The following is a 55225-nucleotide window of genomic DNA, read 5'->3' as shown; positions in this document are numbered from 1 at the left end:
TGCAGGGGCAGCAGCGTGGACTCCCTCCAGGCCTGGGTTCCATCCGCCTCCACGCGTACGTACGGCAATGGGTCCATCGCCCAGGCTTCCTCACCGCTGGCACTAATCCCGCCATTGGTGGCGTGATACACCGCATGGATGGGTTCGCCTTCCCAGCGGAGCACTGCACCGGACGTCGCACGGATGGCCTCGCGAACCGAGGCTGAAGCTTGCCGCGGATCGCTGTAAACCTGGCACTGGGTGTCGCTGCAGAGGTGATACCCGTCAATCGCGAAACGATGGCTGTTGGCCAGGGCCCAGGTCCGGGCGAGAACCGCCTGGGCCTGCAGCGCCGCAGCGGGAGACCCTGCGCCGATTTCATGGGGCACCACACCCTCCAGGTATCGCTCCAGAGACACCTGCTCCAGCAAGGTCCAACTGCCGTAGGCATCGGCCTGCAGCCGGAAGGGTCCACGCATCACACCGCCTTTCCAACGCAATCCATCCGGGGCTTGCACCTGCAGAGGTCCCTGAAGCGTGCGGCCACCCTCAGGCCCCTCCAGCACAGGTCGAACCACGGCCGCAATCGTGGTTGTGAGATCACGCAAGGTCACACCGGCCAGATCCGGCGCATCGAGCGGTGCCCACACCTCCCACTCATCGGGGTGGGCGACCTTGGCCTCCACACCTTGATCCCGCCAACGATCCGCAAGCCGCTCGGCTGATTCGAAACTGGCCAGGGGCCCTGCCACCCGTCTGGCCACGGCAAGGGGGGTCTCCAAGGGCACCAATCGCCAGCTGAAGCGCAGGCTTGGGCCATCGGCCACAACCGTTCCACTGGGATCGAGAAGCTGCAGCGGCGCTTGGCCGGCACTAGTGAGCGTGAGCAGAGGTGCGGAACGCTGTGGAACAGTGCCGCGGCCGAGGTGATCCGCCAGTGACACCAACAGAACCGCCTGACCCGCAGCGGGCGGCGCAGGCACGGAGCGATGGGTGGGCAGTGCCGGGGCCTGCAGGTCTGGCGGCATGGACCTGAGGTCTTGAGCCCGGCAACCGACCGTCGCCACAACCGGCAGCACCAGCAGGTGGGCCAGAGATCGGACACCGGACATTTGGCTGCGGGGAGGGTGAGGTTCTATTGTCTTCGTTTGTGCCCCGTGCCGCCAGAGACATGCCCAAGCTCAAGACCCGCAAAGCAGCCGCCAAGCGGTTCAAGGCAACAGGCACTGGCAAGTTCCTGCGTCGGCGCGCCTTCCGCAATCACCTGCTGGACCACAAGAGCCCGAAACTGAAGCGCCACCTGGCCACCAAAGCTGTGGTGGACCGGACGGACGAAGAGCGGGTGGCCCTGATGATGCCCTACGCCTGATCAGCTTCAGCGCACGATCGTTTTTTAATTACTCACCGAATTCATGGCACGCGTCAAGAGAGGCAACGTCGCCCGTAAGCGCCGTAACAAAATCCTCCGCCTAGCTCGCGGTTTCCGCGGCAGCAATGGAACCCTGTTCCGCACCGCGAATCAGCGGGTGATGAAAGCCCTGTGCAATGCCTACCGAGACCGTCGCCGGCGCAAGCGTGATTTCCGCCGTCTGTGGATTGCACGCATCAATGCAGCAGCCCGTCTCAACGGTGTGAGCTACAGCCGTCTGATCGGTGGTTTGAAGCAGGCCGACGTGCGCATCAACCGCAAGATGCTGGCTCAGCTTGCCGTGGCTGATCCTTCCAGCTTCACAACTGTGGTGAATGCCACTCAGGGTTGAGTAGCGTCCCGCCTCGGGACCATCGCTTCCCTCCATGGAATCCCTCCTGCCGCAGACCTATCTGCTGGGCCTGATTGGCCTGCTAGCAATCGTTGCCGTTGTCGTTGGTCGCCAGCTCCTGCGCGTCCGCCGCGATGAACAGAACCTCATCCGTCTGGAGCAGGCGGATGCGGCTGGTTCCCGCGATGCCGGTGACCTTTACGAACTAGCCTCCGTTCAACTGCGCAAGCGCCTGTATCCCCAGGCCACGGCCACCCTGCGACAGGCCGTGAAACGGCTAGGAAATGAACCGCAGGAAGCGCGAGCACTGATCCAAAACGCTCTGGGCTTTTCTTTGGCCGCCCAGAAGGATTTTTCAACAGCGATCAGGCATTACAAATCAGCTCTGCAAGCCAAGGCGGATTATCCCGTGGCTCTCAACAATCTGGCTTTTGCAGAAGAACGCCTGCTCAACAGAGATGCGGCCTGTGAGCTGTATCGGAAGGTTCTCAAGCTCGAGCCCGAGAATCCAACGGCGAAGAAGCGCCTCAAACGCTTGGAGCGGGCTGCCAAACGTCAGGCCAGCGGACGTTCTGAAGCGACCTCAACGAACGACTCACCAGAGAGCTCGGATGGGAGGGGTTTCTGAACTGGAGCAGCTGGGGGCCAAGCTGAGACTTCCTCCCAGACTGGTGAGTCTGGGCGCTTGCCAACCGGACAGACTCATCCCCTGAAGTCCGAGAAAGTCACCACCGGCTTCGAGATCGTCAGCAAGCTCGCCGGCCAAAGGAAGCAGATCGAGCTGGTCCGATGTGGCATTGAGATTGCCCTGCACGGGCGTGCTGACACCAGCGATCACCATGTCACCGCGCAGATCCACCATCTGGCCGATCGGTTGCACGCTCGCCAGGGTGAGCTTCACATCCACCGCGTTGCCGGACGTGAACGACTTGTAACTGCCGCACCATTGACGGGGCATGGTGGCGGCCAGATCAGCCGCACGCAGCACCGGATCAAATTGCTGAACCGTGCCATCCAGCACCAGGGGCTCGTCCAGAACGGAGCTGTCCAGGGGCAAAGATGGTTCGAAGGTCGCCGGAATCTCAATCGGCGCGTTCATGTCCATGGTGACAGACGTGACGAGAACGGATGATGGGCGCACGGTAGTGCCCTTCAGCGGTGCTCGTCCGTTTTCCGATCCGGTTCCCTAACCAGTCCCTCCGTCCCTTTTCATGGATTCGACCCCGACCAGCACCGACACGCTTCTGATCGGTGGCCGCCAGTTCCGCAGCAGGCTGTTCACCGGCACGGGGAAATATCCAAGCCTGGCGTTGATGCAACAGAGCCTGGAGCGTTCTGACTGCGAGATGGTGACCGTGGCTGTTCGCAGAGTGCAGACGGTGGCGGCCGGGCACGCCGGACTGATGGAAGCGATCGACTGGACACGGACCTGGATGCTTCCCAACACCGCTGGCTGCACCACGGCAGAAGAAGCCATCCGGGTGGCAAGGCTGGGACGGGAACTGGCACGGCTCGCCGGCCAGGAAAACAACAACTTCGTGAAGCTGGAAGTGATTCCCGACAGCCGTCACCTGCTGCCGGACCCTTTCGGAACGCTGGAGGCCGCTGAACAACTGGTGAAGGAAGGCTTCACGGTGCTCCCGTACATCAATGCGGATCCATTGCTTGCCAAACGCCTGGAGGAGGTGGGATGCGCCACGGTGATGCCCCTGGGTTCCCCGATCGGATCCGGTCAGGGGTTGCGCAACGCCTCCAACATCGCCCTGATCATCGAGAACGCCTCGGTTCCCGTGGTGGTGGATGCAGGCATCGGCGTCCCTAGCGAGGCATCTGCTGCCTTGGAGATGGGAGCGGATGCCGTTCTGGTGAACAGTGCCATCGCCCTTGCTGGCAATCCGCCACTGATGGCCGAAGCGATGGCCTCCGCCGTGCGGGCCGGGCGCCAGGCCTTCCAAGCGGGCCGTCTGCCAACCCGGGCCCAGGCCTCACCAAGCTCCCCCACCACCGGAAAGGTCAACGACTGATGTGTCTGTAACGGCAGATCAAGGCCTATGAAGCTGCATTGAGGATCCAGGCCCCTGCCCCATCAGCTCCATAAGGTCCGGATCAATTGATGAGGAACCCATGCAGGTCACCCAGGAGGACGGAGGCCGTTTGAATGCATTCGCGAACGAGCCGCGCATGGAGGTGCTGAGCAAGGAAGCCAGCTACAGCAATGGCTCCCGACTGATCGTGGTAGGCGGCTCCCTGCTCGTGATCGCCCTAATGGCTTTCACTGTGACGATCAGCTGAAAAGCCTGTAGTAGCTTGCCCCAGATTGGCGGCTTGCACGCTTCAGCAGGAGTTTGAGGTGAAAGTTCTCGTTCTTGGTGGTGACGGCTTCTGCGGCTGGCCCTGTGCCGTGAATCTCGCTGATCAGGGCCACGACGTGTTGATCGTGGACAACCTCAGCCGGCGCAAGATCGACATCGATCTGGAGGTGGAATCACTCACCCCGATCACCACCATCGGCGAGCGTCTCAAGGCCTGGGAGCAGATCGGCGGCAAGCCGATGCGCTTCGAGCACATGGACATCGCCCATGAGTACCAGCGACTGCTCGATCTGCTGATCGAGGAAAAGCCCGACTCAGTGGTGCACTTCGCCGAACAGCGCGCTGCTCCCTACTCGATGAAGAGCAGCGCCACCAAGCGCTACACCGTCGACAACAACGTCAACGGCACCCACAACCTGCTCGCCGCGATCGTGGAGAGCGGGCTCGACATCCACGTGGTGCACCTCGGCACCATGGGCGTCTACGGCTATGGCTCCCACCGCGGCGCCACGATTCCTGAGGGCTACCTCAAGGTGGAGGTGCCCCAGCCCGACGGCAGCCGCTTCGAGGAGGAGATCCTCCATCCCGCCAGCCCGGGCAGCGTCTATCACATGACCAAGACGCTCGATCAGCTGCTTTTCCTCTACTACAACAAGAACGACAAGGTCCGCATCACCGACCTGCACCAGGGGATCGTCTGGGGCACCAACACCGATGCCACCGACCGCGACCCGCGCCTCACCAATCGCTTTGATTACGACGGCGATTACGGCACGGTGCTCAACCGCTTCCTGATGCAAGCGGCGATCGGTTACCCCCTCACCGTGCACGGCACCGGCGGCCAGACCCGCGCCTTCATCCACATCCGCGATTCCGTGAAGTGTGTGCAGCTGGCCTTGGAGAATCCTCCAACCCAGGGCGAGCGGGTGAAGATCTTCAACCAGATGACCGAAAGCCATCAGGTGGGTGAATTAGCCAAGAAGGTCGCCGCCCTCACCGGAGCTCAGGTGAACAATCTTCCTAATCCACGCAACGAAGCCGTTGAAAACGATCTGATTGTGGACAACCGCTGCTTCATCGAGCTGGGACTCAATCCCACCACCCTCGATGACGGCCTGCTCAAGGAAGTGGTGGAGATCGCGACGCGCTATGCCGACCGCTGCGATCGCAACCGCATCCTCTGCACCTCGGCCTGGACCAAAACCCAGGCCCAGGCCATCGCCACCGCTTGATCAGGGCACTCCCTTGAAAATCGCCTTCTTCACCGAGACCTTCCTCCCCAAGGTCGATGGCATCGTCACCCGTCTCACCAAAACGGTGAAGCACCTGGTGGATGCCGGTGATGAGGTGATCGTGTTCTGCCCGGAGGGATGCCCTGAGGAGTACATGGGAGCTCGCCTGATCGGCGTTCCGGCCATGCCCCTGCCGCTTTACCCCGAACTCAAGCTGGCGCTGCCCCGACCCGCCGTCTCCGAGGCGATCGACAACTTCCAGCCGGACTTGATCCACGTGGTGAATCCCGCGGTGCTGGGCCTTGGAGGGATTTGGCTGGCCAAAGCCAAATCGGTTCCGCTGGTGGCGAGCTACCACACCCACCTGCCCAAATACCTCGAGCACTACGGCATGGGCATGCTCGAACCCCTGCTCTGGGAACTGCTCAAGGCAGCCCACAACCAGGCGCTGCTCAATCTCTGCACCTCCACAGCCATGGTGGAGGAACTGAGCGAGAAGGGGATTCAGCACACAGACCTCTGGCAGCGTGGTGTGGACACCGAGCTGTTCCGGCCCGAGCTTCGCAGTGCGGAGCTCCGGCAGCGGCTGCTCGGCTGCCATGACGACCGCGGAGCCCTGTTGCTCTACGTGGGCCGCCTCTCCGCTGAGAAACAGATCGAGCGCATCAAGCCTGTGCTCGAAGCCTTGCCCGACGCCCGTCTCGCCCTTGTGGGTGATGGGCCTCACCGTCAGCAGCTGGAGAAGCACTTTGAGGACACCGCCACCACCTTCGTGGGCTATCTGGCGGGCGAGGAGCTCGCTGGTGCCTACGCCAGCGGTGACGCCTTTCTCTTCCCCTCCAGTACCGAAACCCTTGGTTTGGTGTTGCTAGAGGCCATGGCAGCGGGCTGCCCCGTGGTGGGTGCCAACCGAGGGGGCATTCCCGACATCATCACCGACGGGGTGAACGGCTGCCTGTACGAACCCGATGGCGCCAATGGTGGTGCGGCCAGCCTGATCGCAGCCACCCAACGCCTGCTGGGCAACGACCTGGAACGCCAGGCACTGCGCAACGCCGCCCGCTCGGAAGCCGAGCGCTGGGGATGGGCCGGAGCCACCGAACAGCTGCGCGGGTATTACCGCCAGGTTCTCAAGCAGCCGCAGCTGAACGCAGCCGCCTGAATCAGGCGCTCACGAAGCCGATGGGATCGGTTGCGCACGGTTGCGGTTCCACACCTCCATCACCTTCTTGGCCATCGGCAGCGCATGCACGGACCCTCCCCCGGGCGTGTTCTGGGCAAAGGCCACGATCACAATTTCTCCCTCGGGATAGGGGGCATAAGTGGCAAACCAGGCATGGTCCGGACCGCCGGTGCTGTCCTCCGCGGTGCCCGTCTTCCCTCCTGCTGGTGGAATGCCCGGCCCGTTCAGAGCAAAACCAGTGCCATCAGACACCACCTTGCGCAGACCTTCACGGATTTTGGCCAGGGTGGAAAGGTTCATCTCCACCTTGGTGCGACGGGAGGCATCGGTCCAGTCCAGACCCTGATCCGCCAGGTGGGGTGTGACCAGCCAACCACCGTTGGCAAACACCGAATAGGCCCGGGCCAGCTGCAGCGGCGTGATCTGCACCACCGACTGACCGATGGAGGCACTGGCCATATCCTCCGGAATCCATGGGGTCGTTCCCGGTTCCGCCCAGCCGCGACCAGCCGCGGCCCAGTCTTCATCACCCACCAGACCGACACTTTCCTCCCAGCCGATCTCAATCCCTGATTTCTGCCCGAAACCGAGGGCTGTCGCCGCTTTCTGCAGGGCACGAGAACCGGCTCCCACTCCCACTTGATAGAAGAAGGTGTTGCTGGAGAAGCGCAACGCATCGGCGTAACCGATGGTGCCAAAACCAGCGCCGTTGTGGTCTGGGAAGCAATGACCGCCGTAGGTGATGCACGCCATCGTGGCCAACTTGGTGTCCGGCGGGAATTTGCCTGACTCCATGGCAGCCATCGCTGTCACCGCCTTCCAGGTGCTGCCGGGGTCGTAAGGATTCATCGCCCGCGAAAGCAAGGGCTTCTTCGGGTTGGAGAACAGCGCGTCGTACTCCTTCTGCGTGGTGACGAGCTTGGAGAAGAAGTTGGGGTCGAAGGTGGGCTTGCTCGCCAACGCCAGAATCGCGCCCGTTCTTGGATCCATGGCAACGATGGCGCCCCCGGGCTTGTCCGCCAGGGCCTGCTCGGCCACCTTCTGCAGATCCAGATCCAGGGTGAGGGTGAGATCCTTGCCCGCCACCGACGGGCGGTCACCGAGATGGCGCTGCACCTCGCCCATGGCATTCACCTCGAGCATCTGGCCGCCCCAGGCTCCGCGCAGGTGCGATTCGTAGGCCGCTTCCACACCGATCCGGCCGATCCGATCACGAATCTTGTAGCCCTTCTTCTCCAGCGATTTGTATTCGTCTTCCGTGATCGGCTGGGTGTAACCGAGGGCATGGGCGGCCAAGGTTCCATGGGGATAGGCCCGAAGGATGTCCACATCCACCTGCGCCCCCTTGAGGCCGAGTGCCTGCTCCCGGAAACGCAGCACCTGTTCAGGCTTGAGATCGATGGCCAGATTGATGCGGTAGCCATCCCTGGCCAGGCCACCACCCCGCCGCTGATCCAGCACATCCGCATCAAGATTCAGGAGGCGGGCCAGGCGATCGCGCAGATCCGGCCACGCCGTGTCATCCACAAGACGCGGTTCCACATACAGCGAATACGTGAGCTTGCTGGAGGCCAACACCCGGCCCTTGCGATCCAGCAGCCGACCTCGGGTGGGCGACCGCGGCACCAGACGAATTCGGTTTTCGTCTGCAAGTTGGCGATAGCGAGGCGCTTCCAGTACCTGCAGCCACACCAGACGGGACACCATGGCGGTGCTCACCAACAGCACCAGACCCAGCAACACCAGTGGCTGCTGACGCAAACCGGCATGACGCTGCCCGTCCCCCTGCGCGAAACCCGCCACGGTGTTAATTCCCTGGCGTGATCAGGGCATCGAGCCGCTGCAGGCGCTTCTCGATGCGAACCAGCACCTCCTGCAGCTCCTGGGGATCATCAGAAAGCGAAGGCGATTCCAACGGCTCGGTTGGCTCATCCACCTGAACCTGCACCGGCATCACAGGATTGCCAAGGCCCGGGCTGATCTGATCCAGTCGCTCCCGCAGCACCCGCGCGGCAGGCTCCCCTTCCTTGCGCAGGTCTGCCAACGGGTCACCGCCCTGAGAAAACGACTCCACAGCACGAGCCGGTCCTTCGCTGCGCACCCGGTCCACGAAGGCCAATCCCATGGGCAGCACGTCCTGCATCAAAGCCAGACGCAGTTCATCCAGCGGTTGGCCTTCAGCCATGGATTCCGAACGCCTTGCTCAACGAACCCCAGTCTGCTCCGGCGGAAGCACAAGTGTCGGACAACTGGACTGTGCCGACCCCAAAGACCAACCCGCGACTGCGGACAGCACCAGCAAGGCCACCACCGGCACCAGAGCCTGATGGGTGGTGTCCAGCGCGATCCATTCTCCCCATCCCCGCAAGAAACGGTTGCGCTCGAAACGCCGCTTTTCCCTGGTCACCTCTCGGGATCTGCGGCGATAAGACTTTTCAACCCAACGCTCAAAGGAGCGTTTCTTGGTGATGGCCATCTTGCGCTCCACCTCCAGAAGCTGTCCGGAGGTGAGCTCGGGGTGGAACGTGCTGATCAGCTCCAGGCTCTTAAGAAACATCTCAACGGCGCCATCCTTGATCTCCTGATCACGTTCATCGAGGAGCGCCCACTCGAGCTCCGGATAGAAGCGAATTCGATTCTGCTGAATCTGCTCTTCGCTGAGCTGGCCAGGTTCCCTCAACCAGCGGTCCGTGTTGCTGTCAAACCGTCTCCAGTACAGGAACGGATTGATGTAGATGGTCTTGCCTGCCAGCTGGATGCTGTCCTGCTGCAGACGACGCTGAAGTTGCAGGTCCTGCTGTTGGGCAGCGGTCACAGACTTGAGGCCGGGGGCTCAGGGTATCGGCACTGAGCGTGGCCCACCAGCCCCTACGTCCCTTATTCCCACTCAATCGTCCCCGGTGGCTTGCTGGTGATGTCAAGAACCACCCGATTCACGCCCTTCACCTCATTCACGATGCGGTTGGAGATGGTCTCCATCAGGTCGTAAGGCAGACGCGACCAGTCGGCCGTCATGCCGTCCTCGCTGGACACGCAGCGGAGCACGATCGGCCAGGCATAGGTGCGTTTGTCGCCCATCACACCGACGGAGCGCACGGGCAGAAGCACAGCGAACGCCTGCCAGATCTCGTGATAGAGCCCCGCCTCTTTCACCTCTTCGCGAACAATCAGATCCGCGTCGCGCAGGCAATCGAGTTTCTCGGACGTCACTTCGCCGAGGATGCGGATGGCCAGACCAGGCCCTGGGAAGGGATGACGCCGCACGATCTCCTCCGGCAAGCCGAGCGAACGCCCCACCTTGCGCACTTCGTCTTTGAACAATTTGCGCAAGGGCTCCACCAGCTTGAACTGGAGATCCTTCGGCAAACCACCCACGTTGTGGTGGCTCTTGATCTTCACCGCCACCCGCTCACCGGTTTTGGGGTCAACGTCGGTGCCGGCGCTCTCGATCACATCGGGATAGAGGGTGCCCTGGGCCAGGTAATCGAAGGGGCCCAGGCGGCGACTCTCCTCTTCAAACACGCGGATGAACTCCGTTCCGATGATTTTGCGCTTCTGCTCCGGATCGGTGATGTCTTTGAGTTTTTCGAGAAAACGCTGGCGGGCATTGATGTATTCAACGTGGATGTTGAACTTGCGATCAAAGAAATCCATGAGGAATTCCGGCTCCCCCTTCCGCATGAATCCCTGGTCGATGAACATGCAGGTGAGCTGATCACCGATGGCCTTCTTCAGCAGAAAGGCGAGGGTGGAGGAATCAACACCCCCGGAAAGGGCCAGCAACACCCGCTTGTCACCGACCTGTGAGCGCACCTGTCTCACGGCTTCCTCGATGAACGCCGCCGTGGTCCAATCGGGCTCGCAACCGCAGATGTGGTACACGAAATTGCGAATCATCGCCATCCCGCAGGTGGAATGCACCACCTCGGGGTGGAACTGCACGCCGTAGAGCCTGCGCTCGTGATTGGCCACAGCGGCCTCGGTCGTGTTGGCGGTGTGAGCCAAACGCACGAACCCTTCCGGCAGGGCTTCCACCGAGTCCCCATGGCTCATCCACATCGTGGATCCGTTGTCCACATTCGTGAGCAAGTCGGTGGGGTCATCCACCTCGAGCGGTGCCTTGCCGTATTCGGCTTTGCCGGTGGCCGCCACCACACGACCTCCCAGCTGCTGCACCATCAGCTGCATGCCGTAGCAAACCCCCAGAACGGGAATGCCCAGGTTCCAGATCTCCGGATCGCACAGGGGTGCGTGCTCCGCGTAAACGGAGCTGGGTCCACCGCTGAGAATGATTCCCTTCGGAGCCATCCGGCGAAGTTCCTCCGCCGAGGTGCTGTAACCCAGCACCACGGAGAACACCTCGGTCTCGCGGACCCGCCGGGCGATCAGTTCCGAGTACTGAGAGCCGAAATCAAGAATGACAAGGGCCGGCTGACGCTGACCTTCATTCGGAGCCTGTGACATCTCGCCCGTGAGCCGTGGAACGGGTGACCGCTGAATCGGCGGCCGATCCCTCAGCGTAGAGAAGGACCCCACAGCGCTTGAGCATCTCCTGCCCGCAAGGTCCTGCCCAGCGCAACTGGCGTTGACGATTGAACAAAGCGGCACCCACGCCCATGCCGCTGCATCCATAGCGCGTGAGGTAGGCCAGGCCTCGCTCTTCCACTGCCGCGGCCACGGACTGCCACAACGCCGCAGCCTGATCACGATCCTGATCCGCAAGCCAGCGGAACGCCTCCTCCAAGGACGCTGCAGCCAGCAGTCCGCGCAGGCGATCACCGGGCAGGCCCTGCTTCACCCCTTGCGCCACCAGCACCTCCAGACGCCCATCCGCCAGATGGTGATGGGTGTGGAAGATGCCGCCGGCCAGCTTCACCAGTTTCCCGTGGTAACCGAAGAGCAGAAGCTCCTGCACCCCCGCTTCGGCGGCAGCCACCAACAGCGGGCCTACCCAGTTGCCGGCCTTCAGCTGAGGCTGATGGGCCGAGAGGTGAAGAGATCGAGCCAGATCAAGACCGTTCTCGCCGATCACCAGCGTCAGCCGCCCCTCGAAATCAGACGCCTCCACCAGCGTGCGCAGACGCACGAGAGCGCTCTGAAGCTGATCCGGCGACGCACTGGCTTGCACCTCCGCTTGCGTGCCGATGAGCGCCAGGCCTTCCACCACCCCGAAGGCGGCGTTGCTCGTGCGTTGCGCCAACGCTCGTCCCCTAGGCAGCACCACCTCAAGCTCCAAACACTGGCCGCTGGGCACAAGGTTCCGGAGATTGCACTCCAGCAGATCCCGGGCGAACCCTGAAATGCACAGGGAGCCGTCGGTTTCGAGACGACCAACCCCCGCTCCGGCCTTCAGCGTCAGCCAGCCTTGATCAGCAGGGCCCCAGCAAGCATGCACCCAGATTTCAAGACCACGGGTGAGATCGAGGCCAGGACCAGGGTCACAAACACTGATGGCCAGAGCCTGGGCACCATCGCGAATGCAACTCGCGGTCTGGACCGGCACGCTGCGGGGCTCGGACTCCCCAGGAATCTGCAAGCTGACGCGAGCAGGAGCTGGATCTCCCAGCAACACCTGGGTGGCAGCGCAAGCTGCCGCTGCCACCCACACCGGCAGGGTGAGCCCGGATCCGGAATCAAGAACAGGGGCAGCGATAACAGAGAAGGGCAGCGGGTTGTTTTTTAGGATGGAGGATTGGCACTCCAGAGGCCGTGCAGGACAAGCTGACCCTGATGATTCCCGGGCCTACCCCGGTGCCCGAAACGGTGCTCAAGGCCATGGGACGACACCCGATCGGTCACCGCAGCGGGGAATTCCAGGCCGTGGTGGAGCGCACCAATGCCCAATTGCGCTGGCTGCATCAGACCAGCAGCGACGTGCTGGTGATCACCGGAAGCGGGACGGCAGCCATGGAAGCCGGCATCATCAACACCCTGAGCCGCGGCGATCGTGTGCTCTGCGGAGACAACGGCAAGTTCGGTGAACGCTGGGTGAAGGTGGCGCGGGCCTACGGACTCGAGGTGGACGTGATCAAGGCCGATTGGGGACAGCCTCTCGACCCCGACGCATTCCGCAAAGCGCTCGAGGCCGATACCGACAAAGCCATCAAGGCGGTGATCCTCACGCACTCCGAAACCTCCACCGGAGTGATCAACGACCTGCAGACCATCAGCAGCCATGTGAAGGCTCATGGTGAGGCGCTCACCATCGCCGACTGCGTCACGAGCCTTGGCGCCACCAACGTTCCCATGGATGCCTGGGGCTTGGACGTGGTGGCCTCAGGCTCCCAGAAGGGGTACATGATGCCCCCGGGCCTAAGCTTCGTGGCCATGAGCGATCGGGCCTGGGCCGCCTACGAACGGTCCGACTTGCCCAAGTTCTATCTGGATCTCGGTCCCTATCGGAAAACGGCGGCCAAGAACAGCAACCCGTTCACGCCAGCAGTGAATCTCTATTTCGCCCTGGATGCGGCTCTGGAGATGATGCAGGCGGAGGGACTGGAAGCGATCTTTGCCCGGCACGCACGCCATCGGGCCGCAGCGACTGCAGCGATGAAAGCCATCGGCCTACCGCTCTTCGCGGCTGAAGGCTACGGAAGCCCTGCAATCACAGCTGTGGCACCCGATGGGATCGATGCTGAGCAGCTTCGCAAAGCCGTCAAGGAGCGATTCGACATCCTGCTGGCTGGCGGTCAGGACCATCTCAAGGGTCATGTGTTCCGCATCGGCCATCTTGGATTTGTCTGTGATCGCGATGTGCTTACAGCTGTGGCCGCAATCGAATCAGTTCTGCAGTCTCTGGGTTTGCATAAAGGCACGATGGGAGCAGGGCTCAGTGCAGCATCTTCAGCACTGAACAGCTGAAACAATCACGATTGAGCAGATCGTTGATTAAGGGCATGAGATACCATCATGCCCGGAGTGCGGGTGTAATTCAGTGGTAGAATGTCAGCTTCCCAAGCTGAACGTCGCCGGTTCGAGTCCGGTCACCCGCTTGCTTTAAAGATTCTAATCAGACTCAACTACGGTTGCCCCATGAAGCACGGGGTTTGATCAATTGCATGACCTGGGGGCCCACGCCTCCTGCACGACGTTCCTGATCAAGAGCCTTGAGAATCAACTGAGCGGATTCAGAAACCAGACCTGCTTCTGCGTTGGAACGCGCTTCTGAGTAATGCTGTTCAGCAAGCTTCAGGCAATGGTCACGTGAAGGACTCGAAGTCTTTCCCTGAATTGAAGACTTCAATAGTGTGGCAACCATGTCTTTACTTTTTCCACTTGCAAGAAGTATATCAACAAAACATCACCAAGAACAGCCCACAACAAAGATTCATCGGGCGCTTTGAACACGCACTCGTTCAATGATGAATTTCAGGCCTAGGCGTCAGGTTCCTGGCTCTTCAACGTTGCCACCCAGCTCGGCAATCTGAGCCCGAAGAAGTTCAGATCGGTTTTCGTCGCCGCGGGTGATCGCAACAGCGAGGGCGAACTCCAGCTTTTCAAGCTGATGACCACCTTCAAAGAAGCTGCGACGGTTTCCTGGCATGGGCAGACCGGAGGAGGAACAGCCTGGTCGCGGAACGTTTCCGGAACCGCGGATACCAGATGTGGAGCAAGTAGTGAGGGCCATGGTTGGCTTTCTTTTTATTTTGCCACCCCTGACCAGCCTCATGCGGCCAGATCCACGTCCGGTTCATCCAGCTGGTGTTCTGAACGACCAAGCAGCTCCTGACACTCCAGCAGCAACTGATCGACACCATCCAGGCGATGCAGCTCTTCGGCAGGCATCGTCTGCGCTTCGCTGCGTTGCTGCTTCATCTGCAGTTCAACACTCTCCAGGCGTTGCTCCAATCTGATCAGGCGTTGAGACAAGGCGTTGAGCGTCTGAGCGACATCCTCTGCCGTTCGGGTGATACGGAAAGACACGGACTGGGTCATCCGGGAAAAGAACAGTGATGGCCAGATCACAACACATGCAAGACAGACCCTCAAGTCGCGCATCAGGTGATGCGACTGTGGACAGAGATTGATCCACCACCCGCTGGGAGTTTGATGTGTTGGCTTCTCCGTTAACCCTGCTGGTCTACGTCCTGGCAGGCACGATTTTTGGATTGCTGGCACTCAAAACAGGGCTTCCTGCGGCGCCGCTCGCCGGAGCTCTGATCGGAGCCGCCCTGGTAAGCACGAGTGGGCGCGTGGAGGTGGCGGAGTGGCCCAACGGCACGCGAACGGCTCTGCAGATCGGCATCGGCACTGTGATCGGCACTGGTCTGACCCGGGCCTCCCTCGATCAACTGCAGGATCTCTGGAGACCTGCGGTGCTGATCACGGTGACCCTGGTGCTCACCGGGATTGTGATCGGTCTGTGGACCAGCAGACTCTTGGGGGTGGACCCCTTGATCACCTTGCTGGGTGCGGCGCCCGGAGGCATCAGTGGCATGAGTCTGGTCGGCGCTGATTACGGGGTTGGAGCAGCCGTGGCAGCACTGCATGCCGTCCGGCTGATCACGGTGCTTCTGGTGCTGCCCCTGGTGGTGAAATTGCTGGCGCCACTGGGCCTCGGCAATTCCTGATCCACCTCTGGACAGCGAATCAAGAATCGATACGTTGGCGCAGATCGCAATAACTGTCTACCGATGGCCAGCCTCCCCATGCGCCTTGCCCTGCTGCTGCCAATGGCAGGCATGCTGTGGTCAGCGGCTCCAGCTCAGGCCGCAGCCAACGGTCCTGCCGGTAAAGGTGCGCAGGTTTACTGCTACATGCGCAGCAACGGCAACAACCACAACGTGAGCTGGGAAGCCTCCTACGCGCTGATCAAGAGGCAAGGAAGCGGCCTGTTCAAAACTTCCCCCAAACATGCGGCTGTGATGATCACCGAAGCAGTGGTTGAAGATCCTGGCAACTTCCCTGATTGCGGCAGATACCTCGGCGATCTGTTCGGTCGATCAGGCCGTGCATCCGCTTCCCCCCAAGCAACCAGCAGCTCCAGTGGCAGCGAAGAGATCCCCAACTGGGATGCTGATGATCGTTACAGCTACTGATGCGGCTCGTTTCCAGCCTTGTCCTCGGTGGGTTGCTGATCAGCAGCATGGGCTGCGGGAAGCAATCCAATCAAACCGCTCCAACTGAAGCCGCTGAAGTGGCAGCTTCCGAGTGTCTGGAAAATCTCAACCTCAAACGCTTGGATGCCGCCTTGGATCGCTGCAATTTGGTGGTTCGCGCTCACCGCAGCAATCCGGCCCCCCTGGTGGATCGATCATTGATCTTCAACCTGATGAAGAGGCCTGAAGAGGCCTGCAACGATGTGGCCAAGGCCGCACGCTTGCTCAAGAAGGGTCAACAAAAGCCCGATCCGATGCTGCTGCACGAACTCAGCGTGCGTCAGCAGTCCTGCAAACTGCGGGCCACCATTGCCGGCAACGACTGACGTTCAACACTCACCCGTCGCGCACCCATCAGCAGCTCGATACGACTGGCTTTGCTGGCCACCAGTCCATCCACGAGTTGGTCCGCTGGACCGAGTTGAAGCCAATGGCTGACGAGTTCTCCATCCATTCCCAGCCGATGGCAGCGATCCTCGGCCTGATCGACATCGCCAGGAGTCCAGGGGCGCTCCAACAGCACCACCTGACGGGCCCTGTGAAGCGTGAATCCCAGGCCACCAGCTCCGTAGGTCGCCAGCAGCAGATCCGTCGATCCGTCCTGAAAGCGATCCACAGCCATCTGACGCTCCTCCGGTTTCTGCCGACCGGTGAGCAACTCCCCACCCAAACGTTGCTGCAACAGCATGAGGGGCGCCACAAATGAGCTGAACAGCACAACGGATTCACCCTGCGACCGCAGGTGTTGCACGAGCCGTTCAGCCGCCGGCAACTTGAATTCCGCGGCAATCAAACGCAATGACGTCAACACCGCAAGTGATTCGGCATCGGAACGCACAACTCCGGCCCTGACCCGACGGCGATAGTCCTCGACCACCAAGGCAAGCCGATGGTCCATTCCACGGGCCTGCGTGGACTCCAGTGCCACAGATTGAAAGGAGCGACGCTTCGGAGGCAGACCCAGCACCTGCTGCTTGCGGCGATGAAGCACCAGTGGCCTGGTCAGACGTCGCAACTCCTCGAGACGACTGGCTCCATCCACGCGCCAACGTCGCTGTCCTCCCCGTTCGCTCCAGTGGCCCTGACAAAACATCTCCTCAAAGGAGCGCTGATCACGAGCGAGAGGATGGTCGATCGCAGCGAGCAGGGGGTAAAGCTGAATCGGTCTGCCGTTGCGAACGGGAGTTCCCGTCAGCATCCAAATCGCACGCAAGCGCGGATGGCGGGCTAACCGCAGCAGAGCCTGGGTGCGCTGCGCCTGCATCGTCTGGGCGTAGTGCGCTTCATCCACCACCATGATGGTTCCTGCTTCGGGAAGGTCGCTCGGCAGGCGTGCCCAGCTGTGCAAGCACACCTCAAGATCAACGGCCGACGCTTCCCGTTGCCAATGGGGATGCAGCCCTACTGGAGCCACAACCAGCAGGCGCAGAGGGACCACACGCACAAGCGCTCGCGCTGCCAACAGGGCCGTGAGGGTTTTACCGAGCCCCATCTCGTCGGTCAGAAGCGCTCCCCGACGGGCGAGCAGCCAACGGGCACCGGAGCGCTGATGGGGAAGAGGCCGGCGGCCATCTGCCAACGGTTGATTCAGATCAGCATGAGCGATCAACTCGCGGTGGTGTGGCAAAGGCGGTAAGGGATGACGATGCCAATGCAGCCAGCGCAGGAGCTCCTCATCCACACGAAAGCGTTTACCAAAACGCTCCAGCAGGGTCTCTGCAGCCGCGAGCGGAAATTCCCAGCCCAAGGATGACCCCCGCCACAGCCCACGAGGACGAATGCGACCCATTTGCGCATGCGTCACCGCGTCAAAGGGATACGTTGCGCGCACGAGGCCCGATGGGGTCAACCCAAGACTGCAGCCAGGAGGAGATCCTGCCGTGAACCCAAGTCAGCAATCACTATCTTATGGATTCCAGCGAGAGAAACAAGGGGCCAGACACCTCCTGTAAGCGCTCACAACGAAATCGCAAAAATGCAGTCTTCAACACATTGACGATGGAGTCGGTCGCGGCAAACTTCAAGCAACCGAATGATTCGGATGCACAACAGAGATGCAGTCTTTCTCGAAGATCTCTGTCCTAAATTACGTGTCCGAAGGTGGCGTCAATCACTCCATACTTACACCGGCAAAAGCTGTATTTATTGCGGCAAACCTTCTGAATCAATCGATCATGTATTGCCGAGAAGTCGCGGCGGGCTAAGCATTACTGAAAATTGCGTACCCGCTTGTTTATCCTGCAACGGTCACAAATCAGATGCTGATGCATTCGATTGGTATCGGCGTCAGCGTTTCTATGATCCGCGCCGTGCCATGGCGATCCGAGCCTGGATGGATGGCGATCTGCGCCTGGCACTGCGCTTGCTGCAGTGGGCCCAACCTGATCTTCAACAAACAACTGCCAACGCCACAAACGCAGACTCGCCTTTAACCAATCCACAAGACGACAGCGACTGGGCCTTCCAGGCGGCCTGATCACCAAACCCGGCAGGCATCCACTGAGTGATGCTGTTGGCAGATTGAAGCCTGCTGCTCCGGCTGCTCTGGAGCCAGCAGAAAAGCTCCGCTTACCAGTGCAGCCGCTGCGGCGGCCATCACACCACGCAGCAGGCCAGTGTCCTGACGACCTACGGCATGAGCCCTGCGGATCGGCTCACGACGCGGCAGCATGGAGTTCTGGGATGACACCAGAGAAAGACAAGAACCGGTCACAACTGAATGGCGAATAATACGTTTGTACTCATGCCTGAATCACTTGTCAACCGCTGTCAGCCACTGCCTGCCGGATCCAAGCTCTGCATCCTCGGCGCCGGGTTCAGTGGCAACCGCCTCGCTTCCCTCGCTGCTGCCTTAAAGATCCCCGTCATCAGCACCCGGCGTGAACCCGCGCCGTACAGCGGACACCTCGCCTTCGACTCAGCGACCGGAAAGGTTCCTGATCCTCACCAGCTCGAGGGCGTCACCCATCTGCTCATCACCATCCCACCCGATCGCGATGGCAACGATCCGGTACTGACAACGCTCGGCGATCAGATCAAGCACTGGCCGCTGCGCTGGGTCGGCTATCTCTCGACCACAGGGGTGTACGGCAACACCGACGGCGCCTGGGTCTGCGAGAACGACCCTCCGCAACCCACCCAAGACCGAAGCCGGCGTCGGCTGGCGTGCGAACAAGCGTGGCTGTCCAGCGGACTTCCTCTCCAGATCATGCGTTTGCCGGGAATCTATGGACCTGGCCGCTCCCCTCTCGCTGCGCTGAAAGCAGGAACATTGCAGCCGGTGGACAAGCCTGGGCAGATGTTCTGTCGCATTCATGTGGATGACTTGGCCGCGGCCTCCCTCCATCTCATGCATCGATCCGCTCAGGGTCAGCATCCAGAGATCGTGAACGTCTGCGATGACGAGCCAGCAGCGAGTGTTTCAGTGCACCGCTATGCCGCATCCCTACTGAACTGCGAGCTTCCCCAACCCAAACCGTTCTGCGAAGCGGAGGCCAGCATGAGCGCCATGGCCAGGTCGTTCTGGGCGGACAACCGACGGGTCAGCAACCAGCGCCTCCGCCAGGATCTCGGTTACGAGCTGGTGTATCCGACCTACCGCAGCGGACTGGCGCAATGCCTCGCGATCGAAACCCTCAGGGAGTCGAGGACTCCCTCGTCTCCGGCTTGAACATGGGCAGTTCATGCAGTTCAAGGGGCTGGTCGGGATCGATGAATGTCAGCCCGGCGTCATGGAGAAATTGGCTCCACTGAACCTCCAGCCATCCTTGCCGCAGAGCAGTTCCCAGGCCGTAGAGCAGCAACCCGATCAACAGCCAGCGCAGCATGATCCCGCTCCATCAACACACAGACGCTAATCAGCATCTCGTTATCGCTTTAGGGGATCCCGCCGGGATCGGCATGGAAGTCACCCTCAAAGCCCTCGCAGACCCCCGCTGTCCGCGGGGCATGAAACCGTTGCTGGTGGGCTGCAGAGCCAGCCTCAAACGCACCCATCAGCTCTTGCACAACCTGAAGGGCGTTCCCCTGGCGGATCCTGATGACCTTGAGGTTGAAGACCTTCCGATCCCCAACGGCCCAGTGGATCCAGGCAATGCGGGGGCCAGTAGCGGGGAGGCCGGGTTCCGCTGGCTAAGTCGAGCCGTGGAGCTGGTCCAGGGAGGCCACGGACGGGCCCTGGTCACGGCGCCGATCGCAAAGCACACCTGGCATGCAGCAGGCCATCCCTATCCCGGGCAGACCGAGCGATTGGCCGAACTCGACGGAGCAGAGTCCGCATCAATGCTGTTCACGGCCGTTTCACCCAGCACCGGATGGCGACTGAACACCCTTCTGGCCACCACCCACATCCCTCTGCAACAGGTGTCTCAAGCCCTTACCCCGGCTTTGGTGAGCACCAAGCTGGAGACCCTGGCCCGGTTCTGCCAACGCTTCAATCCCTCACCGCAACTGCTGGTGGCCGGTCTCAATCCCCACGCCGGCGAGAAAGGGCAGCTCGGCAGCGAGGAAGAGCAATGGCTCACACCTTTGCTGCGTCAATGGGTGGAGGCAAACCCCACGATCCAGCTCAGGGGCCCTCTTCCGCCAGATACGTGCTGGCTCAGCGCAGCGCAGGCATGGAGCCGCAACAACACAGCTGGCCCTGACGGAATTCTGGCCCTGTATCACGATCAGGGACTGATCCCCGTGAAATTGCTTGCCTTTGACCAGGCGGTCAACACCACCCTTGGCCTCTCGTTTCTGCGCACATCACCCGATCATGGAACCGGATTCGACATCGCTGGCCAGGGCGTCGCGCGCTGCGACAGCATGCTGGCCGCCATCGAAGCGGCCTGGGCGCTTAGCCAGGCTTGACGCGCATCAACACCTGACCGAATTCCACGGGCGTGCCGTTGTCCACCAGGATTTCCACCACTTCGCCGCTCAGCTCGGCCTCCAGCTCGTTCATCAGCTTCATCGCTTCGAGGATGCAGATCGTCTGACCAGCAGAGATGCGGTTACCGATCTCCACGAAGGCAGCTTCACCGGGTGCAGGAGCCCGGTAGAAGGTGCCCACCATCGGAGCGGTGACATCCACGAGATCCGTGCGGGTTCCCGCAGCTGCAGGAGGGGCAGCGGACGAGGACTCGCTCTGAGTCTTGATCTCCAGCGCTGGCACAGGAGGAGCGGCAACAGGCACCATCTGAGTGGCCGCGGCCGCAACAGGAAGATTCCGGCGAACCTCCAGGCGGAAGTCATCGCCCTCGAGACGGAACTCTTGAATGTCGCTCTCCGCCAGCTTGTCGAGAAGCTGATTCAGCTGATCGTGGTCGAGATGCATGGTCAGCTGTTCTCCCGACCCAGGTAGGTGTCGTTGCGGGTGTCAACCTTGATCTTCTCACCAATGGAAAGAAAGAGAGGCACCATCACCTGAGCACCGGTCTCGAGAATGGCTGGCTTGGTGCCACCGGTCGCGGTGTCGCCTTTCACGCCCGGATCGGTCTCCTTGATCTCGAGCACAACCGAATTGGGTAGTTCAACCTCAAGAGGCTTTTCATTCCAGGAGACGACATTCACCTCCATCCCTTCCTTGAGGTATTTGCGGCTCTCACCGATCTGCTTCGCAGACAGGCGGGTTTCTTCGTAGGTGCCCATGTCCATGAAGACATAGTCCTCACCTTCCATGTAGGTGTGCTGAAGCGTGGCTTTCTCAAGAATGGCCTGGGGCAGCATCTCGCCAGCGCGGAAGGTTTTCTCCACCACGTTGCCGCTTTGCACCGCCTTGAGTTTGGTGCGCACAAAGGCAGAACCCTTGCCTGGCTTGACGTGCAGGAACTCGACCACACGCCAGACGGCACCGTCCAGCTCGATGGTGGTGCCAGTGCGAAAGTCGTTGCTGGAAATCATTCCCGCTGAACGGTTCAGGGGATCATACGGCTGTGCCAAAGTCCTTTCAGCACCTGGGGTTCTCCGTGGCGATTCGGTCGGCTTTTCAGCGTTTGAGCACTGGCTTGCTCAGCCTCCTGATGGTGGTCGGCTTGGTCTGGGCCGAACCAGTCTGGGCCGGACTGCCCCAAGGAAATGCCGTGCAGGATCCCGCTGCGATCCTGCGGGATTCCCTGCCGATGGACCAGGAGGACCTGCGTGAACTGCAGCACCGACTGGAAGGCACGAGCGACGATTTGCGGGCCAAGCGCTGGAGTGCCCTCGGACGCAGCATCAGCCGCAGCGAAGCGCTGCTGAACACGCGTCGCAACAACATTCTCAACGCCGTGCCCGATGCCGAGCGTGAGCAGGCCGAACAGCTGCTCGACACGGTCAAAAACGACCTGGTGCTGATGCAGGAACGGGTGGATGCCACCGATAAATCAGGATTCATCCAGACCCGCCGGCAGACGCTGACCACGATCGGCGATCTCGAATACCTGCTGATTGATGACCGGATCCCTCCCATTCCCGCGGAGTTCGATGACCTGCCCCGCCTCAATGGACGGGCCACCGTGGTGATCAGCACCACACAGGGCGATCTCACAGCCGTTGTGGATGGATACAACGCACCTCTGACGGCCGGCGCCTTCATCGATCTCAGCCTCAAGGGCTTCTACGACGGCCTTCCCTTCAGCAGAGCCGAGGATTTCTACATCTTGCAAAGCGGCGATCCTGAGGGTCCTGCAATCGGATATGTGGATCCAACCAGCAAGCAGGAACGGCATGTACCGCTGGAAATTCGTGTTCCAGGCGAGCCGGACACCTTCTACAACGAGACCTTTGAGGATGTGGGTTTGTACAAGGCCACTCCCGTCCTGCCTTTTTCCACCCTCGGCACCCTTGGCTGGGCCCATTCCGATCAGGCGCTCGATGATGGCTCATCCCAGTTCTTCCTGTTTCTTTACGAAGCGGAGCTCACCCCTGCCGGACTGAATCTGGTGGATGGACGCAATGCCGCCTTCGGCTATGTGGTGAATGGCTTCGATGTTCTCGAGGAACTCAGCGTGGACGACCAGATCAACCGCATCGAGGTGGTGGATGGAGCTGATCGGTTGCAGCCCCACGCCTGACCTGCAGTGACGCAGACACTGGCTGACCTTGGAGAAGCGGAACTACTGCGGCGCTTAGCGCGCTTCGCTCCGCCGGGTCAGCTGGAGGACGACACCGCTCAACTGCATCAGCCAACAGCGGATCTACTGATCAACACCGACGTGCTGGTGGAGAGCATCCACTTCAGTGATGCCACCACCGCATCAACCGACGTGGGCTGGCGTGCCGTTGCTGCCAACCTCTCCGACCTTGCCGCCAGCGGTGTGGATCAGATCCTGGGGATCACCGTGGGGCTTGTGGCGCCAGGACACACATCCTGGAACTGGGTGGAGGGTGTCTACAACGGCATCGACTCCATCCTTCAGGACAGTGGGGGCGTGCTGCTGGGGGGCGACTGCTCCCAGGGCCCCGTCAGAATGCTTTCGATCACAGCGCTGGGCACGCTCGGGACCTTGCGACTGCACCGTTCCCAGGCCATGCCTGGAGACTGGATCGTGGTGAGCGGAGCCCATGGACTGAGTCGACTGGGATTGGCCCTGCTTCTCAAAGATGCCTCATTGCTGGGCATCACCCTGCCAGGCTCTCTGAAAGAGCAGGCGATCCAACAGCATCAGCGTCCACTGCCGAGGCTTGATGCGCTCAAGTCACTGGTGAGCTGCAAGCCAGAGCAACTTCCCTGGAGAGCCGGTGGAACCGACAGCAGCGACGGGTTATTTCAGGCCATCGACTGTCTCTGCCGAAGCAGTGGTTGCGGCGCTGTTTTGGACAGAACAAAGCTGCCTCAGGCAGAAGGATGGCCGGATGGTCCGCTCTGGCAGCGCTGGTGCCTAAGTGGTGGTGAAGACTTTGAACTGGTGGTCACCCTTCCCGCAGCATGGGCCAAAGCCTGGATGGACGTGCAACCGTCCTGCCGGCAAGTGGGTGTGGTCACCGATCAACCCCAGGCGATCATCTGGAGCGACGACAACGCACCGGTGGTCGCGGAGGGTTTCGCCCATTACAGAGGAGCGTCCTGAGCAATAAAAATCCCCCTTTGCAGGGGGGATAAGAACACTCAGATCAGTGCGCTCTGCTGAATCACTTCCAGTTGCGGGCCACCACTTCAGCGAGATCCACCACGCGCTGGCTGTAACCCCACTCGTTGTCGTACCAGGCAAGGATCTTCACGGCTTTGTCACCCATGGCGTAGGTGAGGTCTGCATCAAAGATGGTGGATTCGTTGGTGCCGGCGTAGTCGGTGGAGACCAGGGGCAGATCGCTGTACTTGATGATGCCCTTCATTCCGTTCTCGGAAGCGGCCTTGATCACAGCCTTCACTTCCTCAACGGTGGTGGCGCGGGAAGGTCCGAAGGTGAGGTCAACAGCGGACACGTTCGGGGTGGGAACGCGCATGGCGAAACCGGTGAGCTTTCCCTTCACCTCTGGGTAAACCAGAGCCACAGCCTTAGCAGCGCCCGTTGTGGTGGGAACCATATTGAGCGCAGCGGCACGGGCACGGCGCAGATCCCTGTGACTGTTGTCGAGGATGCGCTGGTCACCGGTGTAGCTGTGGATGGTGGTCATCAGACCCCAGTCCAAACCGAAGCTCTGATCGAGAACTTTGACGATCGGAGCCAGGCAGTTGGTGGTGCAGCTGGCGTTGGAGAGGATCTTCCAATCCTCGTGGCGGTACTGATCGTCATTCACGCCCACCACAAAGGTGCCCACACCGTCACCCTTGCCAGGCGCCGTCAGGATCACCTTGCTGGCACCAGCTTCAAGGTGCATGCTGGCTTTCTCATCGGTGTTGAACACACCGGTTGACTCGATCACCAGGTCCACACCCCAGTCCTTCCAGGGGCAGTTGAGGGGGTTGCGATCGGCGAAGAATTTGATCTCCTTCCCGTTGACGATCATCGTGTCGTCGGTGGTCTCGATCTGAACGCTGCGGTCGATATGACCGAGGATCGAGTCGTAGGTGAGGAGGTGGGCACTGGTTTTGGGATCAGATGTGGAGTTCATCCCCACGATCTCGAGACCAGTGTCAGCGCCGCGGCTGAGCCAACCCCGCATCACATTGCGACCAATCCGGCCGAATCCATTGATCGCAACGCGCAGGGTCATAGCAAAAGCGGATCGTCCGCTACTGGGGTTTGGCCGCCGATCATACAGAAATCACAGGATTTACTTTGTTACAAGGGTTTTTGGGATTGCGACCTGCCCAGAGCTACAAAGTTCCTGAACGACTGGTCAGCTCGAAAAGCTGATTTATCGTGCACGTCCACGGCGATGGCCATTGGTCTGCACGCTTGACATCCAGATCCCTGTGCACTTCATCGGTGCGGGCGGTATCGGGATGTCTGCACTGGCACAAATTCTGCTCAGCCGAGGTCATCGCGTCAGCGGCTCGGACCGCCGACTGTCTCCCGCTATGGAAAGCCTGAAAAGCGCGGGGATGGTGGCCTTTGATTCTCAAGTAGCTGCCAACTTCCAGGCCTTGGATCATCTGGATCGCCCGTCACCAATCGTGGTGATCAGCAGTGCCATTCCAGACCACAATCCTGAGTTGGTTGCCGCCAGAGATCGACAGCTCGAGGTGTGGCATCGCTCGGATTTACTCGCAGCCCTGATCGACCAGCAGCCTTCGATCGCCATCGCGGGAAGCCATGGCAAAACCACCACCAGCACGGTGGTCACAACGCTTCTTCATGGTGCCGGCGAAGACCCCACCGCTGTAATCGGAGGCATCGTTCCCTGCTACGGCAGCAATGGTCATGCCGGCCATGGACGCCTGCTAGTGGCGGAAGCAGACGAATCCGACGGCTCGCTTGTGAAATTCGGAGCCTCCTTGGGTGTGATCACCAATCTTGAACTGGATCACACCGACCATTACCGCGACCTTGACGACCTGATCGCAACCCTTCAACGCTTCGGACACGGTTGCAAACGCCTGCTCGCCAATCAAGACGATCCCATTCTCAGCGAGCACTTCCAAGCGGATGCCTGGTGGTCTATCCAGCGCAGCGACAACGTTGATTTTGCAGGCTTGCCCGTCGCACTTGAAGGCGACCGCACCATCGCGGACCTCTACGAACAGGGGAACTTTGTGGGCCAGATCAGCCTGCCCATGCCCGGACTGCACAACCTGAGCAACACCATCGGCGCCCTTGCTGCCTGCCGCATGGAAGGTGTGCCCCTGGAGCACTTGATCAGCCATATTCCCGCGCTGAAAACCCCCGGCCGCCGGTTCGATTACCGAGGCGACTGGCAGGGCCGTCAGATCGTTGACGACTACGCCCATCACCCGAGTGAAGTGGCCGCAACGCTGGACATGGCCAATCTGATGGTGTCCAGCGGTCGCAGCCCTCTCCCCAGATCACCCCAACGGTTGGTCGCTGTGTTCCAACCCCATCGGTACAGCCGCACCCAGGAATTTCAAAACCAATTCGCCGAGGCACTGATCTCCGCTGAACTGGTGCTGCTGGCTCCCGTCTTCTCAGCTGGCGAGGCAGAAATGCCTGGGGTGAACAGTGAAGCTTTGGCCAGCATCATGCAAGAACTGTCAACGAATCAATCCGTTCTTGTGGCGTCAACGATGGATGAACTTGTCACCCTCGTGAAGGAACACAGCCTCCCCGACGATCTGGTGCTGGCCATGGGTGCCGGTGACGTCAACAGCCTCTGGTCGCGGTTGTCGCAATCATCAAGTGAGGGTCAGACGCCATGTCCACCGGCACTGGCAGCCTGACGGCTCTGCAGGATTGCGGTGTCCTGCAACAGGAGGTATCGCTGGCGGAGTTCACCACCTGGCGGGTGGGAGGTCCGGCGCAATGGCTGGCTGAACCCACGAACACCGATCAGATCCCAGGACTCCTGCAGTGGGCCAGGGAGAGGGGACTCCCCGTTCAGATGATCGGAGCCGGCTCGAATCTGCTCATCGCCGACGGCGGCCTGCCCGGACTCACCCTCTGCCTGAGACGGCTTCAAGGCAGTGAATTGAATGCGGAAACCGGCCGCATCCGTGCCGCCGCTGGAGAACCGCTGCCCACCCTGGCCAGGCGTGCTGCCAAAGCCGGCCTGCAGGGGATGGAATGGGCTGTGGGAATCCCCGGCACCGTCGGCGGTGCCGCCGTGATGAATGCCGGGGCTCAGGGAGGCTGCACGGCTGAACAGCTGATCGGTGTGGATGTCATCCGGTTGAGCGACCCTCAACCCACCATCACCCACATCAGTCGGGACGAGCTGGCGTTCAGCTACCGCCACAGTGCACTCCAAAGCAGCCAGCACCTGGTGGTGGCCGCCGAATTTCAGCTCGAATCCGGTCACGACCCGGCCGAACTGCAGCGCCGCACCAGCGGCAACCTCAACCATCGCACCACCACGCAGCCCTACAAATTGCCCAGCTGCGGAAGCGTCTTCCGCAACCCCGAACCGGAGAAGGCCGGGCAACTGATCGAATCCCTTGGGCTCAAAGGACGGGCCATCGGTGGTGCCCAGGTGTCTGAGCTGCACGCCAATTTCATCGTGAACACCGGTGATGCCACAGCAGACGACATCCGGGCCCTGATCAGCCTGGTGCAAAGCGAAGTGAACGATGCCAAGGGCATTGCGTTGCATCCAGAAGTGAAACGGCTGGGCTTCGAGACGCCCGATTAATCTTCCAGTTCCTTCAGTAGTTCCATTTCCATGGCCGGTTTCGGACTTCCCAATTTCGGACAGCTCACCGAAGCCTTCCGCAAGGCCCAGCAGATTCAGCAAGACGCCCAGAAACTGCAGGAAGAGCTCGATGCCATGGAAATCGAAGGCAGCAGCGACGATGGTCGGGCCAGCATCTGGCTATCCGGCAATCAACAACCCCTGCGCGTGAAGCTGGATCCGAGTTTGCTGAGCGAGGGCGAGGACATTGCCGAAGCCGCCGTCCTCGCCGCTCTCCAATCGGCCTACGAACGCTCCACTGCCACCATGAAAGAGCGCATGCAAGAGCTCACTGGAGGCCTCGATCTCAACCTCCCCGGGATGGGCGGCTGATCCCCAGTAACTCCTCCACCGCTCCGCGAAAGAGGGCGTAGCGCTCCCAATCACGGCGCACACCACAACCCGGTTCATCGCGATGGAGACAATCGCGAAAGCGACAGGGCTGGATGTTCAGCTGTTCCCTGAGTTCCGGGAACAGCACTTCAAGATTGCGGGCATCCCCAGGCAGGTCAGGTCGGTTGAATCCAGGCGTGTCAGCCACACGGGCACCTGGACCGAAGGGATGCAGCTCCACATGCCGCGTCGTATGCCGACCCCTCTGCAGCCGTCCCGACACAGCGCCAACCCGCAGGGCCAGGCCTGGCAGCAAGGCATTGATCAACGAACTTTTGCCCACCCCTGAAGGACCGCAGAGCACGGTGATGGCCTCGGACGCAAGCACGGCGCGCAACGTGTCCAAACCGACGCCTGTCGGAACAGACACCATCACGGGCGAATAGCCCCAGCCCTCCAGGCGCTGCTTCAAGCCCACCTGCTGCTCAGGCGTAAGAAGATCGCTCTTGGTGAGCACCAACTGCACTCGCAGACCGGTCTGTTCCGCCGTGAGCAAAAAGCGACTGGCCTGATCGGCATCGAAAGCAGGTTGCTCCACAGCCAGAGCAACGAGCACGCAGGACGCATTGGCGACGGGAGGCCGCACCAGGAAACTGCTGCGTGGTTCCACATCGGACACGACGGCACGGGCCTGAATGGGATCGATCGCCTCCACCGTGACCCGATCCCCCACATACACAGCAGCACCGCGATGGTTGAGCCTGGTGCGGCGGGTGCAGAGGAGACGGGCCGGCGTTCCGGGCGATGGGGCATCCAGTTCCACCTCCAGGTAATTGGCCTGCAGCGCCACCACCATGCCGCGATGGGGTACAGCATCACTCACCGCTGCAGATCACCAGAAGGCGGACCCGGTCAGGCCCCAAACGTTCCACCGTCACCGCATGACCATCCCGGCGCAGTCCTGGAACCACCATCTCTTCAGGCTCTCCAGGATCGAGATCAACCTGCAGGCACTGCCCTGAGGCGAGGGTTTCCAGGGCGAGCCGGCAACGGATGAAGTTGAGCGGACAGGGCGTACCGCACAGGTCCAGCACCTGATCAGGCTGGCGGGCTGCCATGGTCAGCGCTGACCGAAGAGACGCGCAAACAGTCCGCTCTTGTGATGGTGGTGCTGTTCCCCCTTTGCAGAGTGGTGTCCGGCGAGCTCCTCGAGCAGTCCACGCTCTTGGTCGTTCAAGCGGGTGGGAAGTTTCACCGTGACGGCAACCCGCTGATTGCCTCGAGCCACAGGGTTTCCCAACTTTGGTATGCCCTTGTTCTCAAGCGTGAGCACGGCATTGGGCTGGGTGCCAGCGGGAAGTTCCAGGCTGGTGGGGCCATCCACCGTCTCCACCTCGATCGTGTCACCAAGGATCGCCTGTAGATAACTCACCTTCACTTCAGACAGCACGGTGAGACCGTCACGCCGAAGCGTGGGGTGGGACTTGACAGTGAGGAACACATAGAGATCCCCGGAGGGACCACCACGAAGACCGGCGTTGCCCTCACCGGCAACACGCAGACGCGTTCCGGTATCAACGCCCGCAGGAATATTGATCCGCAGTTTTTTGCGAACCTGCACCACACCCTGGCCTCCGCAGGCGTTGCAGGGATCAGCGATCACCTGACCGCTGCCGTTGCAGGTGGGGCATTCCGCCACCTGGGTGAAGCTCCCAAAGGGAGTTCGGGTGGCCCGGCGCACCTGGCCGACTCCTCCACAGGTGGAACAAGTGGTGGGACCACTGCCGCTCTTCGCCCCACTGCCTCCGCAGGTGGTGCAGGATTCCAGATGGGGCACACGAATTTCACGTTCCTGGCCAAACACCGCCTGCTCGAAATCGATCGTGAGGTCGTAGCGGAGATCGTCCCCCTGCTGGGGACCGCGGCGACGCTGCTGACGTGCTCCGCCTGCGGCACCACCGAAGCCGCTGAAGAAGGTTTCGAACAGATCGGCGAAACCGCCCATGTCACCCATGTCGGGCATGCCGGCGGCACCACCGAGTCCCGCCTCTCCGAACTGGTCGTAACGACCCCGGGTTTGAGGATCGCTGAGCACCTCATAGGCACGACCGATCTCTTTGAAACGGTCTTCAGCCCCAGGCTCTTTGTTGATATCCGGGTGATATTGGCGAGCCAGTCGGCGGTAGGCACGCTTGAGAGTGTCAGCATCGGCATCCCTGCTGACACCGAGAAGCTCGTAGTAATCGGCCATCAGCTGGAAATCCCGAAGGTCACAGTAAGGGGAGGCGTCTGATCATTGGCTCAACCGTTGCTATCGCCTGAACCACCTTCCTCAGCGGCAGCATCAGCCGGTGGTGCCTCAGCAGGCTCGGATGTCGCGCCATTCTGTGGGCCCGGGCCCATCGACACTTTCACCATGGCGTGACGCAGCACCTTGCCGTTGAGGTGGTAACCGCGCTGCAACTCCTCGATCACCACATCTTCGGGGTGGGCATCGCTGGGTTCCCTGAGAACCGCTTCATGCAGGGTGGGATCGAACTCCTGACCCACCACGCGCATCGGTGCCACCCCGAGCTGCTTGAGCACGTCAACCAATTGCTTGTAAAGGCCTTGGTAGCTGCGGTGCAGAGCCTGTGCTTCCTCTCCCTGGGGGTCGAGTTGTTGGCGGGCACGGTCGAAATTGTCGACAACGGGAAGAATCTCGCTCAGCGTGCTGCAGGTGAGCTGGATCTTGAGATCATCCTGATCCCGGCTCTGGCGCTTGCGGAAGTTGTCGAAGTCGGCGGCGATGCGCATGTACTGCCCCCGCAGCACATCGTGTTCGTCCCGCAGGCTGGTGTGCTCCCGCTCCAGTTGCTCTAAACGAGCTTCGTTGTCTCCGGTCTGAGGGGATGCCTCAGCCGAAGAACCGGGATCAGGTGCCGGGGTGGTCTCGACCGGATCACTGGGGGTCTCGACAGGCTGCTGCCCGTCGGAGACAGCCTGGGCCGGGTCCTGCTCAGGGGTGGAGGCGTCGCCACTCATGCTGACCGGTTGCGAATTCACGTCTAGACATGTTGATAGGTGAGGTAGGCCTCCCACAAGCGGCGGAAGCCCGCACCTTTTGAAATTGATGTGCTGTGAGTGACGAACGCCGCCGACTGGAACTGGAACTGCTGCTGAAACGCACGATCCCCGGGACCCTCAGCAGCGCCGAAGAACCGGATCTTCTGAACCATCTCACGGCGATGGGACTGGATCCGAGGCGGCACAGCGACCTGACAGCCACGCTGCACAGCCTTCTCGAACCATTACCGGCAGAGCGCTCTCCAACACCGCAGCAAGCTCCTCAGCAAGTGCCGGAGAGCATTGCCGACACCGCCAGCTCCTATCTCGCGGAATTCAGCGTGGACGGGGTACTGGAGAACGACGCCGATGAAGCCGCGATGCAGTCGTCCTCCATCGTGGATCTGGAAGACGGGCTGGACGATGCCGATCGTTCACCGGTGATCAATCTCGTGGACCGGATCCTGATGCAGGCGCTGCAGCTGGGAGCTAGCGATATTCACGTGGAGCCCCAGCAGGCTGGATTGCAGTTGCGGTTCCGCCAGGACGGCGTTCTGCAAACCAGCATCGAACCCCTGCCAAGCCGCTTGGTGCCGGCGGTGACCTCCCGCTTCAAAATCATGGCGGACCTGGATATCGCCGAGCGAAGGGTGGCCCAGGACGGACGGATCCGGCGCAGATTCCAGAACCGCACCGTGGACTTTCGGGTGAATTGCCTGCCCAGTCGCTTCGGGGAGAAGATCGTGCTGCGACTGCTGGATAGCTCCGCCACCCAGCTGGGCCTGGACAAGCTGATCACCAGTGAGACAACGCTCGATACCGTGCGATCCCTGGGCTCCAAACCCTTCGGCATGATCCTGGTGACCGGACCCACCGGATCGGGGAAATCCACCACGCTCTATTCCTTGCTGGCGGAACGCAACGACCCTGGGATCAACATCTCCACGGTGGAGGATCCAATCGAATACACCCTCCCAGGCATCACCCAATGCCAGGTGAACCGGGAGAAGGGGTTCGATTTCAGCCAGGCGCTGCGGGCCTTCATGCGCCAGGACCCGGATGTGCTGCTCGTGGGCGAGACCCGCGACCTGGAAACGGCCAAAACCGCGATCGAAGCAGCACTCACCGGTCACCTCGTGCTCACCACGTTGCATTGCAACGACGCTCCCAGTGCCATCGCCCGTCTGGATGAGATGGGCGTTGAACCCTTCATGGTGAGCGCGTCACTGATCGGCATCGTCTCCCAGCGACTGCTGCGGCGTGTCTGCCCGGACTGCCGCATTCCTTATCACCCGAAAGCCGAGGAACTCGGTCGGTTCGGCTTGATGACCAGCAACGAAGAGGGCGTGACGTTCTTCAAGGCCAATCACCGCGAGGGGCATTCGGACGCTTGTCCCACCTGTCAGGGCAGCGGCTACAAGGGCCGGGTGGGGGTATATGAGGTGCTGAGCATGAATGAAGTGATGGCCGCTGCGGTGGCCAAGGGAGCCACCACCGACATGGTGCGCCAGCTGGCCCTGGAATCAGGGATGAAAACGCTGCTGGGCTACAGCCTTGATCTCGTTCGTGAAGGGCGCACCACCCTGGAGGAAGTCGGCCGCATGGTGCTCACCGATGCTGGCCTGGAGTCCGAACGCCGGGCCCGGGCCCTGAGCACGCTCACCTGCAGCGGATGTGGTGGCGGACTTCAGGAAGGTTGGCTGGAATGTCCGTACTGCCTTACCCCACGCCATTGAGGGCTGCGTCATGGAAGTGATGATCGAAGACCTGATGCAGGAGCTGGTGGAGGCAGGCGGAAGCGACCTGCACATCGCCAGCGGTCAACCGCCTTACGGTCGCTTCAGCGGCCAGTTGCGGCCCATGCGGGACGAGCCCCTGATGGAGGAAAGCTGCAACCGACTGATCTTCTCCATGCTCAACAACAGCCAGCGGAAAACGCTCGAGCAGACCTGGGAACTCGACTGTGCGTACGGACTTAAAGGCGTGGCCCGCTTCCGGGTGAATGTGTATCGCCAGAAAGGCAGCTATGCAGCCTGTCTGCGTGCTCTCGGCAGCAAAATCCCCAGCATCGAGCTGCTGAATCTGCCCCCTGTGGTGGTGGAAACCAGCAAACGCCCCCGGGGGTTGGTGCTGGTGACCGGCCCGACTGGGTCAGGCAAAACCACTACCCTGGCGGCACTGCTGGATCACATCAACCACAGCCGCGCGGAACACATCCTCACGATCGAGGATCCGATCGAATTCGTTTACAAGAGCGATCAGAGCCTGGTGCATCAACGCCAGCTCAATGAAGACACCCGCAGTTTCGCCAATGCACTGCGAACGGCCCTGAGAGAGGACCCCGACGTGATCCTAGTGGGAGAAATGCGCGATCTGGAAACCATTCAGCTGGCGATCAGCGCTGCTGAAACCGGGCACTTGGTGTTCGGCACGTTGCACACCAGCTCAGCGGCCCAGACCGTGGACCGCATGGTGGATGTATTCCCCCCCGCTCAACAGACCCAGATCCGCGTGCAGCTCTCGGGGAGCCTGGTGGCCGTGTTCTCCCAGACCCTGTGCCGCCGCCGCAACCCGGCGCCCGGACAATTCGGCCGGGTGATGGCGCAGGAAATCATGATCAACACACCGGCCATCGCCAATCTCATCCGCGAAGGAAAAACCGCCCAGCTGTATTCGCAGATTCAGACCGGTGGCGAACTGGGCATGCAGACCCTGGAGAAGGCACTGGCGGATCTGGTCGGCCGAGGAGACATCACCCTGCAGGAAGCGCGAGCTAAAGCGAGCAAGCCATCCGAACTGGATCGGCTCGCGGCAGGTTGAGGCCCTGCCGATCGCCATGGCCAAATTCACTGCCAGCTACACCTCCGCCACCGGTCAGTCACGCTCGGTGATCATTCAGGCCAAGGATGTTCAGACAGCTCGCAAACAACTCCGTCGCCGTGGCATCAAAGCCACGGAGCTGAAAGCCACAGAGACATCAACAGCTCGACGCCCAAAAGAGGCGAGTAGCAGCGAAGGGATTCTTTCTCTGGATCTCGGGGAACTGTTCCAGAAGCCACCAGGGGTGAAAGACAAAGCGGTCTGGGCCAGCAAGCTGGCCGCGCTGGTGGATGCCGGCGTACCGATCGTGCGCAGCCTCGATTTGATGGCCACCCAGCAGAAGCTGCCGATGTTCAAGAAGGCGCTCACCGCCGTGGGGCTGGAAGTGAACCAGGGCACAGCCATGGGAGCCGCCATGCGCCAGTGGCCGAAGGTGTTTGATCAACTCACCGTCGCGATGGTGGAAGCAGGCGAGGCTGGGGGAGTGCTGGATGAATCGCTGAAGCGCCTGGCCAAACTGCTGGAAGACAACGCGCGATTGCAGAACCAGATCAAGGGAGCCCTGGGTTACCCGGTGGCCGTTCTGGTGATTGCGATTCTGGTGTTCCTGGGAATGACCATCTTCCTGATTCCCACCTTTGCGGGAATCTTCGAAGACCTGGGGGCCGAACTGCCCTTGTTCACGCAGCTGATGGTGGACCTGAGCAAACTGCTGCGCTCTTCGGCAGCACTCGTCTTCGCTGGAGTGCTGCTCGTGGGCATCTGGCTGTTCAGCCGCTACTACGCCACCCACAAGGGTCGCCGGGTGATTGATCGCCTGATGCTCAAAGTTCCGCTGTTTGGCGACTTGATCATGAAAACCGCCACCGCCCAGTTCTGCCGGATTTTCAGTTCACTCACCCGCGCTGGCGTACCAATCTTGATGTCGCTGGAGATCTCCAGCGAAACAGCAGGCAACTCAATCATTTCCGACGCAATTCTGGAATCGCGCGGCCTGGTGCAGGAAGGCGTGCTGCTGAGCACGGCGCTCACACGCCAAAAAGTGTTGCCGGATATGGCCCTGAGCATGCTCTCAATCGGCGAGGAAACCGGTGAAATGGACCAGATGCTGAGCAAGGTGGCCGACTTCTACGAAGACGAGGTTTCGGCCTCCGTGAAGGCGCTCACCTCAATGCTTGAACCCGCGATGATCGTGGTGGTGGGCGGAATTGTGGGTTCAATACTGCTGGCGATGTACCTGCCGATGTTCACCGTGTTTGATCAGATTCAATAAATGGAAACAAGAAAGCATTTCCATTGCTTCGGTGATTAGCAATCAGCTTGATTCACACCTGCAATCGCCATCCCCGCCAGCCAGCCGCCGCTCCAGCAGGCCTGAAAGTTGAAGCCGCCGGTCACCCCATCCACATCCAACAATTCACCAGCCAGATACAAACCAGGGCAGCAGCGGCTTTCCATCGTGGCCAGATTCACCTCACCGAGATCCACACCGCCGGCCGTAACAAACTCCTCTCCAAACGGACCACGCCCCTGGATGGCAAGCCGCTGCGCGCAGAGGATCTCCACCAGCTGACGCTCGGCCTTCACCGGCAGATCTGCCCAACGCCGCTCCGCCTCCACGCCAGCTAATGCCAGAAAGGCCTGCCATAGGCGACGCGGCAGGTGATCCAAAGGCTTGGCGGCTGACACGGTGCGCCGGGCCTGGTCCCGGCGCCATTGCTGCAACCGCTGCTCCACCCCGGAGCGGCCCAGCCCAGCACTCCAATCCACCTTCAGATCACCCTTGTAGTGGCTCTGATGCAGAGCTCGGGCTGCAAACGCCGAAAGCCTCAGCGTGGCAGGACCGCTCAGACCCCGGTGGGTGATCAGCACCCGACCGGTCTGGCGAAAGCGCTGATCGCCCAGCTTCAGATCCAAGCCCACATCATCAAGGGCAATACCGCTGCAGGCTGTGAGCTCCCGGGCCTGAAGCGAGAGGCTGAACAGCGACGGCACCGGTGGCACCACCTGGTGACCCAGCGCCGCGGCCAGCCTGCGGCCGCTGGGGTGACCGCCGGTGGCCAGCATCACGCAACGGGCTCGCAGGGGCTGCTCCAGGCCGCGGCCCTCAACCAGAAACCCACCCTCAGGATGGGGCGTGATCTGCTGCACCATCGCCCGCAGCTGCCATTGCACCCCCGCGGCCGCGGCAGCCTGCTGCAAGCAGCGGATCACCGCTTCCGATCGGTTCTCCTGGGGGAACAGGCGTCCGTCGGGCTCCTCCACCAGCGTGAGACCGCGTTCATCAAACCAGGCGATCGCATCACCACAGGCGAAGCGACTGAACGGACCGCGCAAGGGCCTGCTGCCGCGAGGATAGTGGCTGGCCAACTCGCGCGGATCCCAGCAGGCATGGGTCACATTGCAGCGGCCTCCGCCACTGATGCGCACCTTCTGCAAAGGCTCCGGAGTGCCTTCCAACACCAGCACCCGAACCAAACCCTGCTCGGCAGCGGTGATCGCTGCCATGGTTCCGGCAGGACCACCACCAACAACGATCAGATCAAGCAGGCTGGAAGCGCAAGGCAACTCCGTTGTTGCAATAGCGCTTGCCGGTTGGCCGGGGGCCGTCATTGAACACATGGCCCTGGTGTCCGCCGCAGCGGCTGCAGTGGTATTCCGTGCGCGGAACGATCAGCTTGAAATCTACTTTTGTACCAATCGCACCTGGCAAAGGCTCGAAGAAACTGGGCCAGCCGGTGCCACTGTCGAACTTGGCTTTCGACGAGAACAGAGGCAGATCGCAACCGGCACAGTGATAGGTGCCAGTTCGTTTCTCGTTGTTCAACGCACTCGTGAACGGACGTTCAGTGCCCTCCTTGCGCAACACCGAATAGGCCTCCGGTGTGAGGCGCTTCTTCCATTGCGCATCCGTTAGATCCCAGGCTGCATCCGACGCCTTGGAGGCCGCCAACACCCGGTCTGGAGCCCTGAACACCCCAAACAAACCCGCTGCCATCGCCACCATCAAGGAACGGCGGCTCAGCAACCACTGCTCAAGAGTGGGAGTCATCGCTGTCATCTCAGCTGTTATCCAACTGTTCTAAGCAAACCGAACCCCAAGGCCAGGCACCATGGGGGGATGGATTCCCTCACCGATGCCGATCGGGAACCCCCCTGGCGTTTCAGCGTCGCCCCGATGCTGGACTGCACCGACCGGCATTTCCGCCAGTTGATGCGGCAGATCAGCCGCCGTTCGCTGCTGTACAGCGAAATGGTGGTGGCCCAGGCGCTGCACCACAGCAACCGCAGGGAACGGCTGCTCGGTTTCGATCCAGAAGAACATCCGATCGTGCTGCAGGTGGGAGGCGATGATCCCGAGCTGCTGGCCGAAGCCAGCCGCATGGCGGCGGACTGGGGCTACGACGAAATCAACCTGAATGTGGGCTGCCCCAGCCCGCGGGTGCAGGCCGGCAATTTCGGTGCCTGTCTGATGGCGGAACCAGAGCGGGTGGCGCAGTGCGTGGAGGCGATGGTGTCGGCCAGCGATCGGCCCGTCACGGTGAAGCACCGCGTGGGGATCGATGATCTCGACAGCGACGATCTGCTCACGGCCTTCGTGGACCGGGTGGCCGATGCCGGAGCCTCTCGCTTCAGCGTGCATGCACGCAAAGCCTGGCTGGAGGGTCTCGACCCCAAACAAAACCGCACGATTCCCCCCCTGCAGCACGACCGGGTGATCGCCCTGAAAGAGCGCAGACCACAGCTCACGATCGAACTGAACGGAGGCCTCGACACACCGGAACAATGCCTTGATGCCTTGCAGCACTGTGACGGTGCCATGGTGGGTCGTGCGGCCTATGCCCACCCCTTGCGCTGGGCTTCAGTGGATGCGCTGATCTACAGGGATCCCCCTCAAAGCGTACGGGCTTCGGACGTACTGATGGGCCTGATTCCGCACGCCGAACGGCACCTGCAGCGCGGAGGCCGGCTCTGGGATATTGGCCGCCATCTCTTACAACTGGTGGAAGGAGTTCCTGGTGCCCGTCACTGGCGACGTGATCTGGGTGAGAAGGCGCAGCGTGCCGGCGCAGATCTCACAGTGCTGGAGGCATCAGCCCGGCAGCTGATCGATGCCGGGCTCTAACGAGACAAAGCGGAAGAGTCAGCCTTCAGCGCCGCCGTAGCCGCTGTAGTCATCTCCGCCGCCCTCACTGGGTGCGGCTCCACCACGCCGGCGACGACTGCGGCCGTCATCTCCGCCGCCACCATCGCTGTAGCCACCGCCAGCGGCTCCACCGCCACCGCCGTAACTGCGATCTTCCCAGCCACGGGCACCCGAAGGGCGTTCACCTCCACCGCCATAGCCGCCGCCACCGCCGCCGCGATAGCCACCACCACCGCCGCCATCGTTGTAGCCGCCACCGCCACCGCGATAGCCGCCGCCACCGCCGTAGCCCCCACCACCGCCACCACCGCCGTAGCCGCCACCACCACCGCCACGACGGGGTGCGCTGCCGCGGGGCTCCGCCTTGTTGATGCGCAAGGGACGGCCCATCAGTTCTGCACCCTGGAGGGCTTCAATGGCAGCGGCTTCGGCCGCGTCATCAGCCATTTCCACGAAAGCAAAACCACGTTTGCGACCGGTGTCGCGCTCAAGGGGAAGGGCACAGTTCGTGACCTCTCCAAAAGCAGCGAACAATTCAATGACGTCTTCCTGCTCAGCGCGGAAGGGCAAATTGCCTACAAAAATGCTCACGTTCCTGATGAACCTGAATGAAAGAGATCCTTGGGATCAGACAAGCCATCGGGTCAAGGTCCAGTAAAGGAACGCATCACCTCCGGCTTGTTCAGCGTAGACCCGTCCACGCGAAATGTTCATCCATTCGCTAAGTCCAAACGCTCAACCCAAGCTGATAACTGTTCCTCCACACGATCGAAGCCTGTTCCGCCCTCACTGGTCCGCGCCGCCACAACCTGGCGAGGAGCCAGTGCCTCATGGAGATCGGATTCAATCGCCGGATGAAAACTCTGCCAGCGATCCAGGCTGAGGTCGCGCAGCAACAAGCCCTCGCTCAGACACTGTTTCACCACCGAACCCACGATCTGATACGCCTCCCGGAAGGGAACCTGGCGGGCCACCAGGTAATCAGCCACGTCGGTGGCATTGGAGAAATCGGCAGCCACCGCTGCTTCCAGACGGTCCTCCCTGAAGCTGAGGCCCTCATCCATCAGGATCGTCATCGCTTCCAGGCAATGGGAACCTGTAGAGACCACATCGAACAAGGCCTCCTTGTCTTCTTGAAAATCCTTGTTGTAAGCCAGTGGCAAGCCCTTGATCATCGTCAGCAGGCCCTGAAGATGACCAAACACCCGTCCGCACTTTCCCCTTACCAATTCGGGAACATCCGGATTTTTCTTCTGGGGCATCAGGCTGCTGCCAGTTGCGCAGCGATCACTGAGCCGAACAAAGCCGCATTCCTCGGAAGCCCAGAAGATCACCTCTTCCCCAAGGCGGCTGAGATGCACCATCACCAGAGAGATCGCCGCAGAGAATTCCACCGCAAAATCCCTGTCACTCACGGCATCAAGGCTGTTGGCATAGAGGCTGTCGAAACCAAGGGCCGCGGCGGTGCTGCGCCGATCGATGGGCACGGGAGTTCCGGCCAGAGCCGCGGCACCCAGCGGTGAAACATTCACGCGCTTGCGCACATCCTCAAGACGCTGACGATCCCGCTCAAGCATCTCCACATAGGCCAGCAGATGGTGGGCCAGACACACCGGTTGCGCGCGCTGCAGGTGGGTATACCCGGGAATCAACGTCTGCCGGTGGCTCAGGGCCTGACGCAGAAGAGCCCGTTGAAACGTCTGCACCTGGGGAATGAGCTCATCGATGCGTCGCCGCAGCCAAAGGCGCAGATCCGTACCCACCTGGTCATTACGACTGCGGCCGGTGTGCAATTTCTTGCCGACAGGTCCAAGCAGAGTGATCAGCCGGCGCTCCACCGCAAAGTGCACATCCTCATCGGCCAGGCCCGGTTGGAAACGGCCCTCGGCGGCCTCAGCCCGAATCTGCTCCAAGCCACCGCAGAGCTGATTCGCCTCAGCCTCACTGATCACACCGCACTGCGCGAGCATGCGGGCGTGGGCCATGGATCCGTCGAGATCTTCCTGCAGAAGGGTGATGTCAAAGCCGATGGAGGCATTGAAACGCTCAATCGCTGGATGCAATCCCTGCTCGAAGCGATCACTCCAGGTTGCAGAGCCTCCTCCTGTCACTCCGCCAGCCATCCCCTCACCTCTGCTCAGATGCCCTCAGCTTGTCAGGCCGGAGAACGGGGAACCGAGGGGAGCATCACCTCCTCACGCACCTTCAACACCACCATCGAGGCATCATCTTCCAGCTGACGATCGGCCCCGACGAAACGATCCAGGCGGTCGAACAACTGATCGAGAATTCCCTGCGAACCAGTGCCGGAGCGGCAGGCTGATTCCAGGCTGCGGATCAGCCTTGCTTCATCAAAGCGATCCCCGGTGATACCTGGAGCTTCGGTCACGCCATCGGTGTAATAGAGCAGCACATCTCCAGGTTCCAAAACGATGGAGCCAGTGCCGTAATCCGCCTCAGGCTGCAGGCCGATCAACAATCCCGGCGCATCCAGACGGCTGATCGTGCGTTGCTGAGCGCGCCAGATCAAGGGCGGATTGTGCGCGGCATTGGCAAAACGCAAGCGTCGGGTTCGGGGATCGAAATCCGAATAAAAGAGGGTCACGAAGCGATGGGACTGGGACAGATCCTCAAGAGCCAGCTGATTGAGATCGTGAAGAATCCGATCCGGCGGCAATCCACTCAGCACCTCGGCCCGCAACATGCCGCGAAGCATGGTCATCAAGAGCCCCGCAGGCACCCCCTTGCCCATCACATCACCCATCACCAGGGCCCAGCGACCCCGTTCACGGCGACGTCCGATCAACTCGGGGCGGGTTGGAATGAAGTCGTAGTAATCGCCACCCACTTGAAACGCCGGCCGACAGCGCGCCGCCAGCTCAACACCTTCAATCACCGGGCAATGATCCGGCAGGAGCTGCGCCTGGATCTCCGCGCCGATGCTGAGCTGACGATCCACGCGCTCATGGCGCCTGGCCTCCTGCAGCATCTGGTCGTTTTCGATCGCAACACCGGTGAGATCAGCAACCAGTTGCACCTGCCGGCGATGCACATCGCTCCACACCAGAGACCCTTTGGGCTCAAATACATAAAGACGACCTCGCTGTCGGCCCCTCGCCACCACAGAGGTGGCGAACATCCCGGCAGACCCCAGCTGACCCTGAACCAGCCGATCCAGCGACAGCACAAGAGCTTCATCAGAGCCGAACCCTGCAGACCGGCCAGGTTCGTGCTGGCTCAACGTCTGGAGCAGCGACGCCGAACGCACGCCGGGGAGCATCTGAATCTGATCCGCCCAGAGGCGACCATCCCCCTGAAACGGCACCAGCAGTGCGCCTTCAACGCCAACCAGGCGGGCTGCCACGACGGGGACGAGTTCGAGAAAACGGTTGAGGTTGGTGAAACTGCGCAGAGCGAATCCGAGCGACACCAACAGCTCCTGGTTGGAGCGTTGTTCGCGAACCAGGCTGTCGAGAAGCTGACGCAGTGATGCCGTCGCCGTCAGGGGCTGCTGACTGGCACTACGGGCAGGAGAGGCCGGATGTCGCCGTGGTGGCTTGCTGCTCACGGCACCACCACGGCAGGGCCCGCAACGTAGCAAGGTTTACTGCCAACTACTGCAGCCCAAGGGCAAGCGATCACTCAGCGACCGGCGAGCAGCGCTTCCACAAATTCAAAACTGTTGAAAGGCCGCAGATCACGGATTCCTTCACCGGCACCGATGAAACGGATCGGAAGCCCAGCTTCTGATGCAACAGCCAGAGCGACACCCCCCCTGGCCGTGCCATCGAGTTTGGTGATCACCACCCCGGTCAGCCCGGCTGCACGGGCAAAGGCCATCGCTTGTTTGAGACCGTTCTGTCCTTGGCTGGCATCGAGCACAAGCAGAGATTCCACGGTTGCGTCTGGAGCCAAGCGATCGACGACCCGGCGAATCTTGTTGAGCTCTTCCATCAGGTTGTGTTTGGTCTGCAGGCGACCTGCGGTGTCCACGAGCACCAGATCCGTGCCTTTCGATCGGGCAGCCCCGATGGCATCAAACACCACTGCTGCGGGATCGGCATTCGCCGAAGGGTTGGCCACCACCGGAACATCGCTGCGATCACCCCAAACCTGCACCTGCTGTACCGCAGCCGCCCGGAACGTGTCGGCAGCAGCAATCATGGCGGAGTAGCCGCTGCGTACCGCCAGATTGGCCAGCTTGCCGAGGGTTGTGGTCTTTCCCACGCCATTCACACCGACCATGAGCCAAACATTCAGCTGACCGCGCTGAGGTGCCAGAAGATCAACGCCGCTTGACTTAATCGGAGCATCTAAAAGATCTCGAAGCTGCTCCTTGAGAAAACGGATGCCTTCGCTCGGATCCACCACCTGCTCGTTCATGCGCTTGCGCAAGGCATCCAACACCTGGTCGGTGGCCTTCACCCCGGCGTCAGCGCGAAGCAGCAACGACTCCAGATCATCAAGCACCTCCGGGGTGAGAGGGTCATCACCCAGGTTCTCCAGAAGCCCGGTAACAAAACCCTGTCGAGTTTTCTCCAGGCCTTGCCGCAAGCGACTGAGCCAGTCGATCTCCTCCAGGGTGACCTGCCCTGCCTGACGGCCCTGGGCAGCGAGCACCTCCGCAGACCAAGTGAAGGTGTCGTCGAACTCACCAAGACTCGGCTCCTCGTCGCGATCGGCTGCAACGGTCGCATCAGCGATCGGTTGATCGGCGACCTCCGGCTCCTGTTCGAGCTGCTGCTGTCGTTCCTGGCGTTGGGCCGCGGCCTGCTCAAGCAGGGACAAACCAGCAACGGGTGCTGGCTCGGCCTCAGCTGGCTCGGCCTCAGCTGACTCTGACTCTGGCTCTGCTGTGATCGCGTTGGCCTGCTCCTTCTGCGCTTTCAAGCGGGCATAGGCCTGCCGAGCCCACTCCAGAGGATCGTCGTCGACATTGGCAGCCGTTTCCTGCTGCGAATCCTGCGATGACGCTTCGGGATCGGTTGGGGGATGGGTTGGAGCAGTCTCAGACTGCCGGTTGAACCAGTCGTAGACCATGAGGTTCAGGACACTGCCTGGGAAGAGGCATTCTGCAGGCGGCGAAGCACCCCATTAATCATGCGGCGACCCTGCTCATCGCTATAGCGGTTGGCAAGCTCGACGGCTTCGTTACAGGCGACAGACGCAGGTGTCTTCATCGATTGCAGATCAACAACAGCAAGGCGGAGGATGTCGCGATCGATGCGGGGAAGGCGGCTCAGACGCCAGCCCTCCATCACCCCATCGAGCTGGTCATCAAGAGATGGACGGGCATCGAGGACCAGTTGAATCCTGTGCATCGCCTCCTTCTGCACCATCTCCTGATCAGCCAGGGCCAACAATCGGGGTAACTCAAGGCTTGCCGAGAGACCGTTCAGCACCTGCTCCGCATTGGCTATGGATTCACGCAAATGATCACGAACGGGCATGACTGCGGTCGTTGATCCCTCCTGAAGCTCGCTGTCCAACAAGGATTGCTGGGCTTTCTCCAGATCAGCAGCACATCGATCGAGAACCTCCCGCCAGTGCTGCATCAAACTGTTCAGCGCTTTCTGCAGAAGAGCCTCGAGAGAGTCGACGGAAAGGGAACGATCCCTCTCAGCGCACTGGCTGAGCACGAGCAAGGCGAGCTCACGGGAGAGGGAACGGGTCTGCATGGATCGTTGACGAACGACTCAGGAGGATGAGGGTGCCACAGAGGCTCTGAGCTGGGCGATCAAGCTTGAAAAGCTGCGGCCAGCCGGTGCTTCCCTGGCATCAGGGTTCACGATTCCGGCCGAAATGATCGTCTTAAAGGCATCCTCAACCGAAAGATTCAGATCCTTCACAGAGGATTCAGGAACGAGGGTGTACCAACCGGTGGTGGGATTGGGTGCTGTGGGGATAAACACACTCAGCAAACGCTCTTCAAGCTCCGCTTGCAGCGAGGGTCCGACTTCTCCTGTGACGAAACCTACGCTGTAAAGACCCTCCCTGGGATATTCAACAAGAACAACCCTGCGAAAGCGTTGGGAGTTATCGCGCAGAAAGGTTTCAAGGAGTTGCTTGAGAGTCTTGTAGACCGATCCTGCTAGCGGAATGCGCTGGAGGGTTCCCTCACCGAACTCCAGCAACCAGCGCCCCACAATGTTCCGGGCCATCAGACCGATCAGCAGGATTCCAAGCAAAGGAACCGTGAGCCCAAGGGCCAGGTTGATCAGATCCTGCAGAAGTGGATTGAGCGTGATGAACGGATTGAACTGCTTGGGGATCGACGTGAGGAAGGCCAGCACGAAGCGGCTGACAATGGTGGCCAGCCAGATCGTGGTGGCGAGAGGAATCACCACAAGCAGACCTGCGATCAGGTCATTCTTGAGATCCTGCTGAAGCCTGGCGCCAAGAGGCAGATCAGGTCTTGGATTGGACTGGACCAAGGAACGCCCGGGGCCTGCGGCCAACGTGGTCCACCAACCTAACCAGCGATCAGAGGACAGCGGCTATCGCGAGCAGTGCCAAGGCCACAGCGAGCACCACTGCACTGATGGTGCCTCCAAAACGGCGCTGATTCACCGCCAGGTTGCGCTGGCGTTCTGCCTGTTGGATCTGCTGATCCATCTGTGACAACTGCTTATCGATGAACTCCTGCGCCGCCTTGGCCTTGTCCTCATCGGTTGCATCAGCGGGCAATTGACCGGCCTGGGCGAGCTGCTCCCCCAGAATCTTCACGTTGTCGGGATTGGCGGACTGCTGTCTCGCCATCTCTAACTGCCCACGCTTCTGATTCAGATTTTGATCGGCTTCGCCGGAGAGGGACTGATTACCACTGATGCCAAGGGGAATCACAGCGATCATGGCCAGAGCAAGCAGTGCGGCAAGCACGCAAACCACGATCCGAATCGGTGTACGCGCTGACGCGGGCTGGTCCAGTCGCGAGGAGATAAGCATCAGCAGCAGACCGATAAACCCCATCGGCGCCTGACTGACCAACCGTTCGATCAACAGCTGCTTGTAAATCTCATCACTCCATTCCGCAGCGCTGAGCACCACGCCGATCTGCAAAGCGAGGAGCAGAACCAGGGTGAGCCCAAGCCAGCGCAGAAGCGGCGCAAGCCGAGGTGAGGGCTCCTGGTGAGATGCAGACACGTCACGATGTCAAAAGGTATCTAACTTTACGGTCAGTTTTCGTGAACGTCCCCGACGACGGAGTACAGCTGAGCCTGGCCCTCAAGGAGCGAGCCAAAGCAGAAGGATTCGAACCCGTCGGCATCGCCGCGCTCCCCGGCAGTCCACGCCTGCACCTGCGCACGGATGCCTTGCAACGTTGGCTGGAAGCCGGACACCAAGCCGATATGGGTTGGATGGCGGCACCTAGACGGAGGTCTGCAGACACCCTTCTGGAAGGAGCTCGAAGCTTGCTGGCCGTTGGGCTGAACTATCACGTTGCTCATGAACGCCGCCACGACCGCCTGGCAGTAGCTCGCTACGGATGGGGCCGCGATTACCACCGGGTGGTGAACCAGCGCCTCAGGAGGGTGGGTCGCTGGCTCCAGGAACAGAAACCGAACTGCCGCTGGCGAGCCTGCGTGGACGCTGAACCACTGCTTGATAAAGCTTGGGCGGAAGAAGCTGGGTTGGGCTGGATCGGAAAGCACAGCAACGTGATTCACCCCAAGCGCGGGTCGTGGATGGTGGTCGGGCATCTGCTCACCACAGAACCCCTCGTTGCTGATCAACCGGCTGAGTCCCGTTGCGGTCGTTGCCGAGCCTGCATGGACGCATGCCCGACGCAGGCGATCACCGAACCGTTTGTGGTGGACTCCAGGCGGTGCATCGCTTACCACACGATTGAAAATCGCAGTGGGGAGCTCCCGGCGGCGATCGCCAAAGCCCTGGGGCCCTGGGTCGTCGGATGCGATATCTGCCAGGACGTCTGCCCTTTCAATCAGAGCGATGTGCCCTCCAGTGATGATCCCGACATGCAGCCAAGACCCTGGCTGCTGGATCTGACCCCGGACATCATCCAGAACTGGACGGATCAGGACTGGTCGGAACGGTTGAAAGGGTCGGCACTGAGGCGCATCAAACCCTGGATGTGGCGTCGCAACGCTGAAGCCGCACACCTCGATGGCGGACCTACCCTGGATTGAACTTGTGGTTCAACGATGGGACCGGCTCGTTCCTGGAAGCTCTGGCAGAAGTCCCTGGTGATCTCCATGGTGCTGGGATCGGTTGGTGCCACAACAACGGCCCCTGCAAGGGCCTTGGTTCCCTACGTGTACACACCCAGCACCCAGGAATTGGAGGGTGCAGGGGTTGGCATCGGCCGCACGGCCGCACAGCTTCTGAGACTCGGTCAACCGGAGGAAGCCTCCCGTCTGGCGGCCCTGGCTGTTCGGCTGCAACCGAACGACGAACGCTTGTGGTCGGTACTGGCCGAAGCCCAGCTTCGCAGTGATCAACTCAAAGCTGCAGCGGGATCCCTGGCCAAGGCCAAATCTCTGAACCCCGGGAAAGCGGGGCTCTGGTTCGCTGAAGCATCGCTGGCCCTCAGGGACAACCGCCCGGATGACGCCATTCCGTTATTGGATGAGGGCTTGCGTCTTGATCCTAAAAACGCAGGGGCCTACTTCGATCTCGGCAATGCCCGGGTGATGCAGGACGACCTGCGCCAGGCCTTGCGTGCATTTGAACAGGCCACCACCATCAAGCCAAGTTTTTGGGAAGCGCTCAACAATCAGGCGCTGGTGCTGTTCGAAATGGGCAACACGAGCGAGGCGATCAAACGTTGGCGTTCCGTCCTCACGATCAAACGCAACGCTGAGCCAATGCTGGCGCTGGCCGCTGCTCTCAATAAGCAGAAACCCGGAGACTCTGAATCCATCGATCTGGCACGCAAGGCCCTTGCGGAGGATCCCAATTACGTTCTTCCCGGCCATCAGGAAAACCAACTCTGGGGCCTGAAATTGCGCCAAGCCACTGAAACCTTGCTCTCAGAAGGAGCATTAAAAGGCGCTGTAGAACGGGCAGAAGCCAATGCCGATCCCACAACAGCCGAATGAATTGGCGCCTTTTCCGCAGGATTTGGGCTGGTCAAGCGAAAGAAGATCTGTAGGCTGAGCCCCTTCTGCCTTCTTAATCCCGAACCGGATGGCTGAGGAGCGCGTTCAACCGATCGCCCTGCATCAAGAGATGCAGCGCTCCTACCTCGAGTACGCCATGAGCGTGATCGTGGGCAGGGCACTGCCTGATGTGCGCGATGGACTCAAACCGGTTCAACGCCGCATCCTCTACGCGATGCATGAACTGGGCCTCACGCCAGACCGCCCGTACCGCAAATGTGCACGGGTTGTAGGCGACGTTCTGGGCAAATACCACCCCCACGGCGATCAGGCGGTCTACGACGCCCTTGTTCGTCTGGTGCAAACCTTCTCCAGCCGTCATCCCCTGTTGGATGGGCACGGCAATTTCGGCTCGGTCGACGACGATCCTCCGGCAGCGATGCGTTACACGGAGACCCGCTTGGCTCCGATTGCCCATGAAGGCCTCCTGGATGAGATCGGCAACGACACCGTCGACTTCGCCAACAACTTCGATGGGTCCCAGCAGGAACCCACGGTTCTGCCTGCTCAGCTGCCATTTCTTCTCCTCAACGGCTGTTCAGGCATCGCTGTGGGCATGGCCACCAGCATCCCCCCCCACAACCTTGGAGAGGTGGTGGACGGACTGATCGCCCTGGTGCGCAAACCGGATCTGAGCGATGAAAAACTGCTCAGCCTGATCCCTGGACCCGATTTCCCCACCGGCGGCGAAGTGCTTCTAGGAAGCGGGGTCCGGGACACCTACCTGCGCGGGCGCGGAAGCATTCCGATGCGCGGTGTGGCTCATGTGGAAGAGGTGCAACTGGGCAAGGGCCGTCACAAACGGAATGCGGTGATCGTGACCGAACTGCCCTACCAACTGAGCAAAGCCGGGTGGATCGAAAAGCTGGCCGAACAGGTCAATGACGGCAAGATCGGCGGCATCGCCGACATCAGAGATGAAAGCGATCGCGAAGGAATGCGCGTCGTCGTGGAACTTCGCCGCGATGCTGAGCCAGACGCAGTTCTGAAAGATCTCCAACGACGGACATCCCTGCAGAGCAATTTCGGAGCCATCATGCTGGCCCTCGTGGATGGCCAACCCCAGCAGCTGTCCCTGCGCCGGCTTCTGCAGACGTTCCTCGATTACCGGGAACTGACGCTGATCCGCCGCACAAGCCACGCCCTGCGCAAAGCGGAAGATCGCCTCGAGGTGGTGGAAGGTCTGATCACCGCTCTGCAATCCCTGCAGAGGGTGATTGCCATGATTCAGGAAGCACAGGATGCCGCTGCGGCGAGGGCCAGCCTGATGGTGCATCTCGATCTCAGCGAACGTCAGGCCGACGCCGTTCTGGCCATGCCCCTGCGACGGTTAACCGGTTTGGAGCGGGAGAGCCTCCGGCAGGAAGCGGAAGAGCTGAGAGCTGAACGCCATCGCCTGAAACTACTGCTGGACAATCGCGATCAGTTGCTGGATGCCCTCATCCAGGAACTGCGTCAACTCAAGAAGCGATTTGCAACCCCTCGCCGCACACGCCTTGTGGAAGGAGGTGATCACCTCCTGGCAGAACGGGCTGCCAATCAGCGCCCCAATGCAGAACTGCAGCGCCGCCAGGCTCTCGATGCCCTCCCTCCCGATTCGCGGATCCTGATCCAAGACGACGGTCAGGTGAAGGTGATCAGTCCTCAATTGATGGGCCGACTGCACCTCAATGAGCCAACAGCACTGGGTGATGAGCCATCCCCGGCCAGGATCATCCTGCCGATCAAACCGGTGGCCAAACTTCTGGCTGTGACCGCGAGTGGACGGGTTGCACTGATCCGCTGGGAATTCGCAGGACAGCAACCCGGAAACCTGGAACGATTCCTCCCCACAGCGTTGCAAGGAGATCCGGTTGTGTCGGTCTTACAGCTACCCGATGCGGAGGGCGACAGCAACAAGGCAGCGGTCTCATCACTCGGACTTCTGAGCAGCGACGGCCGTTTCAAACGGCTGCCGATGCAGGAACTGCTGGACCTCTCCGGACGGGCAGCCAGTGTGGTGAAACTCAAGGAAGGCGTTGAACTCAAAACTGCAGTGATCTGCCAGGAGGGAGGAGCTCTGTCTCTGATCAGTGATCTCGGTCGGGTCCTGCATCTCCCGATCACGGAAGCGAACCTCCCCTTGATGGGCAAGTTGGCTCAAGGCCCCGTCGCCATGCGTCTGCTGCCTCAAGAAACCTTGATTGCTGCAGTCACCACAGACCCGGAACAACGGGATCCACTGCTGCTGTTCAGCCGTCAGGGCATGATCAAATCCCTGTCTCTCGACGATGTACGTGTCTGTCAACGGGGAGATCTGGGTGTGATCGGTTGGCAACCCGAACAGGATGGAAGCGAACGGGAAGACCGACTCTGTGCAGCTTGCGTCGGCTCCGGACTGGTGGGCATCGTTACCTCATCCGGCCGCCATGGCCGACTGCTCACCGGGGAGCCGAATCATCTGACGCTCAAAACCGGAGAAACGCTCGAACGCATTGTTCCTCTTCTGAGCTGATCTCAACCCAGATTGGCAGCCACACCGGCAGGTTCCAGCATCAGTTTGCTGGATCGCATCGACTCATCCATGGGCACGGGGTAATCACCGTCAAAACAGGCGGTACAAAAATGTTTGGAATCAGCGCCAGCCGCCTCCAACATTCCTTCTTGGCTGAGGTAAGCCAGTGAGTCCACCTTGAGATGGGCCTCAATCTCCTCCAAGGTGTAGCGGGCAGCGATCAATTGATCCTGCGTATCGGTGTCGATGCCGTAGAAGCAGGGATGGGTCACCGGTGGTGAGCTGATGCGCATATGCACCTCTGTGGCTCCGGCGTCACGAAGGGCCTGTACAAGCTTGCGACTGGTTGTTCCACGCACGATCGAATCATCGATCACCACAACGCGTTTGCCATTGAGCACATCGGGAAGGGGATTGAGCTTCACGCGAATGCCGGCTTCGCGCATCGCTTGGGTGGGCTGAATGAAGGTGCGACCGACGTAACGGTTCTTGATCAGACCATCGGCATAGGGCAGTCCGGTGGCCTGGGAGTATCCGATCGCAGCAGGAATACCGGAATCAGGAACGCCGATCACCAGATCAGCCTCCACTGCTGATTCCCTGGCAAGGATCTGGCCAATGCGCTGGCGATAGCTGTACAACGATTCACCGAAAAACCGGCTGTCCGGCCTGGCGAAATAGATCATCTCAAACACGCACATGCGCGTGGTGGGTTCAATCCAACACTCCCTTTGAGGAGTGGAATCCCCAGGGAGAAAGGTGACCAGCTCACCGGGCTGCACGTCATCAACGAAGGCAGCCCCGATGATGTCGAGCCCACAGGTTTCACTGCTGAGAACCCACTGACCACTGGAGTCCTCACCGAGCGAACCAAACACCAACGGTCGAATGCCATAACCGTCGCGCAGACCGTAAAGCGCTTCTGGAGTGCCGATCACCAAACTGAAGGCCCCCTGGCAGAGCGACACCGCAGAGGTGATCGCAGCCTTCCAGTCGAGCCCGCGATCCACAGCCTGCTGAACGGCAAAGGCAATCAACTCGGAATCAGTGGTGGACGTGAATTCCACCTGTCCGTCATCAATGCGTTCCCGTAATTCAGCGGCATTGACCAGATTGCCGTTGTGGGCCAGCGCAAATGGACCAAGGCGCGTCATCAGAACCACCGGCTGGGCATTGCAGACCCTGCTGCTGCCAGTTGTGGAATAACGGTTGTGGCCGATGGCGAGATCACCGGGCATCCGGGCGAGCACGTCTTGATCGAACACCTGACTGACCAGGCCCATGTCTTTATGAAGACGGACCTTGCCCTGGTTGAACACAGCGATGCCTGCAGATTCCTGGCCGCGATGCTGCAAGGCATACAGGCCGAAATAAGCCAGGTTGGCCACCGGTTGCTCGGAGGCCTGAACGGCGAACACACCGCAGGCTTCCTCCATCCGATCGGGACGCTCCGCCTCGAGCTGATGCACGGTCCGCCTCGACTTCGGATTTCCTTCAGAATTCTGCATCACGCTGTTCCCAGCCGACGGGGAAGAGCCTGCTCAAAACACTCCGTCAGTGTTTGCATCGCCAGATCCAGCACGGGTTGCGATCCCAAGGAGAGTCGGAAGCGTCCGTGATCCGCCACGGCTCCGAGAGTGGTCACCGGAACAGCGGCATGGGCATCAGAGGCCAGCAGCGACATCCAGGCTTCCATGCACTCCGCCCGCACGGACACGACGATGCGGGCTCCTCCCTCAGCAAAAAGACTCCGCTCCGGATGGACGCCATCGCCAGGCAACGACCCATCCACGCCAAGGCCGGAGGCAATCGAGCATTCAGCCAAAGCAACGGCCAGTCCACCATCACTGCTGTCATGGGCAGACGCGAGCAGCCCTTGATCCCAGGCCTGCCGTACCAAAGCCTGAACGCGCAGCTCAAGATCAAGGTCAACCCTTGGAGGTCTGCCGGTCAGCAGGCCATGGATCACCCCCTGATAGCTGCTGCCGGCCAATCCGACGCGGTCATCCTGGCGTTCATCTGTGGAGACCCCAAGAAGCAGAACGGCATCGCCCGGTTGACGCCAGGCCAGACCACCCACCAGACGAAGATCTTCGACCAGTCCCACCATGCCCACAACGGGCGTGGGATGAATCGGTTGCAGGCTGCCGTCGTCAGCGCGGGTTTCGTTGTACAGCGACACATTCCCCCCCGTCACTGGGGTGCCCAGCACCCGACAGCCCTCGGAGAGCCCTCGGCAGGCCATGGCCAACTGCCAGTAGCCCTTGGACGTTTCTGGAGATGGAAAGTTGAGGTTGTCGGTAACAGCCACCGGGGCAGCCCCAACGCAACTGAGATTGCGGGCAGCCTCGGCCACGGCGGCCATGGCGCCACGTTCAGGGTCCAGAGCCACCCAACGATTGGGACAGTCGACCGTGGCCGCTACCCCTCGGTTCGATCCCCGAAGCGATCCATCCCCTTGCTGAGGCCGAAGCCGCACTACAGCAGCATCCGCGCCACCAGCGGGCACAACCGTATTGGCGAGCACCTGCTGATCATATTGGCGATAAACCCAACGTTTACTGGCGATGGTGGGGTCATCAAGCAGAGCCAGAAGATCCGCTCCCCAGTCGTGATCGCTTGGCATCTGGGGAAGATCAGTCTCCGACCAGCACCAGTGCTGCTGGATGTCCTCTGGAGGCTCTGAAATCAAGGTGTGCTCATTGATCGGAGTGTCTTCCGCAAGGGCCCGGGCAGGAACCTCGGCAGCCACCGATCCGTGCTGAAGCACACGCACGACGGGTTCCGCAAGAACCTGTCCCACAACGGCCGCCTGCAAGCCCCAGCGGCGGAAACGCTGCATCAACGCCTCCTCCCGACCGGCCTGCACCACAAACAGCATCCGCTCCTGCGATTCGGACAGCAGGAACTCGTATGCAGTCATGCCCTGTTCACGGGCTGGAACCCTGTCGAGATCCAGCTCCACTCCCACATCTCCTTTGGCGGCCATCTCTGAGCAGCTGCAAGTGAGGCCCGCAGCCCCCATGTCCTGGGCAGCCACCACATCGCCGCTCTGGAATGCTTCGAGGCAAGCTTCAATCAGTCCCTTTTCAAGAAAGGGATCACCCACCTGCACCGCAGGGCGATCATCCAAGGAATCCGCGCTGAGTTCGGCACTGGCGAAGCTGGCGCCCCCCATCCCGTCGCGGCCCGTGGTGCTGCCCACGTACACCACAGGATTGCCCACACCGGACGCCCCCGATTTCACGATGTCATCTGTCTCCATAAGGCCCAGAGCCATCGCATTCACCAGGGGGTTGCCGCGATAAGCGGGGTCGAAGGCCACTTCCCCACCCACGGTCGGCACCCCGACGCAATTGCCGTAATGGGAGATCCCCGCCACAACACCCTCCACCAGCCCGCGGGTGATGGGTTCATCGAGAGGACCGAAACGCAGCGCATTGAGCAAAGCGATCGGTCGGGCTCCCATGGTGAAGATGTCCCGAAGGATCCCTCCCACCCCCGTGGCAGCACCTTGAAAGGGCTCCACCGCCGAAGGATGGTTATGACTTTCAATCTTGAAAGCCAGGCGGTGCCCCTCCCCCAGATCCACCACACCGGCGTTCTCTCCTGGGCCAACCAGGACGCGAGGGCCGTCGGTTGGAAAACCGCGCAGGAGAGGGCGGGAATTGCGGTAACAGCAATGCTCAGACCACATCACACCGAACATTCCCAGCTCCGCCCTGTTGGGATTCCGGCCAAGTCGGCGCTGAATTTCAGCGTAATCCTTCTGCGTCAGCCCTTCCTGGCGCAGTGCAGAGGTCACATCAAAGGATCCATCCGCTGAAGGGGACTGAGTCACAGCCAACCGGTCATCTCTCCCCAGTGTTGCCGACGGCCAGCAGGCCATCCGCATTCAGATCCAGGGGTCTTCGTCGTGATCAGGACGGGATCGATGCCTGCGGGGCTCTCCGAAATCAGACCAGTCCTCGTCATCCCAGGCTTCGCGGCCATCCGAAGGGGTTGATCGTGACTCAGGCCATTGATCGTCGGAGGCTTCGCGCCGCGACGGCTCCTCCCAAGGCGGCTCCTCCAGCCAACCTTCCAAGCGTTCTCCAGCGCGATCACCCAACTGCTGGAGCTGCTCACGCCATTGACGGGACCGGCGCACCAAATCTTGACGGACACTGGCGCGAGCCTGGGGCAGATCATCAAGGTCCCGAAGGGCCGTGGAGACCCGTCCGGGTTGCTGATCGACGATGCGCTCGGGGCTGAGACGCCAACGGCTGCTTCCAGGCAGCCTTGGATCGCTGCGGGCCACGAGGTAATAGAGGATCTCACCGGTCGTGGGAACAAACGCGAGATCGGCGACCTGGCCCAACCGCTGGCCATCCCGATCGAGGAGATCCGCATCCAGAAGCGTGGGTAGTCGATCCAGAGTCAGCTGGTCGGTCTCCGCCGGCAGTCCTTTCACAAACACCTGTTGATCATCCACGCCGCAGCATTGATCCAACCTCCAAACATCCCGACTGCTGCGCAGGGCGGACGGACGGCTGACCCAACCGAGAAGGCGATGCACGGGAGGATGCATCCAGGCCATCACGCCAGGGCCGTGATCAAGTCCCTGATCACAGCGCACACGATGGCGAAGCAGATCGCTGAGAAGAAACGGATCGGGCAGGGGCAAGGCTCAGGAGCGAATCTGCACGGGCATCACGAGGTAGGTGAGGCCAGCACCATCATCTGCCGGAGAGAGAATGGCCGGAGTTGTCGGCGCATTGCATGACAAGACGATGCGTTCACCATCCATGGCCTTGAGGCCATCAAGGACATAACGCACGTTGAAGGCAATCTGCACCTCTTCCCCTTCGATCTGAGCGGGCAAAGACTCAGATCCACTTCCCACATCTTGGGCATCAGCAGAGATCTGTATCAGCCCCTTCGAGGGATCACTGCTGATCCTGACGACATTGTTGTGCTGATCCGCAAGAACAGCAATGCGTTCGAGGGAGGCAACAAAGGCCCGTCGATCCAAGCCGATGGTGCGACTGAAAGACTCAGGAATCAGCTGCCGGTAGTTTGGATAGGTGCCCTCAAGGGTGCGGCTGGTGACCATCTGATCGGCCGCCAGTACCACCACCTGGCCGCGTTCGAAGAAAAGACTGACAGGATCGTTGCCTTTCCAGCCGGCCATCAAGCGCTCCACCTCACGCAGAGAACGGGCGGGAAGCGTGACCGCCAGGGCTGCACTTTCATCGGCTTCAGAAGCATCACCACTGGCAATGGCATCCTTCAGGGCATCGTCCACGCTCAACACGGCGAGACGGTGACCATCTGTGGACGCGGCCTCAAGGCGGGTTTGATCGAAGCGCAGATGCACGCCAGTGAGCAGCTGCTTGGCTTCGTCAGAACTGCTTGCAAACAATGTGCTGCGCAAAGCACGAACCAACGCAGCAGGGTCAAGCTTGACCGCTGTGCCGTTTTCCACCAAAGGCAGATCGGGGAAATCATCAGCCGGCATGCCGCGCATCTGATAGCTACCACTCAAGCTGGTGAGTTCCACCTGCTCGCCGGTGTCATCGGTGGCCAGGGTGATGGGGGAATCACTGGACAGACGAGACACGATCTCACCGAAAAGGCGAGCCGGAAGCGTGACCGCACCGCTGGTGTCCACGGATGCAGAGAGCGAGGTCTGAATGCCCAGGCTGAGGTCAAACCCCGTCAGGCTGAGGCGGTCTGTGCCGGCATCGGCGGTCAGCAGCACATTGGCGAGCACCGGATGGGTGGGACGGGACGCCACGGCCCGACTCACCAGCTGAAGTGCGGTGTTGAGTTCCGTCTGGGAACAGACCAGTTTCATCGCGTGGGTAACTGCAGCTGGGGAAGATGATCACCCAAGGTTTCACAGGCGAGCAGGAAGTGCAATGGCTCTGAACTGAGGCGCGTTGGTCCTGTTCTACTGGATTAAAAAGGTTTCAAGAGAAGAACTACTAAACAGCCGTAATAGGGTTTGGGGAAATGGTGGAAAACCCT

The 55225-nt window shown here is 61.0% G+C and carries 59 protein-coding genes and 1 tRNA gene (1 of these 60 cut by a window edge); 27 read left to right on the top strand and 33 right to left on the bottom strand.

Annotated features, from left to right (window positions below):
• On the bottom strand, positions 1-1091 hold the 5' portion of the coding sequence (locus tag SynMEDNS5_RS00295) for a SpoIID/LytB domain-containing protein (RefSeq protein WP_186583794.1). Its footprint begins 487 nt before the window's first position; 1091 of the gene's 1578 nt are visible here — the first part of the coding sequence; it begins with the start codon at positions 1089-1091; its stop codon lies beyond the left edge, outside the window.
• Between the two features lie 59 nt (positions 1092-1150).
• Between SynMEDNS5_RS00295 and rpmI the strand changes: the two genes are divergently transcribed.
• Genes rpmI through SynMEDNS5_RS00280 form a run of 3 tightly spaced genes read left to right on the top strand, consistent with a single transcriptional unit; the run spans position 1151 to position 2367 of the window.
• Positions 1151-1348, top strand: coding sequence for a 50S ribosomal protein L35 (gene rpmI / locus SynMEDNS5_RS00290; RefSeq protein ID WP_186583793.1), 198 nt, complete (start codon positions 1151-1153; stop codon positions 1346-1348).
• Between the two features lie 43 nt (positions 1349-1391).
• The gene (rplT, locus tag SynMEDNS5_RS00285; RefSeq protein ID WP_011931992.1) at positions 1392-1739 is read left to right on the top strand and encodes a 50S ribosomal protein L20; all 348 of its coding nucleotides are present in this window, start codon (positions 1392-1394) and stop codon (positions 1737-1739) included.
• A 34-nt stretch (positions 1740-1773) separates the two neighbouring features.
• A complete protein-coding gene (locus SynMEDNS5_RS00280; protein ID WP_186583792.1) occupies positions 1774-2367 on the top strand; it encodes a hypothetical protein in 594 nt (197 codons plus the stop codon).
• Here SynMEDNS5_RS00280 and SynMEDNS5_RS00275 read toward each other — a convergent pair.
• A complete protein-coding gene (locus SynMEDNS5_RS00275; RefSeq protein WP_186585754.1) occupies positions 2335-2844 on the bottom strand; it encodes a hypothetical protein in 510 nt (169 codons plus the stop codon). The two genes, SynMEDNS5_RS00280 and SynMEDNS5_RS00275, sit on opposite strands and share 33 nt — an antisense overlap.
• A gap of 106 nt (positions 2845-2950) precedes the next feature.
• Here SynMEDNS5_RS00275 and SynMEDNS5_RS00270 point away from each other — a divergent pair, with 106 nt between their 5' ends.
• The 4 genes from SynMEDNS5_RS00270 to SynMEDNS5_RS00255 all read left to right on the top strand — a co-directional run bounded on the left by SynMEDNS5_RS00270 (position 2951) and on the right by SynMEDNS5_RS00255 (position 6445).
• Positions 2951-3763 carry a thiazole synthase gene (locus tag SynMEDNS5_RS00270; protein ID WP_186583791.1) on the top strand — a complete coding sequence of 271 codons (813 nt, stop codon included), beginning with the start codon at positions 2951-2953 and terminating at the stop codon, positions 3761-3763.
• A gap of 100 nt (positions 3764-3863) precedes the next feature.
• Positions 3864-4031: a photosystem II assembly protein Psb34 gene (gene psb34, locus SynMEDNS5_RS00265; RefSeq protein WP_186583790.1), complete on the top strand. Its 168-nt coding sequence runs from the start codon at positions 3864-3866 to the stop codon at positions 4029-4031.
• Between the two features lie 58 nt (positions 4032-4089).
• A complete protein-coding gene (locus tag SynMEDNS5_RS00260) occupies positions 4090-5283 on the top strand; it encodes an NAD-dependent epimerase/dehydratase family protein (RefSeq protein WP_186583789.1) in 1194 nt (397 codons plus the stop codon).
• A 13-nt stretch (positions 5284-5296) separates the two neighbouring features.
• A complete protein-coding gene (locus tag SynMEDNS5_RS00255; protein WP_186583788.1) occupies positions 5297-6445 on the top strand; it encodes a glycosyltransferase family 1 protein in 1149 nt (382 codons plus the stop codon).
• A 9-nt stretch (positions 6446-6454) separates the two neighbouring features.
• Here the strand turns inward: SynMEDNS5_RS00255 and mrdA are convergent, their stop codons facing one another.
• The 5 genes from mrdA to cbiD all read right to left on the bottom strand — a co-directional run bounded on the left by mrdA (position 6455) and on the right by cbiD (position 12119).
• A complete protein-coding gene (gene mrdA, locus SynMEDNS5_RS00250; protein ID WP_186583787.1) occupies positions 6455-8269 on the bottom strand; it encodes a penicillin-binding protein 2 in 1815 nt (604 codons plus the stop codon).
• A gap of 4 nt (positions 8270-8273) precedes the next feature.
• On the bottom strand, positions 8274-8651 hold the full coding sequence (locus SynMEDNS5_RS00245) for a hypothetical protein (protein ID WP_186583786.1): 378 nt from the start codon (positions 8649-8651) through the stop codon (positions 8274-8276).
• Positions 8652-8669: 18 nt separating this feature from the next.
• Complete coding sequence (locus SynMEDNS5_RS00240; protein WP_186583785.1) at positions 8670-9281, bottom strand: hypothetical protein; 612 nt, start codon at positions 9279-9281, stop codon at positions 8670-8672.
• Between the two features lie 62 nt (positions 9282-9343).
• Entirely contained in the window at positions 9344-10930 is a 1587-nt protein-coding gene (guaA, locus tag SynMEDNS5_RS00235) for a glutamine-hydrolyzing GMP synthase (protein ID WP_186583784.1), read from the bottom strand.
• Positions 10911-12119 carry a cobalt-precorrin-5B (C(1))-methyltransferase CbiD gene (cbiD, locus tag SynMEDNS5_RS00230; RefSeq protein WP_186585753.1) on the bottom strand — a complete coding sequence of 403 codons (1209 nt, stop codon included), beginning with the start codon at positions 12117-12119 and terminating at the stop codon, positions 10911-10913. Before cbiD ends, guaA begins: the two co-directional genes overlap by 20 nt.
• 56 nt (positions 12120-12175) lie before the next feature.
• On the opposite strand from cbiD, the gene SynMEDNS5_RS00225 reads away from it, so the two are divergent.
• Together SynMEDNS5_RS00225 and SynMEDNS5_RS00220 are read left to right on the top strand one after the other, a co-directional pair.
• Positions 12176-13327 (top strand): alanine--glyoxylate aminotransferase family protein, encoded by a 1152-nt coding sequence (locus SynMEDNS5_RS00225; RefSeq protein WP_186583783.1) that lies wholly within the window; start codon positions 12176-12178, stop codon positions 13325-13327.
• 59 nt (positions 13328-13386) lie between these two features.
• Positions 13387-13458 (top strand) — tRNA-Gly (locus SynMEDNS5_RS00220).
• A gap of 23 nt (positions 13459-13481) precedes the next feature.
• On the opposite strand, the gene SynMEDNS5_RS13045 is transcribed toward SynMEDNS5_RS00220, so the two are convergent.
• From SynMEDNS5_RS13045 to SynMEDNS5_RS00210, 3 genes are all read right to left on the bottom strand, one after another.
• The gene (locus tag SynMEDNS5_RS13045; protein ID WP_255440199.1) at positions 13482-13724 is read right to left on the bottom strand and encodes a hypothetical protein; all 243 of its coding nucleotides are present in this window, start codon (positions 13722-13724) and stop codon (positions 13482-13484) included.
• 123 nt (positions 13725-13847) lie between these two features.
• Entirely contained in the window at positions 13848-14009 is a 162-nt protein-coding gene (locus SynMEDNS5_RS00215) for a hypothetical protein (RefSeq protein WP_186583782.1), read from the bottom strand.
• A 122-nt stretch (positions 14010-14131) separates the two neighbouring features.
• Positions 14132-14401, bottom strand: coding sequence for a hypothetical protein (locus SynMEDNS5_RS00210; protein ID WP_011931977.1), 270 nt, complete (start codon positions 14399-14401; stop codon positions 14132-14134).
• Between the two features lie 119 nt (positions 14402-14520).
• On the opposite strand from SynMEDNS5_RS00210, the gene SynMEDNS5_RS00205 reads away from it, so the two are divergent.
• The 3 genes from SynMEDNS5_RS00205 to SynMEDNS5_RS00195 all read left to right on the top strand — a co-directional run bounded on the left by SynMEDNS5_RS00205 (position 14521) and on the right by SynMEDNS5_RS00195 (position 15890).
• Positions 14521-15036, top strand: coding sequence for an AbrB family transcriptional regulator (locus SynMEDNS5_RS00205; protein ID WP_186583781.1), 516 nt, complete (start codon positions 14521-14523; stop codon positions 15034-15036).
• A 63-nt stretch (positions 15037-15099) separates the two neighbouring features.
• Entirely contained in the window at positions 15100-15504 is a 405-nt protein-coding gene (locus SynMEDNS5_RS00200) for a DUF6554 family protein (RefSeq protein ID WP_186583780.1), read from the top strand.
• Positions 15504-15890 (top strand): hypothetical protein, encoded by a 387-nt coding sequence (locus tag SynMEDNS5_RS00195; protein WP_186583779.1) that lies wholly within the window; start codon positions 15504-15506, stop codon positions 15888-15890. Before SynMEDNS5_RS00200 ends, SynMEDNS5_RS00195 begins: the two co-directional genes overlap by 1 nt.
• Here SynMEDNS5_RS00195 and SynMEDNS5_RS00190 read toward each other — a convergent pair.
• Positions 15845-17353, bottom strand: a complete 1509-nt coding sequence (locus SynMEDNS5_RS00190; RefSeq protein ID WP_186583778.1) for a DEAD/DEAH box helicase — start codon at positions 17351-17353, stop codon at positions 15845-15847. The genes SynMEDNS5_RS00195 and SynMEDNS5_RS00190 overlap by 46 nt on opposite strands.
• A gap of 252 nt (positions 17354-17605) precedes the next feature.
• Between SynMEDNS5_RS00190 and SynMEDNS5_RS00185 the strand changes: the two genes are divergently transcribed.
• The gene (locus SynMEDNS5_RS00185) at positions 17606-18040 is read left to right on the top strand and encodes an HNH endonuclease (protein WP_186585752.1); all 435 of its coding nucleotides are present in this window, start codon (positions 17606-17608) and stop codon (positions 18038-18040) included.
• On the opposite strand, the gene SynMEDNS5_RS00180 is transcribed toward SynMEDNS5_RS00185, so the two are convergent.
• On the bottom strand, positions 18041-18253 hold the full coding sequence (locus tag SynMEDNS5_RS00180) for a serine protease inhibitor (RefSeq protein WP_255440197.1): 213 nt from the start codon (positions 18251-18253) through the stop codon (positions 18041-18043). It abuts the gene before it with no gap.
• A gap of 54 nt (positions 18254-18307) precedes the next feature.
• Between SynMEDNS5_RS00180 and SynMEDNS5_RS00175 the strand changes: the two genes are divergently transcribed.
• Positions 18308-19234 (top strand): SDR family oxidoreductase, encoded by a 927-nt coding sequence (locus SynMEDNS5_RS00175; protein WP_186583777.1) that lies wholly within the window; start codon positions 18308-18310, stop codon positions 19232-19234.
• Here the strand turns inward: SynMEDNS5_RS00175 and SynMEDNS5_RS00170 are convergent.
• Positions 19200-19391: a 4-hydroxythreonine-4-phosphate dehydrogenase gene (locus SynMEDNS5_RS00170; protein ID WP_186583776.1), complete on the bottom strand. Its 192-nt coding sequence runs from the start codon at positions 19389-19391 to the stop codon at positions 19200-19202. The two genes, SynMEDNS5_RS00175 and SynMEDNS5_RS00170, sit on opposite strands and share 35 nt — an antisense overlap.
• Between SynMEDNS5_RS00170 and pdxA the strand changes: the two genes are divergently transcribed.
• Complete coding sequence (gene pdxA, locus SynMEDNS5_RS00165; RefSeq protein ID WP_186583775.1) at positions 19390-20418, top strand: 4-hydroxythreonine-4-phosphate dehydrogenase PdxA; 1029 nt, start codon at positions 19390-19392, stop codon at positions 20416-20418. The genes SynMEDNS5_RS00170 and pdxA overlap by 2 nt on opposite strands.
• On the opposite strand, the gene accB is transcribed toward pdxA, so the two are convergent.
• Positions 20405-20884 (bottom strand): acetyl-CoA carboxylase biotin carboxyl carrier protein, encoded by a 480-nt coding sequence (accB, locus tag SynMEDNS5_RS00160; protein ID WP_186583774.1) that lies wholly within the window; start codon positions 20882-20884, stop codon positions 20405-20407. The two genes, pdxA and accB, sit on opposite strands and share 14 nt — an antisense overlap.
• Before the next feature lie 2 nt (positions 20885-20886).
• Positions 20887-21450: an elongation factor P gene (gene efp, locus SynMEDNS5_RS00155; RefSeq protein ID WP_186583773.1), complete on the bottom strand. Its 564-nt coding sequence runs from the start codon at positions 21448-21450 to the stop codon at positions 20887-20889.
• A gap of 119 nt (positions 21451-21569) precedes the next feature.
• Between efp and SynMEDNS5_RS00150 the strand changes: the two genes are divergently transcribed.
• Positions 21570-22601, top strand: coding sequence for a peptidylprolyl isomerase (locus SynMEDNS5_RS00150; RefSeq protein WP_255440397.1), 1032 nt, complete (start codon positions 21570-21572; stop codon positions 22599-22601).
• Positions 22602-22607: 6 nt separating this feature from the next.
• Complete coding sequence (gene thiL, locus SynMEDNS5_RS00145; RefSeq protein ID WP_186583771.1) at positions 22608-23597, top strand: thiamine-phosphate kinase; 990 nt, start codon at positions 22608-22610, stop codon at positions 23595-23597.
• Positions 23598-23658: 61 nt separating this feature from the next.
• Here the strand turns inward: thiL and gap are convergent, their stop codons facing one another.
• Positions 23659-24684 (bottom strand): type I glyceraldehyde-3-phosphate dehydrogenase, encoded by a 1026-nt coding sequence (gene gap, locus SynMEDNS5_RS00140; protein WP_186583770.1) that lies wholly within the window; start codon positions 24682-24684, stop codon positions 23659-23661.
• Positions 24685-24856: 172 nt separating this feature from the next.
• On the opposite strand from gap, the gene murC reads away from it, so the two are divergent.
• Genes murC through SynMEDNS5_RS00125 form a run of 3 tightly spaced genes read left to right on the top strand, consistent with a single transcriptional unit; the run spans position 24857 to position 27588 of the window.
• Positions 24857-26308 carry a UDP-N-acetylmuramate--L-alanine ligase gene (murC, locus tag SynMEDNS5_RS00135; RefSeq protein WP_186583769.1) on the top strand — a complete coding sequence of 484 codons (1452 nt, stop codon included), beginning with the start codon at positions 24857-24859 and terminating at the stop codon, positions 26306-26308.
• The gene (murB, locus tag SynMEDNS5_RS00130) at positions 26284-27216 is read left to right on the top strand and encodes a UDP-N-acetylmuramate dehydrogenase (RefSeq protein WP_186583768.1); all 933 of its coding nucleotides are present in this window, start codon (positions 26284-26286) and stop codon (positions 27214-27216) included. The genes murC and murB overlap by 25 nt, the downstream gene beginning before the upstream one ends.
• Before the next feature lie 30 nt (positions 27217-27246).
• The gene (locus SynMEDNS5_RS00125; RefSeq protein ID WP_186583767.1) at positions 27247-27588 is read left to right on the top strand and encodes a YbaB/EbfC family nucleoid-associated protein; all 342 of its coding nucleotides are present in this window, start codon (positions 27247-27249) and stop codon (positions 27586-27588) included.
• Here SynMEDNS5_RS00125 and rsgA read toward each other — a convergent pair.
• From rsgA to grpE, 4 genes are read right to left on the bottom strand one after another with little or no spacing between them, the layout of a single operon-like run.
• Complete coding sequence (gene rsgA / locus SynMEDNS5_RS00120; RefSeq protein ID WP_186585750.1) at positions 27563-28444, bottom strand: ribosome small subunit-dependent GTPase A; 882 nt, start codon at positions 28442-28444, stop codon at positions 27563-27565. The genes SynMEDNS5_RS00125 and rsgA overlap by 26 nt on opposite strands.
• A gap of 19 nt (positions 28445-28463) precedes the next feature.
• Positions 28464-28706, bottom strand: a complete 243-nt coding sequence (locus SynMEDNS5_RS00115; protein WP_186583766.1) for a sulfurtransferase TusA family protein — start codon at positions 28704-28706, stop codon at positions 28464-28466.
• A gap of 2 nt (positions 28707-28708) precedes the next feature.
• Positions 28709-29839: a molecular chaperone DnaJ gene (gene dnaJ / locus SynMEDNS5_RS00110; RefSeq protein ID WP_186583765.1), complete on the bottom strand. Its 1131-nt coding sequence runs from the start codon at positions 29837-29839 to the stop codon at positions 28709-28711.
• A gap of 50 nt (positions 29840-29889) precedes the next feature.
• Positions 29890-30612 (bottom strand): nucleotide exchange factor GrpE, encoded by a 723-nt coding sequence (grpE, locus tag SynMEDNS5_RS00105; RefSeq protein ID WP_186583764.1) that lies wholly within the window; start codon positions 30610-30612, stop codon positions 29890-29892.
• 95 nt (positions 30613-30707) lie between these two features.
• On the opposite strand from grpE, the gene SynMEDNS5_RS00100 reads away from it, so the two are divergent.
• From SynMEDNS5_RS00100 to SynMEDNS5_RS00090, 3 genes are read left to right on the top strand one after another with little or no spacing between them, the layout of a single operon-like run.
• Complete coding sequence (locus SynMEDNS5_RS00100; protein WP_186583763.1) at positions 30708-32369, top strand: ATPase, T2SS/T4P/T4SS family; 1662 nt, start codon at positions 30708-30710, stop codon at positions 32367-32369.
• A gap of 10 nt (positions 32370-32379) precedes the next feature.
• Positions 32380-33453: a type IV pilus twitching motility protein PilT gene (locus SynMEDNS5_RS00095; RefSeq protein WP_186585749.1), complete on the top strand. Its 1074-nt coding sequence runs from the start codon at positions 32380-32382 to the stop codon at positions 33451-33453.
• A 16-nt stretch (positions 33454-33469) separates the two neighbouring features.
• On the top strand, positions 33470-34726 hold the full coding sequence (locus SynMEDNS5_RS00090) for a type II secretion system F family protein (RefSeq protein ID WP_186583762.1): 1257 nt from the start codon (positions 33470-33472) through the stop codon (positions 34724-34726).
• 35 nt (positions 34727-34761) lie between these two features.
• On the opposite strand, the gene SynMEDNS5_RS00085 is transcribed toward SynMEDNS5_RS00090, so the two are convergent.
• Both SynMEDNS5_RS00085 and msrB read right to left on the bottom strand, forming a co-directional pair.
• Positions 34762-35961 (bottom strand): NAD(P)/FAD-dependent oxidoreductase, encoded by a 1200-nt coding sequence (locus SynMEDNS5_RS00085; protein ID WP_370593602.1) that lies wholly within the window; start codon positions 35959-35961, stop codon positions 34762-34764.
• Between the two features lie 34 nt (positions 35962-35995).
• Positions 35996-36514, bottom strand: a complete 519-nt coding sequence (gene msrB / locus SynMEDNS5_RS00080; protein WP_186583760.1) for a peptide-methionine (R)-S-oxide reductase MsrB — start codon at positions 36512-36514, stop codon at positions 35996-35998.
• Between the two features lie 60 nt (positions 36515-36574).
• Here msrB and dusA point away from each other — a divergent pair, with 60 nt between their 5' ends.
• Positions 36575-37579 (top strand): tRNA dihydrouridine(20/20a) synthase DusA, encoded by a 1005-nt coding sequence (gene dusA, locus SynMEDNS5_RS00075; protein WP_186583759.1) that lies wholly within the window; start codon positions 36575-36577, stop codon positions 37577-37579.
• 18 nt (positions 37580-37597) lie between these two features.
• Here the strand turns inward: dusA and SynMEDNS5_RS00070 are convergent, their stop codons facing one another.
• From SynMEDNS5_RS00070 to SynMEDNS5_RS00040, 7 genes are all read right to left on the bottom strand, one after another.
• On the bottom strand, positions 37598-38191 hold the full coding sequence (locus SynMEDNS5_RS00070; RefSeq protein WP_186583758.1) for an RNA-binding protein: 594 nt from the start codon (positions 38189-38191) through the stop codon (positions 37598-37600).
• Between the two features lie 119 nt (positions 38192-38310).
• Positions 38311-39723, bottom strand: coding sequence for an argininosuccinate lyase (gene argH / locus SynMEDNS5_RS00065; RefSeq protein ID WP_186583757.1), 1413 nt, complete (start codon positions 39721-39723; stop codon positions 38311-38313).
• A 32-nt stretch (positions 39724-39755) separates the two neighbouring features.
• Complete coding sequence (locus SynMEDNS5_RS00060; RefSeq protein WP_186583756.1) at positions 39756-41168, bottom strand: PP2C family protein-serine/threonine phosphatase; 1413 nt, start codon at positions 41166-41168, stop codon at positions 39756-39758.
• A 74-nt stretch (positions 41169-41242) separates the two neighbouring features.
• Entirely contained in the window at positions 41243-42640 is a 1398-nt protein-coding gene (gene ftsY, locus SynMEDNS5_RS00055; RefSeq protein ID WP_186583755.1) for a signal recognition particle-docking protein FtsY, read from the bottom strand.
• Between the two features lie 5 nt (positions 42641-42645).
• The gene (nusB, locus tag SynMEDNS5_RS00050) at positions 42646-43278 is read right to left on the bottom strand and encodes a transcription antitermination factor NusB (protein WP_186583754.1); all 633 of its coding nucleotides are present in this window, start codon (positions 43276-43278) and stop codon (positions 42646-42648) included.
• A gap of 18 nt (positions 43279-43296) precedes the next feature.
• A complete protein-coding gene (locus SynMEDNS5_RS00045; RefSeq protein WP_186583753.1) occupies positions 43297-44034 on the bottom strand; it encodes a DUF502 domain-containing protein in 738 nt (245 codons plus the stop codon).
• 49 nt (positions 44035-44083) lie between these two features.
• Positions 44084-44743: an HpsJ family protein gene (locus SynMEDNS5_RS00040; protein ID WP_186583752.1), complete on the bottom strand. Its 660-nt coding sequence runs from the start codon at positions 44741-44743 to the stop codon at positions 44084-44086.
• A gap of 41 nt (positions 44744-44784) precedes the next feature.
• On the opposite strand from SynMEDNS5_RS00040, the gene queG reads away from it, so the two are divergent.
• From queG to SynMEDNS5_RS00025, 3 genes are all read left to right on the top strand, one after another.
• Positions 44785-45747 (top strand): tRNA epoxyqueuosine(34) reductase QueG, encoded by a 963-nt coding sequence (queG, locus tag SynMEDNS5_RS00035; protein WP_186583751.1) that lies wholly within the window; start codon positions 44785-44787, stop codon positions 45745-45747.
• Positions 45748-45813: 66 nt separating this feature from the next.
• Entirely contained in the window at positions 45814-46659 is an 846-nt protein-coding gene (locus SynMEDNS5_RS00030) for a tetratricopeptide repeat protein (RefSeq protein WP_370593601.1), read from the top strand.
• Positions 46660-46747: 88 nt separating this feature from the next.
• Complete coding sequence (locus SynMEDNS5_RS00025; RefSeq protein ID WP_186583749.1) at positions 46748-49213, top strand: DNA topoisomerase (ATP-hydrolyzing) subunit A; 2466 nt, start codon at positions 46748-46750, stop codon at positions 49211-49213.
• A 2-nt stretch (positions 49214-49215) separates the two neighbouring features.
• On the opposite strand, the gene purF is transcribed toward SynMEDNS5_RS00025, so the two are convergent.
• The 4 genes from purF to dnaN form a co-directional block, all read right to left on the bottom strand.
• Positions 49216-50721, bottom strand: a complete 1506-nt coding sequence (gene purF, locus SynMEDNS5_RS00020) for an amidophosphoribosyltransferase (protein ID WP_186583748.1) — start codon at positions 50719-50721, stop codon at positions 49216-49218.
• Positions 50721-53018 (bottom strand): phosphoribosylformylglycinamidine synthase subunit PurL, encoded by a 2298-nt coding sequence (purL, locus tag SynMEDNS5_RS00015; RefSeq protein WP_370593600.1) that lies wholly within the window; start codon positions 53016-53018, stop codon positions 50721-50723. The genes purF and purL overlap by 1 nt, the downstream gene beginning before the upstream one ends.
• A gap of 90 nt (positions 53019-53108) precedes the next feature.
• Entirely contained in the window at positions 53109-53879 is a 771-nt protein-coding gene (locus SynMEDNS5_RS00010) for an RNA methyltransferase (RefSeq protein ID WP_186583746.1), read from the bottom strand.
• A gap of 3 nt (positions 53880-53882) precedes the next feature.
• Positions 53883-55052: a DNA polymerase III subunit beta gene (gene dnaN / locus SynMEDNS5_RS00005; protein ID WP_186583745.1), complete on the bottom strand. Its 1170-nt coding sequence runs from the start codon at positions 55050-55052 to the stop codon at positions 53883-53885.
• Positions 55053-55225: the final 173 nt, after the last annotated feature.

The sequence above is a fragment of the Synechococcus sp. MEDNS5 genome (genome assembly GCF_014279875.1).
GTDB lineage: Bacteria > Cyanobacteriota > Cyanobacteriia > PCC-6307 > Cyanobiaceae > Synechococcus_C.
This window is presented reverse-complemented; position numbering and strand designations above follow the sequence as displayed.

What these genes read in the sequence shown, in the direction of transcription:
- rpmI (WP_186583793.1), top strand. Translation starts at nt 1,151, where the DNA reads ATGCCCAAGCTCAAGACCCGCAAAGCAGCCGCCAAGCGGTTCAAGGCA.
- rplT (WP_011931992.1), top strand. Translation starts at nt 1,392, where the DNA reads ATGGCACGCGTCAAGAGAGGCAACGTCGCCCGTAAGCGCCGTAACAAA.
- SynMEDNS5_RS00280 (WP_186583792.1), top strand. Translation starts at nt 1,774, where the DNA reads ATGGAATCCCTCCTGCCGCAGACCTATCTGCTGGGCCTGATTGGCCTG.
- SynMEDNS5_RS00275 (WP_186585754.1), bottom strand. Translation starts at nt 2,844, where the DNA reads ATGGACATGAACGCGCCGATTGAGATTCCGGCGACCTTCGAACCATCT.
- SynMEDNS5_RS00270 (WP_186583791.1), top strand. Translation starts at nt 2,951, where the DNA reads ATGGATTCGACCCCGACCAGCACCGACACGCTTCTGATCGGTGGCCGC.
- psb34 (WP_186583790.1), top strand. Translation starts at nt 3,864, where the DNA reads ATGCAGGTCACCCAGGAGGACGGAGGCCGTTTGAATGCATTCGCGAAC.
- SynMEDNS5_RS00245 (WP_186583786.1), bottom strand. Translation starts at nt 8,651, where the DNA reads ATGGCTGAAGGCCAACCGCTGGATGAACTGCGTCTGGCTTTGATGCAG.
- guaA (WP_186583784.1), bottom strand. Translation starts at nt 10,930, where the DNA reads ATGTCACAGGCTCCGAATGAAGGTCAGCGTCAGCCGGCCCTTGTCATT.
- SynMEDNS5_RS13045 (WP_255440199.1), bottom strand. Translation starts at nt 13,724, where the DNA reads ATGGTTGCCACACTATTGAAGTCTTCAATTCAGGGAAAGACTTCGAGT.
- SynMEDNS5_RS00215 (WP_186583782.1), bottom strand. Translation starts at nt 14,009, where the DNA reads ATGCCAGGAAACCGTCGCAGCTTCTTTGAAGGTGGTCATCAGCTTGAA.
- SynMEDNS5_RS00210 (WP_011931977.1), bottom strand. Translation starts at nt 14,401, where the DNA reads ATGACCCAGTCCGTGTCTTTCCGTATCACCCGAACGGCAGAGGATGTC.
- SynMEDNS5_RS00200 (WP_186583780.1), top strand. Translation starts at nt 15,100, where the DNA reads ATGGCCAGCCTCCCCATGCGCCTTGCCCTGCTGCTGCCAATGGCAGGC.
- SynMEDNS5_RS00195 (WP_186583779.1), top strand. Translation starts at nt 15,504, where the DNA reads ATGCGGCTCGTTTCCAGCCTTGTCCTCGGTGGGTTGCTGATCAGCAGC.
- SynMEDNS5_RS00190 (WP_186583778.1), bottom strand. Translation starts at nt 17,353, where the DNA reads ATGGGTCGCATTCGTCCTCGTGGGCTGTGGCGGGGGTCATCCTTGGGC.
- SynMEDNS5_RS00185 (WP_186585752.1), top strand. Translation starts at nt 17,606, where the DNA reads ATGCACAACAGAGATGCAGTCTTTCTCGAAGATCTCTGTCCTAAATTA.
- SynMEDNS5_RS00175 (WP_186583777.1), top strand. Translation starts at nt 18,308, where the DNA reads ATGCCTGAATCACTTGTCAACCGCTGTCAGCCACTGCCTGCCGGATCC.
- pdxA (WP_186583775.1), top strand. Translation starts at nt 19,390, where the DNA reads ATGATCCCGCTCCATCAACACACAGACGCTAATCAGCATCTCGTTATC.
- SynMEDNS5_RS00170 (WP_186583776.1), bottom strand. Translation starts at nt 19,391, where the DNA reads ATGCTGCGCTGGCTGTTGATCGGGTTGCTGCTCTACGGCCTGGGAACT.
- accB (WP_186583774.1), bottom strand. Translation starts at nt 20,884, where the DNA reads ATGCATCTCGACCACGATCAGCTGAATCAGCTTCTCGACAAGCTGGCG.
- efp (WP_186583773.1), bottom strand. Translation starts at nt 21,450, where the DNA reads ATGATTTCCAGCAACGACTTTCGCACTGGCACCACCATCGAGCTGGAC.
- SynMEDNS5_RS00150 (WP_255440397.1), top strand. Translation starts at nt 21,570, where the DNA reads ATGGTGGTCGGCTTGGTCTGGGCCGAACCAGTCTGGGCCGGACTGCCC.
- gap (WP_186583770.1), bottom strand. Translation starts at nt 24,684, where the DNA reads ATGACCCTGCGCGTTGCGATCAATGGATTCGGCCGGATTGGTCGCAAT.
- murB (WP_186583768.1), top strand. Translation starts at nt 26,284, where the DNA reads ATGTCCACCGGCACTGGCAGCCTGACGGCTCTGCAGGATTGCGGTGTC.
- SynMEDNS5_RS00125 (WP_186583767.1), top strand. Translation starts at nt 27,247, where the DNA reads ATGGCCGGTTTCGGACTTCCCAATTTCGGACAGCTCACCGAAGCCTTC.
- rsgA (WP_186585750.1), bottom strand. Translation starts at nt 28,444, where the DNA reads ATGGTGGTGGCGCTGCAGGCCAATTACCTGGAGGTGGAACTGGATGCC.
- SynMEDNS5_RS00115 (WP_186583766.1), bottom strand. Translation starts at nt 28,706, where the DNA reads ATGGCAGCCCGCCAGCCTGATCAGGTGCTGGACCTGTGCGGTACGCCC.
- dnaJ (WP_186583765.1), bottom strand. Translation starts at nt 29,839, where the DNA reads ATGGCCGATTACTACGAGCTTCTCGGTGTCAGCAGGGATGCCGATGCT.
- grpE (WP_186583764.1), bottom strand. Translation starts at nt 30,612, where the DNA reads ATGAGTGGCGACGCCTCCACCCCTGAGCAGGACCCGGCCCAGGCTGTC.
- SynMEDNS5_RS00095 (WP_186585749.1), top strand. Translation starts at nt 32,380, where the DNA reads ATGGAAGTGATGATCGAAGACCTGATGCAGGAGCTGGTGGAGGCAGGC.
- SynMEDNS5_RS00090 (WP_186583762.1), top strand. Translation starts at nt 33,470, where the DNA reads ATGGCCAAATTCACTGCCAGCTACACCTCCGCCACCGGTCAGTCACGC.
- SynMEDNS5_RS00085 (WP_370593602.1), bottom strand. Translation starts at nt 35,961, where the DNA reads ATGGCAGCGATCACCGCTGCCGAGCAGGGTTTGGTTCGGGTGCTGGTG.
- msrB (WP_186583760.1), bottom strand. Translation starts at nt 36,514, where the DNA reads ATGACAGCGATGACTCCCACTCTTGAGCAGTGGTTGCTGAGCCGCCGT.
- dusA (WP_186583759.1), top strand. Translation starts at nt 36,575, where the DNA reads ATGGATTCCCTCACCGATGCCGATCGGGAACCCCCCTGGCGTTTCAGC.
- argH (WP_186583757.1), bottom strand. Translation starts at nt 39,723, where the DNA reads ATGGCTGGCGGAGTGACAGGAGGAGGCTCTGCAACCTGGAGTGATCGC.
- ftsY (WP_186583755.1), bottom strand. Translation starts at nt 42,640, where the DNA reads ATGGTCTACGACTGGTTCAACCGGCAGTCTGAGACTGCTCCAACCCAT.
- nusB (WP_186583754.1), bottom strand. Translation starts at nt 43,278, where the DNA reads ATGCAGACCCGTTCCCTCTCCCGTGAGCTCGCCTTGCTCGTGCTCAGC.
- SynMEDNS5_RS00030 (WP_370593601.1), top strand. Translation starts at nt 45,814, where the DNA reads ATGGTGCTGGGATCGGTTGGTGCCACAACAACGGCCCCTGCAAGGGCC.
- SynMEDNS5_RS00025 (WP_186583749.1), top strand. Translation starts at nt 46,748, where the DNA reads ATGGCTGAGGAGCGCGTTCAACCGATCGCCCTGCATCAAGAGATGCAG.
- purF (WP_186583748.1), bottom strand. Translation starts at nt 50,721, where the DNA reads ATGCAGAATTCTGAAGGAAATCCGAAGTCGAGGCGGACCGTGCATCAG.
- dnaN (WP_186583745.1), bottom strand. Translation starts at nt 55,052, where the DNA reads ATGAAACTGGTCTGTTCCCAGACGGAACTCAACACCGCACTTCAGCTG.